Genomic DNA, 57,671 nt, shown 5'->3' on the forward strand with positions numbered 1-57,671 from the left:
CGCGGCCTTGCGCGTACGACGACGGGGCTTGGTCTCCGCGACCTCCGCGACCTCCGCCGCGACCTCGGGGGTCTCGACGGCGGCGGGAGCCTCCGCCTCTACGGCCTTGCGCGTCCGACGACGGCGCGGCTTCTCCACCGGCTCGGCGGCCTCCGCCGTGTCGACGGCGACCTCGGCGGCCTCGGGCTGTTCGGTCTCCGTCACCGTGGCGACGGCGACCGGCTCCGCCGACATCCCGCCGCGCGTACGGCGGCGCCGACGCGGCGTACGCGGCTCCACGGCCTCGGCCGTCTCCACGGCGGCCGTGGCGGTGGCGTCCGGGGCGGGGGCGTCCACCGCCGCGCCGCCCCGCGTACGACGCCGACGGCGCGGCGTGCGCGCCGGGCGCTCCTGCTCGGTGGACGGGGCGGAGGAATGGCGTCCGCGCGGCTTGCGGCCGCCCGTCTCGCCCAGGTCCTCCAGCTTCTCCGCCGCGAGCCCGGCGCGCGTGCGCTCCGAGCGCGGCAGCACGCCCTTGGTGCCCTCGGGGATGCCGAGGTCGGTGAAGAGATGCGGCGACGAGGAGTACGTCTCCGGCGGGTCGTTGAAGTCCAGCTCCAGCGCCTTGTTGATGAGCTGCCAGCGCGGGATGTCGTCCCAGTCGACGAGCGTGATCGCCGTACCCGACGCGCCCGCGCGGCCGGTACGGCCGATGCGGTGCAGATACGTCTTCTCGTCCTCGGGGGACTGGTAGTTGATGACGTGCGTGACGCCTTCGACGTCGATGCCGCGCGCGGCCACGTCCGTGCAGACGAGCACGTCCACCTTGCCGTTGCGGAAGGCGCGCAGCGCCTGTTCGCGGGCGCCCTGGCCCAGGTCGCCGTGGACCGCGCCCGAGGCGAAGCCGCGCCGCTGGAGTTGCTCGGCGATGTCGGCCGCCGTCCGCTTCGTACGGCAGAAGATCATCGCGAGACCGCGGCCGTCGGCCTGCAGTATGCGCGCGACCATCTCCGGCTTGTCCATGGAGTGCGCGCGGTAGACGAACTGCGCGATGTTCGCGACGGTCGCGCCCTCGTCGTCCGGCGCGGTGGCGCGGATGTGCGTGGGCCGCGACATGTAGCGGCGGGCCAGGCCGATGACCGCGCCCGGCATGGTCGCCGAGAACAGCATGGTCTGGCGGCCGGCCGGAAGCATGTTGATGATCTTCTCGACGTCGGGCAGGAAGCCCAGGTCGAGCATCTCGTCGGCCTCGTCGAGCACCAGGCACTTCACGTGCTTCAGGTCGAGCTTGCCCTGGCCGGCGAGGTCCAGCAGACGGCCCGGGGTGCCGATGACGACATCGACGCCGTTCTTGAGGGCCTCCACCTGGGGTTCGTACGCCCGGCCGCCGTAGATCGCGGTGACGCGGACGTTGCGCACCTTGCCCGCGGTCAGGAGGTCGTTGGTGACCTGCGTGCACAGCTCGCGCGTGGGGACGACGACGAGCGCCTGCGGGGCGTCGGTGAGCGCCTCCGGCTTCGCGCGGCCCGCCTCGACGTCGGCGGGGACCGTGACGCGCTCGAGGAGCGGAAGACCGAAGCCCAGCGTCTTGCCGGTGCCGGTCTTGGCTTGGCCGATGACGTCGGTGCCGGAGAGGGCTACGGGGAGCGTCATCTCCTGGATGGGAAAGGGATGCGTGATGCCGACGGCTTCCAGAGCCTCGGCCGTCTCGGGAAGGATCCCGAGTTCTCGGAAGGTGGTAGTCAGGGTGCTGCCTCTTCTGTGAACGCGGTGCGAGGCGAGCGCGGGGGTCGTGACCGTGCCGGAATCACGTCGGCCTGCCAGGGGCGGCCTGTGGCACGGGACCACGCCGACGCTCCAGCGCTCGTACCGCTGAGGGTCCCTCCGGCTGTCGTAGGCCCCAGGGCCGTACTGACGAGGAGGGCTGTCGGGTCGGAGCCGATCGGGCCACCGACCGGGCATCCTCATACGTGCGGCCCGTCGAGACCTCGGCAGGCGCATTACCACCATACCCCGGAATCGCGCACGCGCGTCGGGCGATTCCGTCACGTAGTCGTCGTCACACTGATCGACCGTGAGCCTCGATGACACGGCGCGCGGGCTATTGTGCGCTTCATGACGACGCCTGACCACGCCCCCGACGCACCCGCCGAAGCCACCGGAATCGCCGCCCAGGACTGGGCGAAGGCCTCCGTCGATCCCCAGTACCGCGCTGCCGTCGTGGACCTGCTCGGCGCCCTCGCCTACGGGGAACTCGCGGCGTTCGAGCGGCTCGCGGAGGACGCGAAGCTCGCACCGACGCTCACGGACAAGGCGGAGCTGGCGAAGATGGCGTCCGCCGAGTTCCACCACTTCGAGCGGCTCAGGGACCGGCTCACCGAGATCGGTACGGGGCCGACGGAGGCGATGGAGCCGTTCGTCGCGGCGTACGACAGCTTCCACCGGCAGACCGCGCCCGCGGACTGGCTGGAGGGGCTCGTCAAGGCGTACGTGGGCGACTCGATCGCCAGCGACTTCTACCGCGAGGTCGCCGTCCGGCTCGACAGCGATACGCGCGGGCTCGTGCTCGCCGTCCTCGACGACACGGGGCATGCCAGCTTCGCCGTCGAGAAGGTGCGCGCCGCGATCGACGCCGACCCGCGCGTGGGCGGACGGCTCGCGCTGTGGGCGCGGCGGCTGATGGGCGAGGCCCTGTCGCAGTCGCAGCGTGTGGTGGCCGAGCGGGACGCCCTGTCGACCATGCTCGTCGGCGGTGTCGCCGACGGCTTCGACCTCGCCGAGGTCGGCCGGATGTTCTCCCGGATCACCGAGGCGCACACGAAGCGGATGGCGGCGCTGGGCCTGGCCGCCTGATCACCGGGGTCGTCCCCTCGGCCGTCCGGCCCGGCGTTGCCGCCGGGCCCGGCGCTCGGCCTCAGGCCGTCGCCGACCGGCGGCGGAGTCTTTCCGCGGGCCGCAGCAGCAAGGACAGCGAGGCCGCGCAGACGGTCAGCGCCCCGACGAGGGTCACCAGATGTCCGGTCGAGCCCAGCGCGCTGCGGGTGACCAACGCGCCGAACAGAGCCCCCGCGGCGCCGGTCGACAGCACCATCGCGCGGGCCGGAAGCCGATGGGGCAGGCGGTGCGCCGCCGCCCAGGCCAGGACGAGTCCGAGGACGGCGGAGCCGAGCGCTTCCACGAGCATGGCAATTCCCCTCCCGCACGGCTGCTGCCAGGGCAAAGCGGTCGTAGCCCGGTCCTACCCGTGGCGCGCGGACCACAATCCCCCGGGGGACGACGCGAGGGGCCGGTGACCACGCGAGGGGCCCGGTGGCATCTGCCACCGGGCCCCTCGCGTGTGATCCGGACTGCCGGATCCGTGCTTACAGCGTTCCGAAGCCCACCTTGCGCGGAGCCGGCTCGCCGATCTCCACATAGGCGAGACGGTCGGCCGGTACCAGAAGCTTGCGGCCGTGCTCGTCCACGAGGCTCAGGAGCTGCGCCTTGCCGGCCAGCGCCTCGGCCACGACCTGCTCGACCTCTTCGGCGCTCTGACCGCTCTCCAGCACGATCTCGCGGGGCGCGTGCTGCACGCCGATCTTGACCTCCACGGCTTTCCCTCCGACGGTCAGTGATGTGCGCGGCCGTCCGCGCCGTACCAGCACACATTAGCCCGGTGAGGGGATACGTACGCTCGGTCCCCGCACGCCAGGAGCGAACAGCGGACGGGAACAATGCCCGGCCGCGCCCCGCGCGGGGTCGGCGGGGGTGCGTCAGCTCTGCTGTTCGCTACCGTGCAGCGGGAAGCCCGCGATGCCCCGCCAGGCCAGCGAGGTCAGCAACTGCACCGCCTGGTCGCGCGGGACACTGCGGTCGCTGTGCAGCCAGGAGCGCGCCACGACCTGGGCGAGGCCGCCGAGCCCGGAGGCCAGCAGCATCGACTCGGCCCGCGAGAGACCGGTGTCCTCGGCGATGACGTCGCAGATGGCCTCGGCGCACTCGTGCGTGACCTTGTCGACGCGCTCGCGCACGGCGGGCTCGTTCGTCAGGTCGGACTCGAACACCAGTCGGAAGGCGCCGCCGTCGTCCTCCACGTACACGAAGTACGCGTCCATCGTGGCCCGTACGCGCTGCTTGTTGTCGGTCGTCGACGCGAGCGCGGTCCGTACGGCCTGCAGCAGGGCCTCGCAGTGCTGGTCCAGCAGGGCCAGATACAGGTCGAGCTTGCCCGGGAAGTGCTGGTAGAGCACCGGCTTGCTGACGCCCGCGCGCTCGGCGATGTCGTCCATCGCGGCGGCGTGGTAGCCCTGCGCCACGAAGACTTCCTGTGCGGCGCCCAGCAACTGGTTCCGTCGGGCACGGCGCGGCAGGCGCGTGCCTCGCGGGCGTGCCGCCTCTGTCTGCTCGATGGCTGTCACGCCGCCTCCCAAATTCGTCCATATGCGGTGTGCGCCGCCCGGCCATCGTACTTTTCGGTAACCGTGGTGTGCGCGGTGCGAGCGCAGAATTTCACGGACCGACCAGCGGCGAAAGCCGCGCAGGGATTTTCGGAAGGTGCGGGGCGCGCAGGGGCGTCACCGGTAGTCGTCCTCGTCGAGGTGGATGACGCGCTTCTGCTCCACGAGGTCCGCCTCGTTGGCGCGCAGCCGCTCCTCCTCGGTCACGGGTTCCTCCCGCTCCTGGGACAGCTCCGCGTGCTGCTCCGCCGCGTCGTGCTCCGAGGCCTCCACGTCGAGCTCGACGGTCTCGGTCTCGTCCTCCTCGAACGTCTCGGGATCCGTGGGGTCTACGGTCATGGTGGGCTCCCTTCCCAGGTTCTGGAGCGCTCCTGAAAGAGGCAGGGGCCACAGGCGGGTACCCTGCTTCGAGCCTAGGAGACACCCGATCGGGACGCTATGTGCGGTGCGTGCCGTGTGTGCTTGTCGTATGTGATGGCTCACACAGGAATGGGCGCGTGATCGTCTCGTAACATTGCCGCATGTCTTCGACCGAGCTACCGCCTGTCCCGGCCGTCAACGCGCTCCCGAAGGTGTCGCCCGTCGAGGCCGAGGGCGGCGAGCGGCTCAGGTCGGTGAGGCTGCCGGGGGCCACGCTCGCGGTGCGGTCGGGGTCGTCGGGGAACAAGGGCCTGCCGCCCGCGCTCTATGTGCACGGACTCGGCGGCTCCTCCCAGAACTGGTCGGCGCTGATGCCGCTGCTCGACGGGCTCGTCGACGGCGAGGCGGTCGATCTGCCGGGCTTCGGCGACTCGCCGCCCCCGGACGACGGCGACTACTCGGTCACCGGGCACGCGCGTGCGGTCATCCGCTATCTCGACGCGGCCGAGCGCGGCCCCGTGCACCTGTTCGGCAACTCGCTGGGCGGCGCCGTCGCCACGCGCGTGGCGGCCGTACGGCCCGATCTCGTCCGTACGCTCTCCCTCGTCTCGCCCGCGCTCCCGGAGGTCTTCATCCAGCGCGGCGCGATCCCGACGGGGCTGCTCGCACTGCCCGGCATGGCCTCCCTGTTCACCCGGTGTACCAAGGAATGGACGCCCGAGGAACGCGTGCGCGGGGTCATGGCGCTGTGTTACGGCGATCCCGGACGGGTCTCCCCCGAGGGCTTCCGCAACGCGGTCGAGGAGATGGAGCGGCGGCTGCGACTGCCGTACTTCTGGGACGCGATGGCGCGTTCCGCGCGCGGGATCGTGAACGCGTACACGCTCGGCGGGCAGCACGGGCTGTGGCGTCAGGCGGAGCGGGTGCTCGCGCCGACGCTGCTCGTGTACGGCGGCCGGGACCAACTGGTGTCGTTCCGGATGGCCCGGCGCGCGGCGCGCTCCTTCCGCGACTCCCGGCTGCTGACCCTGCCGGACGCGGGGCATGTCGCGATGATGGAGTATCCCGAGCAGGTGGCGGCGGCGTTCCGTGAACTCCTCGCCGCCGCGGGGCCGCCCGCCGGGCCGGGGGCCGTGGTCGCGGGTGGGTCCGACCGTGCCGGCGCGGGGAGTTGAGGCGCGGCGTGGGACGACACAGCCGCAAGGGGCGGGACAACGGCACGCGCGGGAACACGGTCGCCGCCTCCGGTATACCGGGGACGGACCCGTCGGCCGGGGACACGCGCGCGTCCGCGACCGAGGCGACGCACGCGCGAAGCATCCCGCGGTTCCCGCAGTACGACAACGCCCGGTACGACAACGCCCGGTACGACAACGTCGGGACGCATGCCCGGGGGGCGCAGGGCGCACCGGTCCACGAGAGCCGGGGCGGCCATCCCGAGCAGCGTGAACCGGGCGGCGGCTGGGGCGAGTTCGGGCAGGGTGCCGCGCCCGCGGGGGTACGGCAGAGCGCGCCGCCCGGACGCCGTGGACCCGGCATCCCGGGCCAGCGGACGCAGGGCGGCCCGCGCCAGGAGTATCTCGACGCCTTCGACGAGGACGACGACGTCTTCGCGCCCCGGCGCCCCCGCACCCCTCGCACCGGCAGCAGCGGCGGCGGGAACGCGTCCGACGGTCCGCCACCGGCCGAGGCGGGCGGCGGGCGTCCCAAGGAGGGCGGCAAGGGGCGCACGTTCACCGGGATCGCGGCGGCGGCCGTCGCCACGGCGCTCGCGGTCGTCGTGGCGGGCCAGGTCGCGGACGAGCACAGCGGCACGGCCGGGTCGTCGCAGTCCGCCACCGAACAGGGCGGCGACTCCTACGGCTCCTCCTCCGACGACGACGGCACGACCCCCTCCGCCTCGCCGAGCGCGACCCCGCTGACGTACGAGCAGGCGATGCACCGCACGTACCCGCTCAGCGCCACCCTGAAGGGGCCCGGCGCCTTCGACACGGTCCCCGGCACCGACAAGGTGTCCGGCAAGGGGAAGTACACCTACCGCGTGGACGTGGAGAAGGGGCTCGGCCTGGACGGCGAACTCTTCGCGCAGGCCGTGCAGCGCACCCTCAACGACAACCGCAGTTGGGCCCACGACGAGACGCATGTCTTCGAGCGCGTCTCCTCCGGCAAGCCCGACTTCGTGGTCACCCTGGCCAGTCCCGGCACCACCGCCGCCTGGTGCGCCAAGTCGGGCCTGGACACGACGCAGGACAACGTCTCCTGCGACTCGGCGTCCACCGAGCGCGTGATGATCAACGCCTATCGCTGGGCGCAGGGTTCGACGACCTACGGCGACAAGATCTACCCGTACCGCCAGATGCTGATCAACCACGAGGTCGGTCACCGACTCGGCAACAACCACGTGACCTGCCAGAAGGACGGCCAGTTGGCCCCGGTCATGCAGCAGCAGACCAAGTTCCTCGACCACGACGGCATCCACTGTCTGCCCAACCCCTGGCCGTATCCCAGGAGTTGACGGCGCGTCGATGGTGCCTCGCCAACGCGTCAAGGGCGGCCGTCCGACGCGTCCGCCAGTGGCTGCCTGATGTCGTAGCGCGCTAGAACGCGGTCCGTACGGGAAAGTTACGACCGTTCACCCCTTTTGGTGGCGCGATGGACAACCGTCCGTCGCGCCACCGTCGTGTCCGCATACGTTCGTCCCGCTGCGAGCCGCCGGGGCAACGGCGGCTCCTCGGACGGGAGATCGGGGGTGCGTTCGTGCGTATCGGACTGCTGACGGAGGGTGGCTATCCGTATGTGGGCGGTGAGGCCAGGCTCTGGTGCGAGCGCCTGGTACACGGGCTCGCGCAGCACGAGTTCGACGTCTATGCGCTCAGCCGCGGCGAGCGGGAGGAGGTCGAGGGCTGGGTCCCGCTGCCGCCGCAGGTCAGCCGGGTACGGACGGCACCGCTGTGGGCCGCGGAGGACGACGGCGTGGTCCATGGACGCCGCGCGCGACGGCGGTTCGCCGAGGCGTACGGGGACCTGGTCGGCGCGCTGTGCTCGGCTTCGGAGCCGGTCGCGTCGCCGAGCGCGTCCGAAGTCGTCGACTCGGCAGCCGTCGACTCCGTAGCCCTCGACTCCGCAGTCGTCGAGCCCGAGGCGGACCGTTTCGGCAGCGCTCTCTACGCCCTCGCCGAACTCGCCCGCGACGAAGGCGGACTGAGCGGCGCGCTGCGGTCCGAGACCGCCGTCCGCGCGCTGGAGAGCGCCTGTCACGCGCCGGGCGCCCTGCGCGCGGCGCGCACGGCGCGCGTGCCCGATCTGCTCGAAGTGGCCGCGCAGGTCGAACGTGCCCTGCGCCCCCTCTCGCTCGACTGGTACGCGGACGACGGACTCGGCGCGGTCGACCTCTGCCATGCCACGACGGGCGGTGCCGCGGCCCTTACCGGGCTGCTCGCGCGGCACTTCGCCGGGGTCCCGCTGCTCGTCACCGAGTACGGCGTCCGGTTGCGCGCCCACTACCTGGGGGCGCCGGGCGAGGCACCCTCCGCGGTACGCGCGGTGCTCGCCGCCTTCCATCGCAGGCTGGCCGCCGAGGTGTACCGGCGCGCCACGTGCATCACGCCCGGCAACGCCCACGCGCGCCGGTGGCAGGAACGCTGCGGCGCCGACCGCGCCAAGCTGCGCACGGTCTACCCCGGCATGGACGCGTCCCGCTTCACGGCGGTGGGCGAGTCGCCCGACGGCGCGGATCCGGCCACGCTGGTCTGGGTCGGGCGCGTCGAGCCCGCCAAGGACCTGGTCTCCCTGCTTCACGCCTTCGCGCGCATCCGCGCGGCGGAGCCGACGGCACGGCTGCGGATCGTGGGGGCCGTCCCCGATCCCGAGGGCGCCGCCTACCTCGGGCACTGCAAGGCCCTGGCCGAGCATCTCTTCCCCGACGAGGCCGAAGGCGCGTACGCCGTCGGTGACAATCCGGTGTCCTTCGAGGACATCGGCGGTCCTCAGGCGCCCGACCTGGCGGAGGTCTACGGGGCCGGGGCGGTCGTCGTCCTGTCGAGCGTCATCGAGGGCTTCCCGATCAGCCTGGTGGAGGCGATGCTCTGCGGGCGGGCCACCGTGTCCACGGACGTCGGCGCGGTGGTCGAGGTCATAGGGGGTACGGGGCTCGCGGTCCCGCCGCGCAACCCGCGGGCGCTCGCGGAGGCGTGCGTGGCACTGCTGCGCGACCCCGCGCGCCGTGAGCGCCTCGGCGCAGCCGCCCGCGCGCGAGCCCTCGAACTCTTCACCATCGAGCAGAACATCGCGGCGTTCCACGAGCTGTACCTGGAGATCGTCTCCCACGAGCCGGTACGGCGCGTGCTCGTCGACGGGGCGGGCGAACCGCGCCCCTTCGGCGCGCCCACGGAGGCGCACCTGCCCGGCCGCTGGACCGGGCGACGCCGTCCACTCAGGAGACCGCGCTGGGCGTTGCCGCCCGAACACGACACGGCCAGACAGGACTTGCCCGGATACGACATGCCCGAACAGGACCTGCCCGGACACGGCACCCCCGAGCCCGACACGGCGGCGCACCACGCGCCCGTCCCGGCGGCGGAGGGCGTGCGATGAGCGACCTGGGAGAACTGGACCGCCTCGCGTCCACGGACGACCTCGACACGGCCCGCAAGCCGTCCCCGGCCCGCCGCGTCGGCGTCGACCCCGTCAAGGCGCTGATGCGACGCCACCACGACCTGTGCGAACGGGCCGTCGACCCACTGGAGATCGCGGCCGGACTGGAGGCGCACGGCCTGACCGACCGGGCCGCCGCGCGCTTCCGCCACCGCGACGTGTTCTCGCTCGCCGAGGAGATGTACGCGCGCGTGCCACGCTCAGGTGATCAACTCCCGCCGTCGTACGACCTGTTGGACGTCGCCCAGGAGCGAGGGCCGTGGGCCCTCCTCGCGCTGCTGCCCGGCGCGCTGTGCGCGGCCACCCTCGTCGGGCAGCGGCTCACCGAGGGCCGCGTCCGCGTCACCGTCGTCGCGCTCGGCGTTCTCGCCGTCGCCCTGGGCCTGCGCGCGGCCCTGCGCCGAGGCCCGTTGCGCGCCCCGTCCGGCACCGGGCCGAACACCGGCCGCGCGGCCACATGGTGGCTGCTCGCGTACGCCCTCCTCGGCGACGGACTGCTGCGCACCGCGCTGGAAGGCGGCCCCGACGGCGCCTGGCCCCCGGCCCCCGTGCCCGTCCTGGCTCTCGCCCTGGCCTTCGCCCCGGCCACCTGGTGCGCCCGCCTCCTCGCCGTACGCGCGCGCCGCCGACTCGCCGCCAGCCGCGGCCTGGAGGAGTTCGCCTCCTCGATCACCCCGCTGCTGCTGGGCGTGGTCGCGCTCTTCCTGTGCGCCCTGGGCGCGCTGCTCGTGCTGTGCGGGCTGGTGCTCGGCGCGTACGGGGGCACGGGAGCGTACGCAGGCGCGGGCGCCCTCGGCGCGCTCCTGCTGATCGCCCGGCTGCTCACCTCACACGGCTTCGGGCAGGCTCCGGCGGTCGCCCTCGCCACCGCAGCCGCCGCCGAGTGCACGGCCCTGAGTTCGGTCTTCGCCGGGCGCCTCCCCGGCTGCTCGTTCCTGGCCACCCCGGTCCACGTGCTCGCCGACACCTGGGGCGCGGACGCCGTCCCCCTCGTCGTCTGCGCGCTGACCGCCCTGATCCTGCTGATCCACGCGACCCGAACCCTCACCCGGGCCTCGGCCCACGCCCAGCCGTCCGGATCACCCTGAGCCCGCGGCTCGGGCCGCCCCATCGGCGCGCCATGAGCCGCAGCCGTCGCCCGGGACCCGGTCCGCGCCCCGGGCACGCGCCTCCCGCGGGACCGACACCGCGGGCCCCTCTCGTCCCTCGGCACCACCCTTGAAGGAGAACGCCAGATGATCACCTCCCGAACCGGAGAGTCCGCCCCGGGAGCCGCCCGATGAGGGTCCTGCTGATCGGAGCCAACGGCTATCTCGGTCGCTTCGTCGCCGACCGCCTGCTCGCCGATCCCGCCGTGCAGCTCACCGCGCTCGGCCGCGGCGACGACGCCGACGTACGGTTCGACCTCGCGTCCGGCAGCCCCGGCGCGCTCACCCGCTTCCTGGACGCCGTGCACCCCGGGGTCGTCGTCAACTGCGCGGGGGCGATCCGCGGCGGCGCCCGCGAGCTCACCCGGCACAACACCGTCGCCGTCGCCACGGTCTGCGAGGCCCTGCGCCGCAGCGGGTGCGGGGCCCGCCTGGTGCAGCTCGGCTGCAGCGCCGAGTACGGCCCGAGCCAGCCCGGCTCCTCCACGGCCGAGGACGCGGTCCCGCGCCCCGGAGGCCCGTACGGCGTCAGCAAGCTCGCCGCCACCGAACTCGTCCTCGGCTCGGGGCTCGACGCGGTCGTGCTCCGCGTCTTCTCGCCCGCCGGACCCGGCACGCCCGCCGGATCCCCGCTCGGCCGCCTCGCCGAGGCCATGCGCCGCGCCATGCAGGCCGGTGACAGCGAACTCAAGCTCGGCGGCCTCGGCGTCCAGCGTGACTTCGTCGACGTGCGCGATGTCGCGCGTGCCGTCCACGCGGCCTCCCTCTCCGCCGCCCAAGGCGTGATCAACATCGGCTCGGGGCGCGCCGTACGCCTGCGTGACGCAGCCGCCGTCCTCACGCGCGTCGCCGGCTACGGAGGCGCCCTGAACGAGGTCGACGGACCCCCCGGCCCGGCACGGCCCGTCCTCGCCCACCCCCGCGCCGAAGCCCACCCCCGCGGCGAACAGGAGCAGACGCCCCCGGTCGCGTACCCCTACCCGGACGGCTGCGGAAGCTGGCAGCAGGCCGACGTACGCACGGCACGCGACCGGCTCGGCTGGCGGCCGAGGATCAGCCTGGAAGAGTCCCTCGCCGACATCTGGATGGAGGCGGCATGCCGCATCTGATCCGTACGACGACGGGCGCCACCCGCACCGACCTGGGCCCCGGGCTCGGCATCCCCGGCTACGCGCATCCCCTCGTCGCGCCCGAGGAGTGGGACGCGCTCACCCGGCCGGGCGTCCCGCTCCACTGGGTCGTCCTCAACGTGAACGAGGGCCCCGGCACCCGGCCCGACCCGCACTGCGAGGACGCGGCGGGACGGCTGCACACCACGGGCGCGCGCGTGCTCGGGCATCTCGACCTCGCCCAAGGCGCGCGCGGTCTCGCCGAGCTGTTCTCCGAGGCGCACCGGTATCTCGACTGGTACCGGGTCGACGGCTTCCTGCTGGACCGCTGCCCCGCGGAGCGCGCCGCGCTCCCCGAGGTCCGCCGCGCGATCACCAGGCTGCGCTCCCTGCTCGACCCGGGGCATGTCGTCCTCGGCCACGGCACGCACCCGTATCCCGGATACGCGGAGATCGCCGACCAACTGGTCACCTTCCGCGGCCCCTGGAGCGACTACCGCTGGTCACAGGTGGCGGAGTGGACCGCCGACCATCCGCCCGAGCGGTTCTGCCATCTCGTGCACGGCGTGCCCCGCGGCCATCTCGACGAGGCGTTGCGCATCGCCCGCTGGCAGGGCGCCGCGACGATCTGGTTCACGGACCGTACGGCGCGCGGCGGTCACGCCGATCCCTGGAAGGCCATGCCCGGCTACTGGGACGAGATCGTCTCGCGGATCGGAAGGGGTGTCTCGGAATGAAGAAGGGCGTGGCAGTGTTGACGGGAGAACCACTGTCGTGATCGATCGACCAACGGAGTCCCCGTGTCGCTGCCACCCCTGGTCGAGCCCGCCGCCGAGCTCACCGTAGACGAGGTCCGCAGGTACTCCCGCCACCTGATCATCCCGGATGTCGGGATGGACGGGCAGAAGCGGCTGAAGAACGCCAAGGTGCTGTGTGTGGGCGCCGGCGGTCTGGGCTCGCCCGCGCTCATGTACCTGGCCGCGGCCGGTGTGGGCACCCTCGGCATCGTGGAGTTCGACGAGGTCGACGAGTCGAACCTGCAACGGCAGATCATCCACAGCCAGTCCGACATCGGCCGCTCCAAGGCCGAGTCCGCGCGGGACAGCGTCAAGGGCATCAACCCGTATGTGGACGTGATCCTTCACGAGGAGCGGCTCGAGGCCGACAACGTGATGGACATCTTCAGCCAGTACGACCTGATCGTCGACGGCACGGACAACTTCGCGACCCGCTACCTGGTCAACGACGCGTGCGTGCTGCTCAACAAGCCGTACGTGTGGGGTTCGATCTACCGCTTCGACGGCCAGGCCTCCGTCTTCTGGTCCGAGCACGGCCCCTGCTACCGCTGCCTGTACCCCGAGCCCCCGCCGCCGGGCATGGTCCCGTCCTGCGCCGAGGGCGGTGTGCTGGGCGTGCTGTGCGCGTCCATCGGGTCCATCCAGGTCACCGAGGCGATCAAGGTCCTCACCGGCACGGGCGAGCCGCTGGTCGGCCGACTGATGATCTACGACGCCCTGGAGATGCAGTACCGCCAGGTCAAGGTCCGCAAGGACCCGAACTGCGCGGTGTGCGGCGAGAACCCGACCGTCACCGAACTCATCGACTACGAGGCCTTCTGCGGCGTCGTCTCCGAGGAGGCGCAGGCAGCCGCCGCCGACTCCACGATCACTCCCAAGCAGCTCAAGGAGTGGATGGACGACGGCGAGAACATCGAGATCATCGACGTCCGCGAGCCGAACGAGTACGAGATCGTCTCCATCCCGGGCGCCCGGCTGATCCCGAAGAACGAGTTCCTCATGGGCACGGCCCTGGGCAGCCTTCCGCAGGACAAGAAGATCGTCTTGCATTGCAAGACGGGTGTCCGCAGTGCGGAAGTCCTCGCGGTCCTGAAGTCCGCGGGCTTCGCGGACGCGGTCCACGTGGGCGGCGGCGTGATCGGCTGGGTGAACCAGATCGAACCGCACAAGCCGGTCTACTGACCGACACGACCGACACGACCGACGACACCCCCGTCGAACCCGAAGAAGCCCACAGCCGCTGACCAGTTCAGCGGCTGTGGGCTTCTTTCGCGACCAGTGCCTGAGACGGCACTAGGAGCAGACCGTGCCGTTCGGCGGGACCTTGCCGTCCAGCAGATAGCGGTTCACCGTGTTCTGGACGCATACGTTCTTGCTGTTGTACGCGCCATGTCCCTGGCCCTTGTACGTCAGTTGGACGCCGACACCCTTGCCCAGCGCGATCGCCATCCTGCGCGCACCCTCGTACGGGGTCGCGGGGTCACCGGTGTTGCCGACGACGAGGATCGGCGGGGCGCCGGGCGCGCTCACGTCCGGGTGGTAAGCGGCGCCCTGCACCGGCCAGTTGGCGCAGCTCAGCAGGGACCAGGCCAGGAGGTCGCCGAACAGCGGGGAGACGGCCCGGAACCCCGGCAGCTTCGCCCGCACCTCGGCGGTGGTGTACCGCGGCTTCTCGTCCGCGCAGTTGATCGCGACGTTCGCGGCGGTGAGGTTGCTGTAACGGCCGTCCTCGTTGCGCCCGTTCAGCGTGTCCGACAGCAGCATCAGCAACCTGCCGTCACCCATGTACGCCAGCTCGAGACCCTCGGTCAGGTACGGCCAGAAGTTCTTGGAGTACAGCGCCTGCACGATGCCGTTGGTCGCGGCGGTCCGGGTCAACTGGCGGGAGGGCGCGCCGGGAAGGGGCTTGCGGTCGAGTTCCTTCAGCAGGGCGGTGATCCGGTTCTGGACGTCCTGCACGGTCCTGCCGACCGGGCATCCCGCGCTCCGCGCGACGCAGTCCCGCGCGTAGTTGTCGAACGCCAATTGGAAGCCCCTGGCCTGGCCGAGCGAGAGCTGATCCGGTGTCTGCGTCGGATCGACCACCGCGTCGAACACGGCCCGCCCGACATGCGTGGGGAACAAGTGCGCGTAGACGCCGCCCAGTTCGGTGCCGTACGAGATGCCGAAGTAGTACAGCTTGCGGTCGCCGAGCAGTTGGCGCATCAGGTCCATGTCGCGCGCCGTGTCGGTCGTCCGCAGATACGGCAGCAGCCTTCCGGAGTGCTGCTCGCAGCCGCTGTTGAACTGCTTGATGTTGTTCAGGAACGTGCGCTGCTCGGCCGGTGTCGTGGGCGTCGCGTCCTGCTGGAAGAACTTGTCGAGCTGTTGGTCGGTCTTGCACTTCACGCCCGCGCTGCGCCCGACCCCGCGCGGGTCGAAGCTCACCAGGTCGTACCGGGTGCGCAGGGTCGCGTAGTCCGGTGCGAAGGCGGGCAGCGAGGAGACGCCGGAGCCGCCGGGCCCACCGAAGTTGAAGACGAGCGAGCCGATCCGCTGACTCGGGGCGCCGCCGGCCTTCGCCCGGATCAGCGCGATGTCGATGGTGCCGTTGCTGGGGTCGTTCCAGTTCAGGGGCGCCTTCATGGTCGCGCACTGCCATCGGGTGCCGTCCGGCAGCGGCGCGGGCGCGCTGCCGCCGCCCTCCGCCTCGGACGGCGGCGGGCAGTTCTCCCAGGCCAACTTCTGCCCCGACAGGCCCCCTTGGACAGGGCCCGGCTGTACGGGACCCACCTGCCCCTCCGGTACGGGGCCACGGGCGCAGCCGGCGACGAGGGCGGGCAGCAGGGCGGCGGCGGTCAGGGCGGCGGCGCGGGTCCGCGAAGGCTTCGGCATGGTCTCATCGTGGAGCCGCACCACGTGGGGCGCTCGGGGCGCGAGCCGTGCGGGTGAGATCCGATTCCCCGGCGCGCACACGCCCGTTCGCGTGAGACCGCTGCTTGGTCGACGCCTCCTGTCGGTCGACGCCTCCTACAGCGCGCCCTTGCGCGTCAGATGGTTGAAGAACAGCCACCCCGGCAGCACCGGCAGCCACAGCGTCAGAAGCCGGTACATGAGCACCGCGGGCGCCGCGACCTCCTTCGGCAGTCCGACGGCGATGAGGCCGACGGTCAAGGTGGCCTCGACCGCGCCCACGCCACCCGGGGTCGGCGCCGCCGAACCCAGCGCGTTGCCCGCGAGGAAGACGACCGCGACGCTGGCCAGGCTCAGCGTGACGTGCTCCTCGTACCCGAACGCCCGGATCGAGGCGTCCAGGCACATCACGAAGCACGCGGTCAGCAGCAGGATGCCGCCGATGCCGGTGATCAGCTTCTGCGGCCGTTGCAGGACGTCGAGCATGCGCGGCACGACACCGGCGAACAGCGACCGCACGCGCGTGACGACGAACTTGCGCAGGAACGGCACGGAGGTGACCACCAGGACCAGCACCGCGACCGTGAGCAGCCCGGCGATGACCGTACGGGACGGCGACAGGGACGGCGTCTTCTCGGTGCCCGTGAGATAGCCGAACGACAGCAGCATCAGGATGTGGAAGCCGAGCCCGGCCAACTGCGACGCGCCGACACTCGCCACCGCGAGCCCCGGTCGCACGCCCGCGCGCTGGAGGAAGCGCGTGTTCAGGGCGACACCGCCGACCGCCGCGGGCGCCACGATCTTCACGAACGACCCGGCGACCTGCGCGGCCACGGTCCGCGGGAACGACACCCGCTCGGGGACGAACCCCACGAGCTGCATCGCCGCCGCGACATAGCTGAGCGCGGCGAAGAACACGGCCGCCGCCACCCAGCCCCACTGGGCATGGGCGAAGAGCGTGCCGAACTCGATATGGGTGAGCTGCGTCAGCAGGAAGTACGCGCCGATGGCACCGGCGATGAAGCTGATCAGCGTGCGGGGCCGCACCCGCTCCAGGCGGGCCGGCTGGACCGGCGCCTGCGGCCGGATCCGGAGCACCTGGTGGCGGATCTGGGTGAGCAGATCCTCCTCGCGCGCGCCTTCGAGGGCCTCGTCGATCGCCCGCTTCTCGGCCCGCTGCTCGGCACGCAGGGCCTTCTTGTCGGGCTTGTCCGGCTTCTTGTCCGCCTTGTCGAGGGTGACCCCGCCGCCGCTCTCGGGGGCCTCCTCCAGCCTGGCCTGCTTGGCCTGCCGGGAGGCCTCCAGGACCGCTTCCCGCTCCCGGTGCGCCCGCTCCCGCGCGAGCCTCCTGAGCGTCGCGCGCGTGGCGCGTGTCAGCGCGATCGGCTGGAGCAGGGGCAGGCATCCGGCGATCGCGTCCGGGCCGAAGACGCCGACCGCGGAGGCCACCGCCCGCTCGGCACCGACCCGCAGCCCGAGGGTGGTCAGCAACTGCGCGATGTCCATCCGCAGCACCAGGTCACCGGCGGCGATCTCACCGCCCCGCAGATCCGTCAGGACGACGGCACCGGAGGAGTCCACCACGAGGGCGTCACCGGCGAGCCGACGGTGCGCGATACGCCGTGACTGCAGCGCCCGTACCTGCTGCCAGGTGTCGTGCAGCAGCTCGTCGGTGATCTCGTCGTCGGCGAGCTGGTCGAGCGTCCGGCCGCCCGTGTGCTCGTAGACGAGCATCACGGCGTCCGGACCCAGCTCGGAGGTCGCGATCAGCTTGGGCGCGTTGGCGCCCGCCGCGATGGCCGCGTAGGCGAGGAGTGCCTCCTGCTCCAGCGCCTGGCGCAGCGACTGGAGGCTGCGGCGGGGGGTGGTGATGCCGCGCAGGGTCAGCCGTTGCCACAGCCGGTAGAAGAAGCCCTGGGCCTGCTGCTCCCGGTCCACGACCGTGACGTCGAGGGGTGGGCCGTCCTCCAGGGTGACGAAGTAGCGGCGCCCGCGGTCGCCGTTGTCCGGCGTGTCGTGGGCTTCCTTGCGGGCCGCGCTCACCGGGCGGAAGCCCACGGTGCGCAGGCCCGCCATCAGGGTCCGGCCGGTGGGCCGTACGTTCGGCGAGCCGACCGCGTACAGCGTGCCCGCCGCGACGCTCCAGCCGATCAGCACCGTGAGGATGATCGAGAACGGTGTGGTGTAGCCGGTGACCAGCATCGAGAAGGCGTCGAGCAGCAGCACCACCCACAGCACGGCTCGCCAGCGGGGTCTGCGGGACATGCCCACGGCCGTCATGTAGGCGATGACGGGCGCGAGGTATCCGTGCACCGGGTCGGTCAGGGCGTGGATGTCGGAGGGGGAGGGCTGGGTGAGCGCCTCCTGGATGGAGCGCGGGGCGGCCCGCGCGACCCACAGGTCCGTGGCGAGGGTCACGCCGTGCGCGAGGACCGCCGCGAGGACGCCGTCGGCGATGCGCAGCCCGTCCCGCTTGATCATCCGTTCGATCGCGAAGGCGACCGGGACCAGGAGGATCGCGATGCTCGACGCGAGCCCCGCGAGCTTGATCAGCAGATCGGGCGCCTGACCCGTGCCCTTGTTGATGTCCTGTTCGAGCCCGGAGGTGGTGCCGTGCGCGAAGGCCGCGACGGCGAGCACGACGACGATCCCGAGGACGCCCACCAGGAGGCGCATCAGATCGGAGGGCCGGTGCACGCGCGCGGGGAGCAGCGGCTCGTCGCCCTCCACCTCGTCGTTGCGCGGCCCGTCGTCGTGGGGTCGGTCGCAGTCCTCGTCGGGTGCGGTACGCCGTTCGGTGCGCGCCGCCCGGTGGGCCTTGCCCTCAGCGGTGTTCCGGGCCGGGTTCGCGGTGGTGTCCGGGCGCGACGAAGCCCCAGAGGTGCCCTCCGCGCCATCGGGGTGCACGCCCTGCTGCTTCATCGCCTCTTCTTGATCTCGAATCACCAATCACCGCCCGCACGATGGTGGCATGTCGACCCGACACACGGGGGCATCAGGGTGCAAATGCGGGGGCGCACAGTCTGCCCGAAGCGCTGCGCCGGGGCGAGGGCCGTGTTCGGCCGCTGACCGTTCCATTGTCGGTGGGGTCGGGCAGTATGGGGCGAATGAGCGAGCAGAGCCGTGCGGTGGACGTCCTGCCGGAGTACGCGGAGCGGGTGCTTGACGTGGCCGAGCGCATCCCGCCGGGGCGTGTCATGACGTACGGGGACGTGGCCGAGTGGCTGGAGGAGGGCGGCCCGCGCCAGGTGGGCAGCGTGATGGCCCGCTACGGAGGGGCGGTCCCGTGGTGGCGTGTCGTCCGCGCGGACGGCGTGCTGCTCCCGGGCCATGAGCTGGACGCGCTGGGCCACTACCGTGAGGAGGGCACCCCGCTGCGCGGGGCCGGCCGCGCCGCCGAGGGGCATATGCAGCGCCTCGACATGAAGCGGGCGCGCTGGGACGGCGGCGACGATCGCGCGGACGGTCACCCGTGACGGCTCACGGCGCCGGATCCGGGCCCTGTGTCGGGCCCTGCGCCGGGTCCTGTACGGGAGAAGCGGGGCCCGCCCGCGGCATGCCGTATGTTCGTGCGGCAGGGGACCTGAGCGGTCCGACGGGAACGGTGGAACGGGGAGAAGCCCTGCTTCCGCGCCGAGTCCGGGCGTAGCGTCGACGGCGCGCACAGCCCTCATCCCGAGGTCACCGCCCGCCCCGTGCGACGGCCCACGCGTCCGTCGCCCGACGACCACCCTTCGACGACGGCGCTCTGCGCCGGCAGTGACCAACGGCACGACCACCAGGACCGGCGAACCACGTGAGCTCCTCTTCCTCCACCAGGCGCCCGCCGCACAGCGAGCTGCGGCAGGGGAGCCATGGCGCTTACCGTTTGGTGCGTACCCCACCGGGCCGAGTGGACCCCCCTCGTCTGGACGCAGGACAGCGCGCGGTGGTTCATCACGAGGCCGGCCCGCTGCTCGTGCTCGCGGGCCCCGGCACGGGCAAGACGACCACGCTCGTCGAGTCCGTGGCCGCCCGGATCGCCCGCGGGGACGACCCCGAGCGCATCCTGGTGCTGACGTTCAGCCGCCGGGCCGCCGTCGACCTGCGCGACCGGATGGCGCTGCGCACCGGCACGGCCCACGCCCCGCGAGCCACCACGTTCCACTCGTTCTGCTACGCCCTGGTCCGCGCCCACCAGGACAGCGACCTCTTCGTCGAGCCCCTGCGGCTGCTGTCCGGCCCCGAACAGGACGTCGCCGTGCGCGAGCTGCTGGCCGGGCAGCCCGAGCTGGAGCGACTGGGCCTCGCGCATGTGCACTGGCCGGACGAGCTGCGCGCCTGCCTGACCACGCGTGGCTTCGCCGACGAGGTCCGCGCCGTGCTCGCCCGCAGCCGTGAACTGGGCCTCGGACCCGAGGCCCTGCGCCGCTTCGCCGAGCGCATCGGCCGCCCCGACTGGCAGGCCGCGTCCGCCTTCCTCGCCGAGTACCTGGACGTCCTGGACCTCCAGGGAGCGATCGACTACGCGGAACTCGTCCACCGCGCGGTCCTGCTGGCCCACCGCCCCCAGGTCGCCGAACGACTGGCCGCCCGGTACGACGCGGTCTACGTCGACGAGTACCAGGACACCGACCCCGCGCAGGTACGACTCCTGCACGCCTTGGCGGGCGGCGGCCGGACCCTGGTGGCCTTCGGCGACCCCGACCAGTCGATCTACGCCTTCCGGGGCGCCGACGTGGGCGGCATCCTGGACTTCCCCCACGCCTTCCCGCGCGTGGACGGCACACCGGCGCCCGTCGAGGTCCTCGGCACGTCCCGCCGCTCCGGCGCCGCCCTCCTGGCCGCCACCCGGCTGCTGACCCGGCGCATGCCGCTGACCCGCCTTCCGGCGCGGAAGGCGCGGGAACACCGGGAGCTGGCCGCGGTGCGGGTCGGGGGCCGCGTCGAGGTCTACACGTATCCGACGCCCGGTACGGAACTGGACAACATCGCCGACATCCTGCGCCGCGCTCATCTGGAGGACGGCGTTCCCTGGGGCGAGATGGCCGTGCTCGTACGCGCGGGCGCCCGGACGATCCCGGTGGCCCGCCGCGCCCTGACGGCCGCCGGGGTCCCGCTGGACATCGACGGCGACGACCTGCCGCTGCGCCACGAACCGGCGGTGACCCCGCTGCTGACGGCGCTGCGGGCGGTGGCGAGGGGAGCGGCGTCCGGCCCGGACACCGACCACGCGGCGCAAGCGGGCCCCTGGCTCGACACCGAGACCGCGCTCGACCTCCTCGCCTCCCCGCTCGCGGGGCTGGACGCGGCCGACGTACGCCGCCTCGGCCGCGCCCTGCGCGAGGAGGAGCGGGCCGCGGGCGACCCCGCACCGCCGCCCTCCGGCGAGCTGCTCGCGCGAGCGCTCGCCGAGCCCGAGCGCCTGGTGGTGCACGACCCGGCGTACACACGCGGCGCCCAGCGCCTCGGTGAGCTGCTCCGCAAGGCCCGCGAACGGCTCGCGGGCGGGGGCACGGCCGAGGAGGCCCTGTGGGACCTGTGGGACGGCACTCCGTGGCCCAAGCGGCTGGAGGCGGCCTCCCGGCGCGGCGGCGCCGCGGGACGCAACGCCGACCGTGATCTCGACGCCGTGTGCGCCCTGTTCGCGACGGCCGCGCGCGCGGAGGAGCGCACCGGCGGCCGGGGCGCCCTCAACTTCCTGGAGGAGATCGAGGCCCAGGACATCGCCGCGGACACGCTCGGCCGCCGGGCGGTGCGCCCCGACGCGGTGCGCCTGATGACCGCGCACCGCTCCAAGGGCCTGCAGTGGCGCCTGGTCGTCGTCGCGGGCGTCCAGGAGGGGCTGTGGCCCGACCTGCGCCGCCGCGGCTCCCTGCTGGAAGCCGACCGCATCGGCCGCGACGGCCTCGCCGAACCCCTGCCCCCCGGCGCCCTGCTGGCCGAGGAGCGACGGCTGTTCTACGTGGCCTGCACACGCGCGCGTGAGCGCCTCGTCGTCACCGCCGTGAAGGCCCCCGCCGACGACGGCGACCAGCCCTCCCGCTTCCTGGCCGAACTCGGCGTCGAACCCAAGGACGTCACCGGCCGCCCGCGCCGTCCGCTGGCCGTCGCCGCGCTCGTCGCCGAGCTGCGCGCCACGACCGTCGATCCGCGCGTGTCCGACGCGCTCCGGGAGGCCGCGGCCCGCCGCCTCGCCCGGCTCGCCGCGCTCGCCGACGAGGACGGCCGGCCCCTGGTGCCGGCCGCGCACCCCTACCGCTGGTGGGGCATGTGGGACGCCACCGAGAGCAAGGTGCCGCTGCGCGACCGTGACCGGCCCGTCGCGCTCTCCGGAAGCGCCCTGGAACAGCTCGCCGACACCTGCGCGCTGCAGTGGTTCCTGGGCCGCGAGGTGAAGGCGGACACGCCGACGACCGCCGCCCAGGGCTTCGGCAACGTGGTGCACGTCCTCGCCGACGAGGTCGCCTCCGGACACACCCCCGCCGACCTCGCCGTCCTCATGGAGCGCCTCGACTCCGTATGGAACGCGCTGGCCTTCGACGCGCCGTGGAAGTCCGCGCAGGAGAAGGACAACGCACGCGTGGCGCTCGAACGCTTCCTGAAGTGGCATGTGATGGACCGCGCCGGGCGCACCCCGGTGGCGAGCGAGCACGACTTCGACGTCACCCTCGAAGCGGGCGACTACGCGGTACGCATCCGCGGCTCCATGGACCGTGTGGAAGCCGACCACGACGGCCGCGCCTACGTGGTCGACTTCAAGACCGGCAAGCAGGGGCCCAGCGCCGCCGAGGTCTCCCGCCACCCGCAGCTCGCCGTCTACCAGCTCGCCGTGTGCGAGGGCGCCGTCGACGAGGCCTTCGACGGCGTGCGCCCCGAGCTGGGCGGTGCCGAACTCGTCCAGTTGCGCCAGGGCGCCGCGAAGAAGAACGGCGGCGAGGCGCTGCCCAAGGTGCAGGCCCAGGAGCCGCTGGAAGGGGAGTGGATAGGCGAGCTGCTGGCCACCGCCGCGGGCAAGGTCCTCGACGAGCGCTTCTCCCCGACGACGGGCCAGCACTGCACGCACTGCGCGTTCCGGGCCTCGTGCAGCGCGCGGCCCGAAGGCCGCCACGTCGTGGAGTGAGAGCGGCGGTGCGACGTATCGGTGCGATGTACGGGTGTGACGTACGGACAGAGTGACGTGCGTACGGGTGTGACGTACCCCACCGCACGCGCTGACCAGCGCTTCCGCCGGTCCGCCGGCGCACGCGGGCCCGGCTGTCGGTGGCCGCCGCTAGCCTCTTCGACGTGCCAGACGCGCCCGCCCGTATCACCGACCCCGAGCAGCTCAAGGAGCTGCTCGGCATTCCGTTCACCCCGGAGCAGATGGCCTGCATCATCGCGCCGCCCGCCCCGCAGGTGATCGTGGCCGGAGCCGGGTCGGGCAAGACCACGGTGATGGCGGCCCGCGTGGTGTGGCTGGTGGGCACCGGACAGGTCGCCCCCGAGCAGGTCCTCGGCCTGACGTTCACCAACAAGGCGGCCGGTGAGCTCGCCGAGCGTGTCCGCAAGGCGCTCGTCCGGGCAGGCGTCACCGATCCGGACGTGATCGACCCGGACCAGCCGCCGGGCGAGCCGGTCATCTCCACGTACCACGCCTTCGCGGGCCGACTGCTGACCGACCACGGGCTGCGCATCGGGCTCGAACCGACCTCCCGCCTGCTCGCCGACGCCACCCGCTACCAGCTCGCCGCGCGCGTCCTGCGCGAGGCCCCCGGCCCCTACCCGGCGCTGACCCGCTCCTTCCCGGACCTCGTCAGCGACCTGCTCGCCCTCGACGCCGAGCTGGCCGAGCACCTCGTCCGCCCCGAGGACCTGCGCGCCCACGACGCCGAGCTGCTGCGCACCCTGGAGGGCGTCAAGCTCAGCAACGCCGATCTGCGCAAGGTCCCCGAGACCGCCGCGGCCCGCCGTGAACTGACCGAGCTGGTCGGCCGCTACCGCGCGGCGAAGCGGGACCGGGACCTGCTCGACTTCGGCGACCAGATCGCCCTCTCCGCGTCCCTCGCGGGCCTCCCCGAGGTGGGCCGCCTGCTGCGGGACGAGTTCCGCGTGGTCCTGCTCGACGAGTACCAGGACACCTCGGTGGCGCAGCGGGTCCTGCTCGCCGGACTGTTCGGCGCGGGCACCGGCCACCCCGTGACCGCCGTGGGCGACCCGTGCCAGGCGATCTACGGCTGGCGCGGCGCCTCCGTCGCCAACCTCGACGACTTCCCCGAGCACTTCCCGCAAGCCGACGGCCGCCCCGCCACCCGTCAGGCGCTCAGCGAGAACCGCCGCAGCGGTGGCCGCCTCCTCGACCTCGCCAACGGCCTCGCCGAGCCGCTGCGCGCGATGCACGCGGGCGTGGAGGCGCTGCGCCCCGCCCCCGGCGCCGAACACGACGGGCAGGTCCGCTGCGCGCTGCTGCGCACCCACGCCGAGGAGATCGACTGGATCGCCGACTCCATCGCCCACCTCGTGCGCACCGGCACGCCCTCCGGCGAGATCGCGGTCCTGTGTCGCACCGCGGGCGACTTCGCGGAGATCCAGGGCGCCCTGGTGGCCCGCGACATCCCGGTGGAGGTCGTCGGACTGTCGGGGCTGCTGCATCTGCCCGAGGTCGCCGACCTCGTCGCCGTCTGCGAGGTCCTCCAGGATCCCGGCGCCAACGCCTCCCTGGTCCGCCTGCTCACCGGGCCGCGCTGGCGCATCGGTGCCCGCGACCTCGCTCTCCTCGGGCGGCGCGCCCGGCTGCTCGTGTCGCACGCGCGCGTGGACGCCGACGAGGACCCGGACCGTCGGCTCGCCGCGGCCGTCGAGGGGGTCGACCCGTCCGAGGTGATGTCGCTCGCCGACGCCCTCGACACGTTCCTCGAACTGCCGATGCGGGCCGGGCGGGAGGACGACGGGCTGCCCTTCTCGCCCGACGCGCGAGTGCGGTTCGCCCGCCTCGCCGCCGAACTGCGCGACCTGCGCCGCTCCCTCGCCGACCCGCTGATGGACGTCCTGCACCGGGTGCTCGCCGTCACCGGCCTGGAGGTGGAGCTGTCCGCGTCCCCGCACGCGCTGGCCGCCCGCCGCCGCGAGACCCTCTCCAACTTCCTGGACATCGCCGCGACCTTCGCCGCCAATGAACCGGGAGCCAGCCTGCTGGCGTTCCTCGGCTTCCTGCGCACCGCCGCCCAGTACGAGAAGGGCCTCGACAACGCCCTGCCCGGCGGCGAGAACACCGTCAAGGTCCTCACCGCGCACAAGTCCAAGGGGCTCGAGTGGGACGTCGTCGCCGTCCCGGGACTGGTCACCGGCACCTTCCCGAGCACCCAGGGCCGGGAGAAGTGGACCGCCCAGGGCAAGGTGCTGCCGCACGCCCTGCGCGGCGACGCCGACACCCTGCCCGACGTCGAGGCCTGGGACTCCCGGGGCCTGAAGGCCTTCCACGACGCCATGAAGGAGCACCAGCTCACCGAGGAACTCCGCCTCGGCTACGTCACCTTCACCCGCCCCCGCTCCCTGCTGCTCGGCTCCGGTCACTGGTGGGGGCCCACCCAGAAGCGCCCCCGGGGGCCCTCGGACTTCCTTCAGGCCCTGTACGACCACTGCGCCGCCGGGTACGGCGAGATCGAGGCCTGGGCCGAGGAGCCGGCCGAGGACGAGGAGAACCCGGCGCTGCGCGAGGACGCCGCCGACCACGCCTGGCCGCTCCCGCTGGACGAGGCGGCCCTCGCCCGCCGCCGGGCCGCCGCCGAGACCGTACTGGCCCACCTGGAGCGGATGAGCACGCGGGACGGCGACGGCCCCGAGGCCGTCCACGACCCGGCCGCGTACGACGACCCGGAGTGGCCGCCCCCGCCGGACGACGACCTCTACGAGGAGGGTGGCTTCCCCGAGGGCGGCGAACCCTACGTAGGGGACGGCCCTCACGGCGAGCACGGGTACGACGAGCTGCCCGAGGAGGACGCCCTCGACTGGGACTCCTGGACGTCCGACCGCCCGGCGGAGCACGCGCGCGTACCCGGCGACGACGGCGCCGCCCCGGTCGTTCCCCGCGCCCGGCGCCCCGAGGCGGACCACGCCCTCACCCCGGAGGAGGCCCAGACGATCGCCTCCTGGGACCGCGACCTCGACGCCCTCGCCGGGGAGCTGCTGCGCGCCCGCGCGAGCGTCACCGACGTACCCCTGCCGCCGTCCCTGACCGCGTCCCAGGTGCTGCGCCTGGCCGCCGACCCCGACGGGCTCGCGCAGGAACTCGCGCGCCCCATGCCGCGCCCCCCGCAGCCCGCCGCGCGCCGGGGCACCCGCTTCCACGCGTGGGTCGAGGCGCGCTTCGAGGAGCTGCGGCTGCCCATGCTGGAGCCGGAGGAGCTGCCCGGGACGGACGCCGAGATCGCCGACGAGCACGACTTGGAGGCCCTCAAGGACGCCTTCGAGCGCTCCCCCTACGCGCACCGCACCCCGTACCGCGTCGAGGTCCCCTTCCAGCTCGCCCTCGCGGGACGGGTCGTACGTGGTCGCATGGACGCCGTGTACCGCGTGGACGACGGCGATGGGACGGGCGGCCACGGGACGGGCGGCGACGGGACGGCCGTTGACGACGGCGACGGGACGGACAGGACGGACGGGACGCTGTACGAGATCGTCGACTGGAAGACCGGCCGCACGCCCGGAGACCCGCTCCAGCTCGCCCTGTACCGGCTCGCCTGGGCCGAACAGCAGGGCGTGCCCCTGGAAGCCGTCAGCGCCGCGTTCCTGTACGTCCGCAGCGGTGAGGTCGTACGCCCCGAGGGCCTGCCGGACCGGGCCGCGCTGGAGCGGCTGCTGCTGGACGGGGCCCGGGGCGGGGAACCGGCGGACCGGGCCGCCGGTGTGGGCCGATAGGCTCGGGGCCATGAGCGAGACCCCGGACAGTGCCGTCCTCACGTACATCGACGACCATCGCGCCGCCTTCCTCGACGACCTCGCGGAGTGGCTGCGCATCCCGTCGGTGTCCGCCCAGCCCGAGCACGCGGCGGACGTACGGCGCAGCGCCGACTGGCTCGCCGACAAGCTCAGGGAGACCGGCTTCCCCACGGTCGAGGTCTGGCCGACCGACGGCGCCCCGGCGGTCTTCGCTGAGTGGCCCTCCGAGGACGCGCAGGCCCCCACCGTCCTCGTCTACGGTCACCACGACGTCCAGCCCGCCGCCCGCGAGGACGGCTGGGCCGACGACCCCTTCGAGCCGGTGATCCGCGAGGGCCGTCTCCACGCGCGCGGGGCCGCCGACGACAAGGGCCAGGTGTTCTTCCACACCCTCGGCGTCCGCGCCCATCTCGCGGCCACCGGCCGCAGCGCCCCCGCCGTCCATCTGAAGCTGCTGATCGAGGGCGAGGAGGAGTCCGGCTCCCCGCACTTCCGCGCGCTCGTCGAGGAGCACGCGGACCGGCTCACCGCCGACGCCGTGATCGTCTCCGACACGGGCATGTGGTCCGAGGACACCCCCACGGTGTGCACGGGCATGCGCGGCCTCGCCGAGTGCGAGATCACCCTGCGCGGGCCCGAGCAGGACATCCACTCCGGCTCCTTCGGTGGCGCCGTGCCCAACCCGGCCACCGCCGCCGCCCGCCTGGTCGCCGCCCTGCACGACGAGCACGCGCGCGTGGCGATACCCGGCTTCTACGACGGCGTCATCGACCTCACCGACCGCGAGCGGGCGCTCTTCGCCGAGCTTCCCTTCGACGAAGAGCGGTGGCTGAGCACCGCCAAGTCGACCGCCACGCACGGAGAGGCCGGACACACCACCCTGGAGCGCATCTGGGCGCGCCCCACCGCCGAGGTCAACGGCATCGGCGGCGGCTACCAGGGCCCCGGCAGCAAGACGATCATCCCGTCCTCGGCGGTGGTCAAACTGTCCTTCCGGCTCGTCGCGGGACAGGACCCCGACCACATCGAGAAGGCCGTCCGCGCGTGGGCCGCCGACCGACTGCCCGCCGGGATCCGGTACGAGATCGTGTTCGGCAGCGCCACCCGTCCCTGCCTGACGCCGCTCGACCACCCCGCGTTGCAGTCGGTCGTCCGCGCCATGGGCCGCGCCTTCCAGCAGCCGATCCGCTTCACCCGCGAGGGAGGCTCCGGACCGGCCGCGGACCTTCAGGAAGTCCTCGGCGCCCCCGTCCTCTTCCTCGGCATCTCCGTGCCGTCCGACGGCTGGCACGCCCCGAACGAGAAGGTCGAACTCGACCTCCTCCTCAAGGGCGTCGAGACCACCGCCTACCTGTGGGGCGACCTGGGGGAGAACTGGCGCCGTGCCGACTGACACACGCGCGGGTCGCACGGCCCCGCGGGCAGGCCGTGCGGCGCGGCACACCACGACCGCCCTGTACGGCTCCTGCCCGTCCCGCTGAGCCGCCACGAAATACCCGCCGCACCGGGGGAGTTGGAAGCACCCGTGACCACCTGGACCGACCACAGCGCCGACCGGCCCATCTCACTCACCGCGCCGACCGGCATCGACCGGACCGCTTACCGCCGGCTCGACGAGCCCTGGCTCGCCGCGGCGTGGAGTCATCCCTCCACCCGCTGCTTCGTGGTCTCCGGCGGTCAGGCCCTCATCGACGAGACGGCCGACGGCCGCACCGAACTCGTCATGACCCCGTCCTTCGAGGCGCCCGTCACGGAGTCGCACCGCTACTTCCTGGGCACCGACGAGGACGGCGTCAGCTACTTCGCGCTCCAGAAGGACGTCCTGCCGGGCCGTATGGACCAGTCGGCGCGCGCGGCGGGCCTGCGCGAGGCCGGACTGCTGCTGTCCCCGCGCGACGCGGGCCTGATGGTGCACGCGGTCGCCCTGGAGAACTGGCAGCGCATGCACCGCTTCTGCTCGCGCTGCGGCGAACGCACCGTCATCGCGGCGGCCGGTCACATCCGCCGCTGCCCGGCGTGCGGCGCCGAGCACTACCCGCGCACCGACCCCGCGGTGATCATGGCCGTCACCGACGACGAGGACCGCATCCTGCTGGGCCGCCAGATGCACTGGCCCGAAGGCCGCTTCTCGACCCTCGCGGGCTTCGTAGAGCCCGGCGAGGCCATCGAGGAGTCGGTGCGCCGCGAGGTCTTCGAGGAGGTGGGCATCACCGTCGGCGAGGTCGAGTACATCGCGAGCCAGCCCTGGCCTTTCCCCTCCAGCCTGATGCTCGGCTTCCTCGCCCGCGCCACCTCCACCGAGATCGACGTCGACGGCGACGAGATCAACGAGGCCCGCTGGTTCTCCCGCGCGGAACTGCACGCGGCCTTCGAGTCCGGCGAGGTGCTGCCGCCGTACGGCATCTCCATCGCCGCCCGGCTGATCGAGCTGTGGTACGGCAAGCCACTGCCGACGAGAAGCGTCTGAGACCTGGTGAGCACCTGAGACCTGGTGAGCACCTGAGACCTGGTGAACAGCGGAAGCCCTCGTTCCCGTAGGGAGCGAGGGCTTCTTGCGCGAGGCGCGCGGGTCAGGCGCCGAGCGCCTGCTTCACCTGGGCGAGGCTCGGGTTGGTCATGACGACCTCGGAGCCGCCCTGGGAGGGAATGACCCGAACCGTGGGAACCGTCTGGTTTCCGCCGTTCGCCTTCTCCACGAACGCGGCGGAGTCCGGGTCGTGCTCGATGTTGATCTCGTTGTACGTGATGCCCTCGCGGTCGAGCTGGCTCTTGAGCCGACGGCAGTAGCCACACCACGTCGTGCTGTACATCGTCACAGTGCCCGGCATGTCGATTGCGCTCCTTCACGGCTTGGGGGGTGCGTGCTCGCTGATGAAGCCCAACGTAGGTGAATGTTCCACTATTCCCGTACCCGACCCCGGCGGATCCGCCAGGTCACGAGTGACGCTTGTCGCATCAGTACGACCGCGTGGGCCTCCCTGTGGACAACCGGCGCACCCGTCCCGGCCGACCTGGCAGCATGGCGGGGTGACAGCAGCAACGCACTCCACCCTCTTCCCGCGGGTCCCGGACTCGGCCGACGCGGTGCTCGAAGGGCTCGACCCCGAGCAGCGCGAGGTGGCGACCGCCCTGCACGGCCCGGTGTGCGTGCTGGCGGGCGCCGGTACGGGCAAGACCCGCGCCATCACCCATCGCATCGCCTACGGAGTCCGCGCCGGCATCCTCCAGCCGGCCAGCGTGCTCGCTGTCACCTTCACCAACCGCGCCGCGGGCGAGATGCGCGGCCGGCTCCGCCAGCTCGGCGCCTCCGGCGTCCAGGCGCGCACGTTCCACTCCGCCGCCCTGCGTCAGCTCCAGTACTTCTGGCCGAAAGCCGTGGGGGGCGGCATCCCGAGGATCATCGACCGCAAGGTCCAGCTCGTCGCGGACGCCGCCGCGGCCTGCGGTATCGGCCTCGACCGCAATGAGCTGCGGGACGTGACCGCCGAGATCGAATGGTCCAAGGTCACCCAGACCGTCCCCGCCGACTACGCCGCCGCAGCCGCCAAGGCGGGCCGCGACGCCCCCCGCGACACCGCCGAGATCGCCCAGCTCTACGCCACCTACGAAGACCTCAAGCGCGACCGCGCCGTCATCGACTTCGAGGACGTCCTCCTCCTCACCGTCGGCATCCTCCAGGACCGGCACGACATCGCGGAGGAGATCCGCGCCCAGTACCAGCACTTCGTCGTCGACGAGTACCAGGACGTCAGCCCCCTCCAACAGCGCCTGCTGGAGCTGTGGCTCGGCGACCGGGACAGCCTGTGCGTCGTCGGCGACGCCAGCCAGACGATCTACTCCTTCACCGGCGCCACCCCCGACCACCTCCTCGACTTCCGCCTCCGTCACCCCTCGGCCACGGTCGTCAAGCTGGTGCGCGACTACCGCTCCTCGCCCCAGGTCGTCCGCCTGGCCAACGGCCTCCTCGCCCAAGCGCGTGGCCGCGCCGCCGAACACCGTCTTGAATTGGTCTCCCAGCGCGCCCCCGGCCCCGACCCCAGTTACGCCGAATACGCCGACGAGCCCGCCGAAGCCGAAGGCGCCGCCCGCCGCATCCGCGACCTGCTCGCCTCGGGGGTGCCCGCCGCCGAGATCGCGATCCTGTTCCGCACCAACTCCCAGTCCGAGATCTACGAACAGGCCCTCGCGGACGCCGGGGTCCCCTACCAGTTGCGTGGCGCGGAGCGGTTCTTCGACCGCCCCGAGGTCCGCAAGGCGGGTATCGCTCTGCGCGGCGCGGCCCGCTTCGGCGCCAACGACTCCCTCCTCGACGACGCCGTGGACCTGCCCTCCCAGGTGCGCGCCGTGCTCTCGGGCGAAGGCTGGACCACCACACCGCCCGCGGGCTCCGGAGCTGTCCGAGAGCGCTGGGAGTCCCTGGCCGCGCTGGTGAATCTCGCCCAGGACTTCGCCGCCGCCGCACCCGGCGCCACCCTCGCCGACCTCGTGGCCGAACTCGACGAGCGGGCGAACGCCCAGCACGCGCCGACCGTGCAGGGTGTCACCCTCGCCTCGCTGCACTCGGCCAAGGGCCTGGAGTGGGACGTCGTCTTCCTCGTGGGAGTCGCCGAGGGCATGATGCCGATCACCTACGCGAAGACCGAGGAACAGATCGAGGAGGAGCGCCGCCTCCTGTATGTCGGCGTCACCCGCGCGAGGGAACACCTCCATCTCTCCTGGGCCCTGTCCCGCTCGCCCGGCGGTCGCCCCAGCCGGAAGGCCAGCCGCTTCCTGGACGGGCTGCGCCCCGGCTCCTCCGCCGCTCCGGGCCGCGCGGCCGCGGCCGGAGCCGGAGGGGTCGTCCGCGGCTTCAGCACGGCCGTCCCGGCCGTCCGCCCGCGCCGCACGGACCGGACCCCGGCCCGCTGCCGGGTCTGCGGGCACACGCTGTCCGACCCGGGCGAGATGAAGCTGATGCGCTGCGACAGTTGCCCCTCCGACATGGACGAGGGCCTCTACGAGCGGCTGCGCGACTGGCGGGCGGTGCAGGCGGACCGCAGCGGACAGCCGGCGTTCTGCGTCTTCACCGACCGAACGCTGATCGCGATCGCCGAGACGGTTCCCGGCGACCCGGGGGAACTGGCCCGCATCCCAGGAGTCGGCGTCCGCAAGCTCAGGCGCTACGGCACCGACGTTCTGGCCATCTGCGCAGGCGGGCCCGGTGCGGGAGAGGACGAGGATGGCTGATACGAACTCGTCGAAAAAATAGTTTGCGCATGCCCCAGCAATCCCCATAGGTTCTTAGCCACGGGAACAGGGGCCTTCTCGAAGGCCCTGATTCCGTGCTGTACTTACCTATCCGTCGGACTGGCTCACCCCGGTCCCCCAAGACGCCGAGAGGAGGCGATTCCAGTGATCAGCATCAACAGCAGCTCCATCAGCACCATCGAAATGATCGGTCGCTCGGTCGTCTCCCCGTGCATGCTCGGCGTCTCCAACCTGGGCACCGGTGTGTCCGGCATTCGTGTCGAGCGTCCGGCGTCCTCCCTGTCTCTCGCGGATCTTCCCGTTGAGCGCAATGAGCGACCGACCAAGGCACTGGAAGCAGTAGCGGCACAGGCCAAGGCCTATGCCTTTGCGGCAGCCGGTGCCGGATTCCGGAAGCAGACGACGCAGCACCACCTGATGTGGGCCTTCCGTGGGCCAAAACCCTGGAGCGATCCAGCCTGATCTCCGATCAGGTCGGCGCCTTCAGGGCCGCGGAACCCCATCCGGGATCCGCGGCCCTTCTGTTTTCCCCGAACCGGGACAGCAGAACGAAGGAGCCTCGGGACAAGAAAAGAACCCGGTACCAAGCCGCCACCCGGTCCCACCTGACCGGAACGACCAGACGAGGAAGACGAACCGTGCAACTCGAAGCGCACGCCCCGTCCGTACCGCCTTCCGAAACGATCCCCCCGCCCGGCCTCACGGAGGACCCCACCTTGACCCCGCTCACCGCGCTCACCGCGCTCGATGACGCCATCGAGAACCTCGGCGTGCCCGTCCCCTGCCGCTCGTACGACCCGGAGGTCTTCTTCGCCGAGTCCCCGGCCGACGTCGAGTACGCCAAGTCCCTCTGCCGCACCTGCCCGCTGATGGAGGCCTGCCTCGCCGGCGCCAAGGAGCGGCGTGAGCCCTGGGGCGTCTGGGGCGGAGAGCTCTTCGTCCAGGGCGTCGTCGTCGCCCGCAAGCGGCCGCGTGGTCGCCCGCGCAAGAACTCGGTCACGGCATGAACGCCGCGGGAACGATCGACCGCCCCCTGACGCACGACCCCGAGAAGCAGGCCCCGATGAAGCCGTCCCTCAGCGAGCCCACCGGTTCAGCGACCCCAGACTTCACCACCTCCGGCGCGAACGCCTCGCGCCAGAACAGGACCCGAGACATGCAACTCATCCCAGAAGCCTTGGCGCGCGCGCATATGCGTGAGCGCTTGTGCGACGCAGAGCAGGAGCGACAGGCCGTGCACCTGGCGGTCGCCCGCCGGATGCAGCGCCGCGCCGAACGCGCGTCGCTGCGCGCCCGTCGCGCGCTCGCCATGGCCGTCATGCAGTAATGGCCGTCATGTAGTAGCCGACGCGTCGGCAGCAGAAACCCCTCGCGGGGGCCGGTCCGCACGGACCGGCCCCCGCGGTGCGTTGTGGCCGCCGGCGCCCAGGGCCCCTCGTAAGGCCCTGGGCGCCTCAGGCCTCCACCGCAGGTTCCTCCGCGCGTTCCACCGTCGGGCTCTTCACCGGGCCCTTCGCTGGTTCCTGCTCCGGCACCTCCACCTGCTCTTCTGCCGGCTCCTCCGCTTGCCCCTCGGCCTGTTCCTTCGCCGCGAGGAAGCCCGGCAGCCACTCCTCCAGTTCGTCGCGCAGGCGGACGGTGGCGCCCAGTTGGCACAGGACGCCGATCGTGCTCAGGGTCACGCGGTGTATCAGGAGGTACGAGGCCGGCAGGTTCAACCGCTTGCCCAGTTGGTACGCGGGGGAGCGCGGGTCACCGATCCGGGCCGCCTGGCTGCGCATCCAGCCCCGGGTGAAGGTGAACTCGTCGGCCTGGGCCGGTTCGATGATCGGCAGGAGATAGTCGAGCACCGCATCCGGGTCCAGCTCGATGGAGTCCTTGACGAAGCCCTCCTCGCAGAGGAGTTCGTACACCGCCCCGGCGTCGCCCTCCAGGGCCATGCGCAGCGAATGGCCGATCGGGGCGGGCAGACCACCGGGCAGGCGGTCGACCGTGCCGAAGTCCAGGACGCCCAGGCGCCAGCTCTCCATGTGGGATGCGCCGTCCGGGCCGGGCAGCAGGCGGAAGTTGCCCGGATGCGGGTCGGCGTGCAGGAGGCCCGTGCGGGCCGGGCCCGAGAAGAGGAAACGGGCCAGCAACTGGCCGGCGCGGTCCCGCTGTTCCTGGGATCCCTCGGCGATCACCTCCGACAGCGGTATGCCGTCGATCCACTCGGTCACCAGGATCTGCTCGCACTGGTGCACCACCGCCGGCACCATCACGTCCGGGTCGTTCGCGAACTCCTCCGCGTGTGCCTGCTGCGCCTGCGCCTCCAGCCCGTAGTCCAGCTCCTCGGAGACCCGGTCGCGCAGCTCCGTGATCAGCGGCTTGATGTTCAGGCCCGGGACCAGGGGGCCCAGCAGCCGGGCGAACCGGCTGAGTTGGCTCAGGTCCGAGAGCAGGGCCTCGCCCGCACCCGGGTACTGCACCTTGACCGCGACCTCCCGGCCGTCGTGCCACACCCCTCGGTGGACCTGGCCGATCGAGGCGGCTGCCGACGGCTTGTCCTCGAACTCCAGGAACAGCGTCTGCCACTCCGCGCCGAGGCGCTCCTCCAGCACGGCATGCACCGCGCGTGTCGGCATCGGCGGGGCCGCCTCCTGAAGCTTCGTCAGGGCGGCGCGGTACGGCCCGGCGACCTCCTCGGGAAGCGCCGATTCGAAGACGGACAGGGCCTGCCCGAGTTTCATCGCACCCCCCTTCAACTCGCCCAACACCTTGAAGAGCTGGTCGGCCGTGCGCTGTTGGAGTTCGCGGCCGACGATCTCCGCGGGCTCGCCGACGATCCGTTTGCCGAGTCCCCAGGTCGCCCGCCCGGCGATGCCGAGCGGGAGCGCGGCGAGCTTGGCGGTTCGGGTGACCGCCTTCCGGGGAAGATCAGACATGCGCCCTCCAAGTCCCTGACGGCCGTGCCGCGTGTGTCCTGCGGACCAGGTTCCTCGGCGGCCGTTGCCCGGCCATTGTCTCGTGCGTCTCCTCGATATCCGGGGTGTGTTCTTCCTTACCTTTCTCCGCCGCCTCGCTCTTTGCCGCGCCGCACCCGCATCCGGCGTGCGCCCACACCGGTCGCGCGTGCCAGTCGAGTCGGGGCACGGACGCCTCCCAGCGTGTCCCCGCGCTGGAGGGTGTCTCGCCGTCGAGGAAGGCGAGCGCGTGCCCGGCCGCGACTCCCGCCACGGCGGTCGCCAGGGCGAGATCGCAGGCCTGGACCGGCCGCGGGTGCCCGGAGCGCCACTGGGCGACCAGCCGTGGCCAGGTGTGGTCCCGGTCGGCGCGCGCCTGGTCGAGGCAGCCCGCGCAGCCTGTCTCGCCCGGCAGGACGAGCGGGCCCACGACCCCCGTGCCCTCCACGACACCCGCGTACAGATGTGGAGTTCCGGAGGAGATCAGCGACTCGCCGGTCAGGGGGTCGGGCGCGTGGACCTGGAGTCCGTCGCGCGGTGCGAGGATCACCAGGGAGTAGCCGGGGTCGGGGCCGCCGCCGGGAGAGCGCTGGGCGGCGCGTTCGCGGCGCGGTGGCCGGTCCGGGGCCGCTGCTCGTACCGCGCGGCGGGCCGCCTCCTCCCTGCGTCGGCCGATCGAGTCGGCCGGCAGACCGCCCGGCGCCACGTCCCAGGGCTCGACGCGGCCCGTGTCGCGGACATCCACCTCGCCGACGCCCGCGCCGACCAGCAGCGAGGCGAGGACGACCCCCACCCGGCCCGCGCCCCGCACCTGGACCCGCAGGGAGCGCCGGGCGGCCAGGCGCCGGGCGGGTTCGCCCGGCGCGCGCGTGATCAGGGACAGCGATGCGAGGTCGGGGCGGAGGCGGTCCAGGACGGCCGCCTTGGCACGGAGGGCAGCGGCCTGAGCGCCACCGCCCGTCGCGTCGTCCAGCAAGCCCGCGTCGGACAGGTTCTCCACCAGCGTGTCGACATGCCCGTCGGGCAGCCCCATGCTTCGGGCCTCCTCGCGCAGCAGCGGCAGACCACGGGTGCCGTCGAGCAGCGTGAGGAAGCTGCCCGTCGCCGTGTCCACGGGGCCCAGCACCATCGCGTGCGCGGGTGCCATGCCGAACTGCACGGTGTTCAGATCCCGCCAGCCGCGCCGCAGCGCGGGCTTCACCATCGGATGCATGACCGGCTCCCGTAGTCAGACGTATGTCCCCGTTCGTCGGAGGATGTTCCGCTCCTTCGACGTCTGCCAGCATGCCGGTGCCGGGGAGGTGCGTGCCGAAAGTTGTCCACAGGTGCCGGGATTCGTCGTACGAATCAAGCACCCGGGGTGTCGATCGGCACGGAACTGTTCGGAGGCGGGACTTCCCCCGTGCCCAGCGGGTAACGTCGGAGTGTGCCCGCCGACCCACTGCACCACGCCGGACAGCGACTGCGCAGCACGACGAGCCGACCGCCGAGCGACGCCGAGGTGAGCCCGGTCGAGGTGCGCAGGAGCACGCGCCGCCGCAGCACGGTCTCCGCCTACCGCGAGGGCGGTCGCACCGTCGTCCTCATCCCCGCCCGCATGTCCGAGGCGGAGGAGCAGCGCTGGGTGACCGTCATGCTCGACAAGCTGGCCGCCCAGGAGAGCAAGCGGTCCCTCGGTGACGCCGAACTGGCCGAGCGCGCCGGGCGGTTGTCGGACCAGTACTTCGACGGGCGGGCGCGGCCGGCCTCCGTCCGCTGGGTCACCAACCAGAACACACGCTGGGGCTCGTGCACGCCGTCCGAGGGCAGCATCCGGCTGTCGCACCGGTTGCAGGGCATGCCCGAGTACGTCGTCGACTACGTCCTCCTGCACGAACTCGCGCATCTGCTCGTACCGGGACACGGGCCGAGCTTCTGGCGGTTGCTGGAGGCGTATCCCCGCACGGAGCGCGCCCGCGGCTATCTCGAAGGGGTCGTCGCGGCGGGCCGGTTGCCCCATCAGCCCCCGTCGCGCACCGAGTAGCGCCGAGCAGCGGAGAGAGACGCGCGAGAGACGGTTGTGTACCGGCTCTGTACCCGCTCCGCCCCCGTCGGGGTTTTGCCGTTAGCCTGGCGCGACGCACTCATATTCGTGATGGGGGACGTTCGTTACGCATGGCCAGGGAATTCCAGCGCGGCCACAAGGCCAGGATCAGCGACCTCACCGCGGGGACGGATCTGTACGTAGGTGTGCAGATCTCAGGGCCCGGACTGACCTTCGACATCAGTTGCTTCGGCCTGGACGCGGCCGAACGGCTCTCGGACGACCGGTACTTCGTCTTCTTCAACCAGCCGAAGACGCCTGAGGAGTCCATTCAACTGCTCGGTCCGCAGGCGGGTGACACGGAGTCCTTCCGTGTCACGCTCGACAGGATCCCGCCGCAGATCCAGAAGTTGTCGTTCACGGCGACGCTCGACGGCGGCGGGCAGATGTCGCAGATCGGGCCCGGATACCTACGGATCGTCGCGGGCGGCGAGGAGGTCGCCCGCTACCCGTTCAACGGCTCGGAGTTCACCACCGAACGCGCCGTCATGCTGGGCGACTTCTATCTGAAGGACGTCTGGCGGTTCGCCGCGGTCGGCCAGGGCTTCGACGGCGGACTCGACGCGCTGCTGAGGAACTTCGGCGGTGAGGTCCTCGAGGAGGAGACGCCCGCCCCGCAGCAACCGCAGAACACCGCACCGGGGTTCGCGCCGCCCGCCCAGGCCGCCGCGCCCCCCGCGTTCGCCGCACCGTCCGCGCCCGCCCCGCAGCAGCCCGCTCCCGCCCCGGCCCCGCAGCAGCCCGCGCCTGCCCCCGTACCGCCGCAGCCGCAGCCCGCCCCGCCGCTGGACGCCGCACCGCACACTCCGGCGCCCGCGCCGTCCGTGCACGCCGCGGCCACCATCGTCGCGCCGCTGACCACCCCGCCGGGCGGGACCGTGCCGCCACCGCCCCCACCCCAACACCCCGCGCCGTACCAGCAGCCCCTCGGCCCGCCGCCCGGATACGGCGCGCAGCCACCGGCCACGACGCCTCCGGGGCACGGGCAGCAGCCCCCGCAGTCCGCCGCATACGGACAGCCGACCCCGCCTCCCGGCTACGGGCACCCGGCCCCGTACGGCCAGCCCCCGGGACAGGCGCCCTCTCCGTACGGCGTCCCCCAGGGCGCCCCGGAGGGCGGTGCCGGTGTGGCCGCCGCGCTCCAGGCATTCAAGGAGACGCCCACCGGGCAGCGGTGGACGCAGCAGAACAAGAAGCTCGTCCGCGTCGACCTCGGCATCGGCGGTCAGCCCGTGCTGGCCCAGCAGGGCAGCATGGTGCTCTACCAGGGCAAGGTCGACTTCGGCTACAAGGGCGCGGGCTTCGTCGGACGGATCACGGGCAACGCGACCGGCCAGGAGATGCAGCTGATGCGCTGCACGGGCCAGGGACAGGTGTTCCTCGCCGATGACGCCACCTATCTGCACCCCATCGAGCTGCAGGGGGAGGCCATCTGCGTCTCCGCGCAGAACGTCCTCGCCTTCGACGAGTCCCTCCAGTACGAGGTCCGGCGCATCGAGGGACACGGCATCCCCGGCGGCGCCCTGTTCACCCTCCAGTTCCAGGGGACCGGCACGGTCGTCGTGAAGACCCACGGCGCGCCCGTGGTGCTGCCCGTCACCCCGACGACGTTCGCCGACTGCAACGCGGTCGTCGCCTGGTCCGCCGCGGCGCAGGTGATCGTCTCCAGCCAGGTACGGATGCGTCACAACGCCTACCCCGGGGACACCGGCGAGAGCGTGAACCTCCAATTCCGCGCCGCGCCCGGCAACTTCGTCGTCGTCCAGCCCTACGAGGTCTGAGGGAGCCCGTCATGAACCAGCCACTCGCGGGCTTCGCCCCCGCACCCGTCACCGCCCGCATGGAGAACCACGGCAGCCAGATGCTGAAGGTGGCCATGCAGACCGGAAACGACCTCCTCGCGCGCGTGGGGTCCATGGTCGCCTACGAAGGGTTCATCCAGTACGAGCCCAACCCGTCCGCCGTGCGCCAGATCGCACGGGACTGGATCACCGGGGAGGGCGCGCCCCTCATGAAGTGCTCCGGTGACGGCCTGCTCTACCTCGCCGACTACGGGGCGAACGTCGTCGTCATCAACCTCAATGGGGACGCGATCTCCGTCAACGCCACGAACCTGCTCGCCCTGGACGCGCATCTCCAGTGGGGTGTCGAACGCGTCAAGGGCCTCGCGAAGTTCACCGGGCAAGGGCTGTGGAACACCACGATCTCCGGTCAGGGCTGGGTCGCGCTGACCTCGCGCGGCAAGCCGATCGTCGTCGACTGCGGCAGGGGCGAGGACGAGACCTACGTCGACCCGGACGCCCTCGTCGCCTGGTCCCCGAACCTGAAGGTGAAGGGCAAGCGCAGCTTCAAGGCGCAGTCGCTCATCGGACGCGGCAGCGGCGAGGCGTACCAGATGGCGTTCTCCGGACAGGGCATCGTGGTCGTCCAGCCCAGCGAGGACAGCACCGACCGTCTCCGGATCCGGGGCTGAGGGGGAACCGCACACCATGCAGAGCACGCTCTTCGCCTACAACGAGCAGCAGACCCAGGAGCGCTACGGCCTGCAGAACCCGCAGATGCTGCGCGTCCTGCTGGAGGGCCACGACGACATCCTGGCGCGCAAGGGCACCATGGTCGCCTACCAGGGGCTCGTCGAGTTCGACGCCGAGTACCAGAGCAACAACCAGCAGCACGCGCGTGCGTACACGGGCGAGGGCCTGGACCTGATGCGCTGCCACGGGCAGGGCACCGTCTACCTCGCGAACCTCGCCCAGCACGTGCACATCATGGACGTCGAGCAGGACGGGCTCACCGTCGACAGCGACTACGTCCTCGCGATGGACTCCGCGCTGCACTACGAGGTCATCGCCGTCGACAGCCTGTACGGCATCTCGGGCTCCGGCAAGTACCAGCTCAACATCACCGGCCGCGGCAAGGTCGCGCTGATGACGTCCGGCGCGCCCCTGGTGATGCAGGTCAGGCCGGACACCTACGTCAACTGCGACGCCGACGCGATCGTCGCCTGGTCCACCGGCCTGCGCGTCCAGATGCAGGCCCAGACGCATTCCTCCGGGGTGTGGCGCCGCCGCGGCAACACCGGTGAGGGCTGGGAGCTCAGCTTCATGGGCAACGGATACGCGCTGATCCAGCCGAGCGAGCTGCTGCCCCCGCAGAACGCGGCGATCGGACAGGGGCTGCGGGCCCAGTACGGCATGGGCCAGCAGGGGGCGCGAGGACAGAACCAGGGCAACGTCTGGAACTGAGCAGGCATAAGGGCTGAGCACGAGTAAGGGGTGACCGCCATTGCGGTCACCTCTTACCTCTCGCCGTCTCTCGGAGGCGGGCGCTCAGAGACGCGCGCGCGTCGCCTCCAGCAGTCGTACGACCGATGTGTCCGCCACGCCCGCGACGTCGTCGTACGCGAACCAGCGCAGGTCCAGCGACTCGTCGCTGATCGCCTCGACGGCTCCGGCCGGGGCGAGCGCCGCGTACTGGACGTCGAGATGCCAGGCGCACGGCGTGGAATGGCGGTCCAGGCGCACCGGGCCGCCGGACAACAGGGTCATACCCTCGATGCCCGACTCCTCGGTGGCCTCGCGCAGCGCGGCGGCTGCCAGCGTTGTGTCCACCGGCTCGCAGTGGCCGCCCATCTGAAGCCACATCCGCAGCTTCTTGTGCAGGGTCAGCAGAACACGGCCGTGCTCGGGGTCGATCACCAGCGCACTCGCCGTGATGTGCCCGTCCGCGCAGGACTTCCACATGCCGTCCGGATGCGCCGCCAAGTGATCCAGATAGACCTGGCGCAGCTCCTGCTGGTCCTCGTAGCCCTTCACCACGAGGACCGCGTCGTCATGGAGGCTCACTCGCGGCCGTCGCCCTTGCCGTCCTCCCCGGAGTCCTCGCCCTTCTCGGGTTCGGGCTTCTCGAGGTCAGGCTTCGGGGCGATGCCGCCGCCCGCCGCCTCGCCGAGCATCTTGTCCAGCTCGGAGAAGTCGAGCTGCTCGCGGTGCACGAAGCCGTCCGGGTCGTCCAGGTCGGACGCCGTCGGCAGCATGTCCGGGTGGGCCCACAGGCCGTCGCGGCCGTCGACCCCGCGCGCGTCCGTGAGCGAGGCCCACAGGCGTGAGGCGTCCCGCAGCCGGCGCGGGCGCAGCTCCAGGCCGATCAGCGTCGCGAACGTCTGCTCGGCCGGACCGCCCGAGGCGCGGCGGCGGCGCAGGGTCTCGCGCAGGGCGTCCGCGGAGGCCAGGCGCGGCTTGGCCGCCGCGTGCACCACCGCGTCCACCCAGCCTTCGACGAGCGCCAGGGCCGTCTCCAGCCTGGCCAGGGCCGCCTTCTGCTCGGGTGTGTCCTGCGGCTGGAACATGCCCTGCTGGAGCGCCTGCTGAAGCTCCTCGGGGTTCTGCGGGTCGAACTGACCGACCACGTCCTCCAGCTTGGCCGTGTCGACTTTGATGCCGCGCGCGTAGCCCTCGACCGCGCCGAAAAGATGCGAGCGCAGCCACGGGACGTGCGCGAACAGGCGCTGGTGGGCGGCCTCGCGCAGCGCGAGATACAGCCGCACCTCCTCCTTGGGCACACCGAGGTCCTTGCCGAACGCCTCGATGTTCAAAGGCAGCAGCGCGGCCTTGCCGGCCGGGCCGAGCGGCAGGCCGATGTCGGTCGAACCGACGACCTCACCGGCGAGCACGCCGACGGCCTGCCCGATCTGCGTCCCGAACATGGCGCCGCCCATGGAGCGCATCATGCCGATCAGCGGGCCCGCCATGGCCTGCATCTCCTCCGGCAGGACATCGCCCATGGCCGCGCCGACACGCTCCGCGACCGGGTCGACCAGGTCCTTCCACACCGGCAGGGTCGCCTCGACCCACTCCGCGCGGCTCCAGGCCACGGCGGAACCGGCGCCGGACGGGAGCGACGTCGCGTCGTCGAGCCACAGGTCGGCGAGGCGGACGGCCTCCTCGACGGCGGAGCGCTCGCCAGGACTCACGCTCGTGTCCTTCGTACCGTCCGCGGTGCCCTGGGAGACGGTCTGGCGGGCGATCTGCTTGGCCATGTCCCAGTTCACCGGGCCGCCCTCGTACGAGAGCATCTGGCCGAGCTGCTGGAAGGCGGCGCCCAGGTCGGTGGGGTTCAGGGAACCGAACATCGCGGCGAGCGGGTTGTCGGCGCCGGCGCCGCCGGCTCCGGGCAGCCCGAAACCGAACGGGTTGGCCGGTCCCTGACCACCGCCGCTCTGCTGGTCCTTCTTCTTGCCCTCGTCGCCGTTCTCCGGCTCCTCCGGCGGAAGGCCGAATCCGAATGGGGTGTCACTCACGGGATTCCTCGGCTGGTAAGGCCACCGGTTCCTTCCGGCGGCTGGCTGCCCGACAACACCACCAGCGTAGACACCCCGGCCGGATCGAGCCTGAGTGCTTCGCCTACTCCTGGCCTGCGGCAGGATGGATGCCACCTGGTACACACGCGTACGTCGCGTCCGTACTGAAGACAACCGCTGGAGACGCCTGGTGAGTTCCCCAGATCCGCAGGTTCGCGCAGCGCGAAACCGATCAGCCCGTCCGTCGGCCGACGACAGCCCCCGGGCGTCGGCGCAGCGCGTCGGCGAGTCCTCCGCCCGCGGGCCCGTCGTCGCGGTCACGGGCGCGGCGAGCGGCATCGGCGCGCTGCTCACCGAGAGGCTCGCCGCGTGCGACGAGGTCAAACAGGTCGTCGCCATCGACGAGCGGCGCGGGGAGTGCGCGGCGGCCCAGTGGCACATCCTGGACGTGCGGGACCCGGCGATCGCGGAGAAGCTGCGGGGCGCCGACGTCGTGGTGCACCTGGCCCTCGACCTCGATCTGGAGACGGACGCGGCGGCGCGTACGGCGTACAACGTCCGGGGCACGCAGACGGTGCTGACGGCCGCCGCGGCGGCCGGGGTGCACCGGGTGGTGCTGTGCACGTCCGCGATGGTCTACGGGGCGCTCCCGGACAACGAACTGCCGCTCTCCGAGGACGCCGAGCTGCGGGCGACGGCGGAGGCGACCGGCGTCGGGGACCTGCTGGAGATCGAGCGGCTCGGCCGGCGGGCGCCGCGCGCCCATCCGGGGCTCAATGTCACCGTCGTGCGCCCCGCGGTCCTCATCGGGGGCACGGACACGGCGCTGACCAGGTACTTCGAGTCGCCGCGGCTGCTGGTGGTGGCCGGGTCGCGGCCGGCCTGGCAGTTCTGCCACGTCGAGGATCTGTGCAGTGCCCTGGAGTACGCCGCCCTGGAGAAGGTCGACGGGGAACTGGCCGTGGGGTGCGACGGATGGCTGGAGCAGGAGGAGGTCGAGGAGCTGAGCGGGATCCGGCGGATGGAACTGCCCTCCGCGGTCGCCCTCGGCGCGGCGGCCCGGCTGCACCGGATCGGACTCACGCCCTCGCCCGCCGGGGACCTCGCGTACACGATGTACCCCTGGGTGGTCAGCGGAAGCCGACTGCACGAGGCCGGGTGGCGTCCGCAGTGGACGAACGAGGAGGTCCTCGCGGAGCTGCTGGAGGAGGTCGCCGGGCGGCACACCGTGGTGGGCCGACGCCTGGGCCGCAAGGACGCGACGGCCGCGGGCGCGGCCGGGGCGACGGTCGCGCTGCTGGGCGCGGCGGCGGTGGTACGCCGGGCGCGGAAGGCCCGACGGCGCCTGTAGGCCTCACACGTCACACATCAGCACACACACGCGTGTGTGTGCCGTGGTCTCTTCCGCGGTGTCCGTCCCCGGCACCGACGGCGTACGGCACGATGGGGACATGGCACCTCAGAGTGATCACCTCGGTGAACAGGCAGCGGACGAGCCCGTCAAACTGCTCGCGATCCGCGAGACCCCGCTCTCCCTCGACGAGGTCTTCCGGGCGGTCGGGGACGACGCCGCCGGCGGGACCGCGCTGTTCGTCGGGACCGTACGCAACCACGACGGCGGGGCCGACGTCGATGCGCTCGGGTACTCGTGCCATCCCCATGCCGAGGCCGAGTTGCGGCGCGTCGCGGACAAGGTCGTCGCCGACTACCCGGTGCGGGCTCTCGCGGCGGTGCACCGGGTCGGGGAGCTGCGGGTCGGTGATCTCGCCGTCGTCGTCGCCGTGTCGTGTCCCCACCGGGCCGAGGCCTTCGAGGCCTGCCGCAAGCTGATCGACGACCTCAAGCACGAGGTGCCCATCTGGAAGCACCAGAGGTTCTCCGACGGGACGGAGGAGTGGGTGGGGGCCTGCTGATCCCGCCGCCCGGCCCGCGACGCACGGCTCATGCGTGTGCGTCGCCATACGTCTCATAGGGTTAACCGAGTACTCATCGGACTCAGCTTGCGTAACCGCACCCCTCCCGTGAGCGTTGTCAGTGCGGATGATTAGTCTGCTGATCAGTCAGCGGCGGACACTCATGGTTTGGGAGGTCGGCATGGCGGCGCTCGCGTGGCTGCTGATTCCGCTTGTCGCTGGGATCGGCGCCGGACTGTGGGGTGGTTGGGCCGGCCGCAACCGTACGGGCGCGGGCGACGGCTCCGAACTCGCCGGCTACGCACGCTTCCGCGAGGCCATGGAGAAGTCCCACTCCGGCAGTTGAGGGCCCTCGTACCTCGGGGCCGCCCTCACGCGCGTACGGCCCCGGAGGTGTGCGCAGAGCACCGTCCCGTACTGTCGTTCCATGCCACGCCGCACCGCGACGATGCTCGCCTCCACCCTGATGCTGATCGCGCTCCTGTGCGCGGGAGTGTTCATCAACGTGCCGTACTCGGAGATCTCTCCGGGTCCGACGGTGAACACGCTGGCCGAGCACGGTGGCGAGCCGGTGCTGCAGATCACCGGGCACAAGACCTATCCGGCGAGCGGTCATCTGAACATGACCACGGTCCGGGTCACCAGCGCCGACTACAACATGAACCTGGTCGAGGCCATCTACGGCTGGCTCGCGCACGACAGCCTGGTCGTCCGGCACGACACGCTCTACCCGGACGGCAAGACCGAGGAACAGTCGAGCCAGGAGAACGCCGAGGAGTTCAGCCAGTCCCAGCAGAGCGCCAAGGTCGCCGCGCTGAAGCAGCTCCACATCCCCGTGACGTCCTGGGTGATCGTCTCCACCGTGCTCAAGGGGTCGCCCGCCGAGGGCAAGCTGCACGCGGGCGATGTCATCAAGGCCGTCGACGGGACCGCCGTGAAGGAGCCCGCGGACGTCTCCAAGCTGGTGACCCGGCACAAGCCCGGCCAGGACGTCGTGTTCACGATCGTGCCCGCCAAGGAGCAGGCCGCCGCCGTGAAGGCGCACAAGAAGGCCACCACGACGCGGGATGTGACGATCACCACGAAGGAGTCCCAGGACGGCGGCCAGGAGCGGGCCATCGTCGGGATCTCCGCGGGGACCGACAACACCTTCCCGTTCACCATCGACATCAAGCTCGCCGACGTCGGCGGCCCCAGCGCCGGTCTGATGTTCGCCCTCGGCATCATCGACAAGCTCACCCCGGGCGACCTCACCGGCGGCAAGTTCGTGGCCGGCACCGGGACCATCGACGACGACGGCCGGGTCGGTCCGATCGGCGGCATCGAGATGAAGACGCTCGGCGCGCGCAACAAGGGCGCGCAGTACTTCCTGACGCCCAAGGACAACTGCTCGGCAGCCGCGAAGGACGTCCCCAAGGGGCTGACGCTCGTCAAGGTCGGCACGATCAAGGACGCGCTGAACGCCCTGGACGACATCCGCACCGGGAAGACCGCCGACCTGCCGAAGTGCACCACCCGGAGCTGACGTACGGCGCGTGTACGTGAGAGGGGGCGCCCGGAGATTCCGGGCGCCCCCTTACGCACCTATGAGCACGCACCTATGAGCGCATGCCCAGAAGCACGTACCCAGGACGCGGTCAGTCCGCGAACGTCGCCGACAGCGCCTCCGCGAGGCCCGGCACCAGCTCAGGACCCGTCAGCACCTCCGTCGGCGAGTCCTTCTCGCGCAGCCGCACTGCCGACTCGCGTGTGCCGTCGCGCAGGACCGCCACCGTCATGCGCACCTCCTGGCGGTCCGGGTGCTCGGCGACCCATCGCGTCAGCTTCTTCCCGGTCAGCCCCTGCGGAACCTGGGTCTCCGCGGACGGCGGCAGCATCAGCCGCTCCACCGTGAGCGCGCAGCCGGCCACGGCGTCGGGCCAGGCGATGGTGCCGAGGAACTCGTCCAGCGGCCGGTCGGCGGGGATCTCCTCCTGCTCGATGGGGGTGAGACCGGAGGTGGCCTCGGGCGCGTCCGCCAGGCCGAGCTGGGCCGCGAGCGCGGGTTCCTGGGTCCGCAGCCGCGCGGTGTCTACGAGGGCGAAGAGGCGAGCGGCCTGGTCCCAGCCGAAGCCGGAGACGTACTCGTCGATCTCGAGTACGGCCCGGGTGAGGGGGCTCGCTGCCATGGGAGTGTTGGACATGGTCACAATCCTGCCTCGTTCTTGCCCGGAAGCGGGAACCGAGTAAAGCGCCAGTAAGTTGCATAGGTGAGGCTCCTCGATCGTGGAGCCTCGTCCACGGTCCGCGTTCGCGAGGGCCTGACGTATTCAACAGCGAACTTCGAGGTGCGCACCTTGGCTTTCCAGATGCCGGACCGCGGCGGAGGCCCGACGGGGCCACGGATCAGAGTGGGCCGCCCGTCCCGGCGAGCCCGGACCCTGCTCATGACAGTGGGGGTCCTCGCCGTCCTCGGCATGGCGTTCATCATGTTCGCCGGCTTCTGGACGGACTGGCTCTGGTACCGATCGGTGAGGTATTCGTCCGTCTTCACGACCACTCTGTGGACGAAGGCCGGACTCTTCTTCGTCTTCGGACTGCTGATGGCGGGCGCGGTCGGGCTCAACATCTGGCTCGCGCACCGTATGCGCCCCCCGCTGAGCGCCATGTCCGCGGAGCAGCAGAGCCTCGACCGCTACCGCATGGGGATCGCACCCTACAAGAAGTGGCTGCTGCTCGGGATCACCGCGCTGGTGGGCCTGATCTCGGGAGCGTCCGCGGCGGGCCAGTGGCGTACGTGGCTGCTGTGGGTGAACGGCGTGCCCTTCCACCAGAAGGACCCCCAGTTCCATCTGGACGTCTCCTTCTACGCCTTCGACCTGCCCTGGTACCGCTTCCTGCTCGGCTTCGGCTTCGCCGCCACGGTGCTGGCGCTGATCGCCGCCGCGCTCACCCACTACCTGTACGGCGGTCTCAGGCTCACCTCCCCGGGCTCGCGCGCCACGGCCGCGGCGACCGGACATCTGTCGGTGCTGCTGGGCGTCTTCGTCACGCTGAAGGCCGTGGCGTACTGGCTCGACCGGTACGGCCTCGCGGTCAAGTCCAGCGACTTCAAGGCGACCGGCGACTGGACGGGCCTTCGGTACGTCGACGCCAACGCCTATCTGCCGGCCAAGACGATCCTGTTCTGCATCGCGGCCATCTGCGCGGTGCTGTTCTTCGCCACCCTGTGGCGGCGGACCTGGCAGCTTCCCGTCATCGGCTTCGGCCTGATGGTTCTCTCCGCGATCCTCATCGGCGGGCTGTATCCGGCGATCGTCCAGAAGTTCCAGGTCCAGCCGAACGAGCAGGCCAAGGAAGCGCCGTACGTCGAGAAGAACATCGAGGCGACCCGCGAGGCCTACGGCATCGACGGCGCCCAGGTCACGGAGTACGCGGGCAAGAGCGACAACAAGAACCAGGGCAAGCTGCGCGAGGTGGCCGACGCCACGGCGAGCATCCGCCTGCTGGACCCGAACGTCGTCTCCCCGACGTTCACCCAGCTCCAGCAGATGAAGAACTACTACGCGTTCCCGACCAACCTGGACGTCGACCGCTACACCAAGGACGGCAAGGACCAGGACACGGTCGTCGGTCTGCGTGAGCTGAACCTCGAGGGCATCCCGGCCTCCAAGCGGAACTGGATCAACGACCACTTCCGCTACACGCACGGCTTCGGCATGGTCGCCGCCAAGGGCACCGACGCCGGTGGGAACGGCCAGCCGGTCTTCACGGAGTCCAACCTCCCGACGTCCGGTGACCTGCCCTCGTACGAGCAGCGGGTCTACTACGGCGAGAAGACCACCACGTACTCGATCGTCGGCGGTCCCCAGAAGGAGATCGACTACCCCGACGACGACGGCGAGAAGACCACCAGCTACCAGGGCAAGAGTGGGGTCAGCCTCTCCAACCCGGTGAACCGGGCCGCGTACGCGGTGGCGTTCGGCGAGCCGCAGATCCTCTACTCCGGCGCCATCGGCGACGGCTCGCGGATCCTGTACAACCGCACGCCCAAGGAGCGCGTCGAGGCGGTCGCGCCGTGGCTGACCATCGACGGCGACGCCTATCCGGCGGTCGTGAGCGGCCGCATACAGTGGATCGTCGACGCCTACACGACGACGAACGGATACCCGTACGCCTCCCGTACGACCCTCGGTGACACGACGGCCGACTCGCTGACCGCGGCCAACACCCAGCGCGCGGTGGTGGCCCAGCAGAACCAGGTCAACTACATCCGCAACTCGGTGAAGGCGACCGTCGACGCGTACACCGGCGAGGTCAAGCTCTACCAGTGGGACACCAAGGACCCGGTCCTGAAGACCTGGATGAAGGCGTTCCCGGGCACGGTCAAGGACAAGAGCGAGATCTCGCAGCCGCTGATGTCCCATCTGCGTTACCCGCAGGACCTGTTCAAGGTGCAGCGCGAACTGCTGACCCGCTACCACGTCAAGGACGCTCCGACGTTCCTGAGCGGCAGCGAGGTGTGGCAGGTCCCGGACGACCCGACGAACGAGTCGAACAACGCGGTGCCGCCGTACTACCTGAGCATGAAGATGCCCGACCAGCAGGCGCAGGCGTTCTCCCTGACGACGACGTTCACCCCGAACGGCCGTGACAACCTGGGCGCGTTCATGGCGGTCAACGCCGAGGCGGGGACCAGTGACTACGGCAAGATCAGGATCCTGAAGCTACCGACGAGCAGAACGGTCGACGGGCCGAAACAGGTCCAGAGCCAGTTCAACTCCGAACAGAGCATCGCCGAGTCGATCAGGCTGCTGAAGGGCGGCGACTCGCAGGTCGAGTACGGCAACCTGCTCACCGTCCCGCTCGAAGGCGGACTGCTGTACGTGGAGCCGGTGTACGTACGCGGCGGTCAGCTCAAGCTCCCCTTGCTGCGCAAGGTGTTGGTGACCTACGGCGGCCACACCGCCTTCGAGGACACGCTCGACCAGGCGCTCACCAAGGTCTTCGGCGCGGAGGCCTCGACCTCGCCGCCGAAGGACGACGGCGGGGGGAACAGCAAGCCGACGTCGGGCGACCCGAAGCTCCAACAGGCGCTGAGCGATGCCAAGAAGGCCTTCGAAGCGGGCCAGGAGGCCCTGAAGAAGCCCGACTTCACGGCGTACGACAAGGCCCAGAAGGACCTCGCGGACGCGCTGAAGCGGGCCGAGGAGGCGCAGGCCGCGGCCGACAAGTCGGGCGGCGGCAAGAACGCCGACAGCAAGAGCAGCGACAGCAAGAGCCCGGACGGCAAGAACGCTGACGGCAAGACCACCGACAGCGGCTGATCGATCAGCCCGCCCCGCGCCGTGGTACGGTTGTTCCACAACGGCGCGGGGTGGAGCAGCTCGGTAGCTCGCTGGGCTCATAACCCAGAGGTCGCAGGTTCAAATCCTGTCCCCGCTACTGAAGTCGAGGGCCCGGATCCTGATCATGGATCCGGGCCCTTGGCGTGTGCGGTGACGACACACGGGGCATGCGCCGTGACCTGGTACGTCGCGTGAAGTGCGGCTGCCTGCAAGGGGAGTTGGCCACTCTGTGTTTGACTTGTCTCTCTGTGGGCATGTCGACAAAACGCTGAAGTGACCTCACTGACTGCGGTGTAGCGGCTGTACCCAGGGTGCGGGTGGTGCGACGATGGACGTTATGGGGGACAAGGCAACTCTGTACGAGGTAGGGCGATTTGTGCAGACCGCCGAACGGGACGAGACCGGCGAGGCTGTCGAGGAACTGCGCCGACGTATCGCCGCGGAAGCGGGCGACGTCGAGGCGATGAGCGTCCTCGGGGCCATGCTGCTGCGCCGTGGCGATCTCGACGGAGCCGAGCCCCAGTTGCGTGCCGCCACCGCCGCGGGTGACCGTGCCGCCGCCAACAACCTGGGGGTGCTGCTGCATCAGCGCGGATACGCCGAGGAGGCCGCCGGCTGGTGGCGGGTCGCCGCCGTCGCCGGATCCGCCGCCGCGGCGCACGCGCTCGGACGACACCACCGCGAGCGCGGGGACGAGCCCGCCGCCGAGTACTGGCTGCGCCAGTCCGCCGAGCAGGGGCACACCCTCGGCGCGTACGCGCTCGCCGATCTGCTGGAGCACCGCGGCGAGGACGGCGCCGAGCGCTGGATGCGCGCCGCCGCCGAGCGCGGGCACCGCGAGGCCGCCTACCGGCTGGCGCGAGCGCTCGACCGCAAGGCCCAGCGCGAGCGCAGGCTCAGTGGTGACAACGGTGTCAAGTCGTCCGTGCTCGCCGAGGCCGAGCAGTGGTACCGGCAGGCCGCGGCGCGCGGGCACCGCCGGGCCGCGCTGCATCTCGGGGCGATCCTGGAGCGGCGCGGCGACATCAAGGAGGCCGGACGCTGGTACCTGACCAGCGCCAAGGACGGGGAGGCGCGCGCCGCCTGCGCGCTCGGCTTCCTGCTGCGCGACGCGGGCGACCAGGAGAGCGCCGCCGACTGGTGGCTGCGGGCCGCCCGACAGGGAGACGGCAACGCCGCGAACGCGCTGGGCGCGCTGCATGCCGAGCGCGGCGAGACACAGACCGCCGAGCGGTGGTACCGCGCGGCGACGGACGCCGGTGATGTCAACGGCGCCTACAACCTCGGGCTGCTCTGCGCCGAGCAGGGCCGGATCGCACAGGCCGACCAGTGGTACCGGCGGGCGGCCTACGCAGGGCACCGCGAGGCCGCCAACGCGCTCGCGATCCTGCTGCTGCGGGGCGGCGACGCGACCGGCGCCGAGCCGTGGTTCTCCAAGGCCGCCGAGGCGGGCAGCGTGGACGCCGCGTTCAACCTCGGGATCCTGTACGCCGGCCGGGGCGAGGACGGCCCGGCCCTCAGGTGGTACGAGCGGGCGGCGGCGGCCGGGCACACCGAGGCGGCACTCCAGGTCGGCATCGCGCGCCTGCGCGAGGGGGACGAGCGCACGGCCGAGCGGCATCTGCGCTGCGCGGCGGGGGGCGGCAGCGCGGAGGCCGCCTACCGCCTGGCCATGCTGCTGGACGCGCGCCGTCCGCCGCAGCCCGCGCATGAGCTGGGCGAGCCGTCGCAGGAGCGGAACGAGTGCGAGGAGTGGTACGAGCGGGCGGCGTCGCAAGGCCATCGGCGGGCCCAGGTGCGGGTCGGGATGCTGGCCGCCGCGCGGGGTGACGTCGTGGAGGCGGCGCGGTGGTACCGGCAGGCGGCCGAGGCCGGGTCGCGCAACGGCGCGTTCAACCTCGGGCTGCTGCTCGCGCGGGAGGGCAGCGAGCCGGAGGCCGCCCTGTGGTGGACGCGCGCGGCGGACGCCGGGCACGGTCGGGCCGCCCTGCGGCTCGCCCTTGTCTACGCGCGCCGGGGAGAGCTGGCGGACGGGCAGCGCTGGGCGGACCGGGCGGTGTCGCTCGGGCCCGTGGAGGTCGCCGAGCGCGCGGCCCGGCTGCGGGACGCGCTGCGCCAGGAGCTGTCGGCGTGACGGAGAGCATGACGGAGAGCGTGACGAAGGCCGTGCCGAGAAGCATGGCAGGAAGCGATTTGCCTCGGTCCGCGTCCTTGACGTAATGTTGCGTTCACCGACGCGGGGTGGAGCAGCTCGGTAGCTCGCTGGGCTCATAACCCAGAGGTCGCAGGTTCAAATCCTGTCCCCGCTACTGAAGGCCTGGGGCCGGGATCCGAAAGGGTTCCGGCCCTGAGGCGTTTTACGGCCACTGCTTCCCGGCGCCGCCTACCGCGAGCCGGAGTTCGGTCCACCGTGAGGTGAAGTTCGGCTCACCGCGAGGCGAAGTTCGGTCCACCGCGAGGCGAAGTTCCGGGCGAGATCAACGAGTTGACGCCCCGTCAGGTTTGCGGGATCACGCGGAGAGGTAGACGCCCGGAGGAACCGTACGCAACACGGAGCCCCGGCACCTCACAGGTACCGGGACTCAGGGAACGTGGTTACGCGGTGGAGCAGTTCGGGCACAGGCCGCGGTACGTCATCTCGACGTCCGAGACCGTGAAGCCGAAGCGCTCCGAGTCGGGGAGGTCGGCCAGTGGGTTGCCCGTCGGGTGGACGTCGCGGATCGCGCCGCACTGGGCGCACACCAGGTGATGATGCGGCCGGTGCGCGTTCGGGTCGTACCGCTTGGCCCGTTTGTCCGTGCTCACTTCGAGCACCTCGCCCAGCGAGACCAGCTCGCCCAGCGTGTTGTAGACCGTCGCCCGGGAGATCTCGGGCAGCTTGGCGACGGCGCGGGCATGCACCTCGTCGGCCGTCAGATGGACGTGTTCGCCATCGAGGACCTCGGCCACTACGCGCCGCTGCGCGGTCATACGCCATCCGCGTCCGCGCAGCCGTCCCAACAGGTCACTCATACAGACCAGCCTAACAGCAAGGGGACCAGGTCCCGAACGGGTGTGACTTTGGAGTATGGCTTGACTTAGACAAGGTCCATTGTAGGATCGGACTCGACTTTGGCCAAGGGGCAGAGTTGGTCAGGCACAACGAAGGAGGCGCACGTGACGCAGGGACCGCTCACGACGGAGGCCGGTGCTCCGGTTGCCGACAACCAGAACAGCGAGACCGCGGGCGTCGGCGGCCCGGTTCTCGTCCAGGACCAACTCCTGCTGGAGAAGCTCGCCCATTTCAACCGTGAGCGCATTCCCGAGCGTGTCGTGCACGCCCGGGGCGCGGGTGCCTACGGCACCTTCACGGTCACCGCCGATGTCACCCCGTACACGCGTGCCGCGTTCCTCTCGCAGGTCGGCAAGCAGACCGAGACGTTCCTGCGCTTCTCGACCGTCGCCGGCAACCTCGGGGCCGCCGACGCCGTGCGCGACCCGCGCGGCTTCGCGCTGAAGTTCTACACCGAAGAGGGCAACTACGACCTCGTCGGCAACAACACCCCGGTGTTCTTCGTCAAGGACGCCATCAAGTTCCCCGACTTCATCCACACCCAGAAGCGCGACCCGTACACGGGCTCGCAGGAGCCGGACAACGTCTGGGACTTCTGGGGTCTGTCGCCCGAGTCCACGCACCAGGTGACCTGGCTGTTCGGCGACCGCGGCATCCCGGCCTCGTACCGCCACATGAACGGCTACGGCTCGCACACCTACCAGTGGAACAACGAGGCGGGCGAGGTCTTCTGGGTCAAGTACCACTTCAAGACCGACCAGGGCATCAAGTGCCTCACCCAGGAGGAGGCCGAGCGGCTCGCCGGTTCGGACCCCGACTCCCACCAGCGCGATCTGCGCGAGGCCATCGAGCGCGGTGAGTTCCCGACCTGGACCGTGCAGGTCCAGATCATGCCCGCGGCCGAGGCGGCGTCCTACCGCTTCAACCCGTTCGACCTCACGAAGGTGTGGCCGCACGAGGACTACCCGCCGATCGAGATAGGCAAGCTGGAGCTGAACCGCAACCCGGAGAACATCTTCGCGGAGGTCGAGCAGTCGATCTTCAGCCCCGCCCACTTCGTGCCGGGCATCGGTCCCTCCCCGGACAAGATGCTCCAGGGCCGTCTCTTCGCGTACGGCGACGCGCACCGCTACCGGGTCGGCGTCAACGCCGACCATCTGCCGGTGAACCGCCCGCACGCCACCGAGGCGCGCACCAACTCCCGTGACGGCTATCTGTACGACGGCCGCCACAAGGGCGCGAAGAACTACGAGCCGAACAGCTTCGGCGGCCCGTACCAGACGGACCGGCCGCTGTGGCAGTCGACCTCGAACTTCACGGGGGGCACGGGCAATCACGAGGCGCCGAACCACGCCGAGGACAACGACTTCGTCCAGGCGGGCAACCTCTACCGGCTGATGTCGGAGGAGGAGCGGGAGCGCCTGATCGCCAACCTGGCGGGCGCCATCTCGCAGGTCTCGCGCGACGACATCGTCGAGCGCGCGGTCAACAACTTCCGTCAGGCCGACGGAGACTTCGGCAAGCGTCTGGAGGCCGCCGTCCAGGCCCTGCGCGGCTGATCCGGACTGGACCGCCTGTCGAAGGGGACGGGCCGGAACTCCCTCGGGGTTCCGGCCCGTTCGCGTTCCTTCAGCGGGTCATGGCCCGCGCGGGCTGCCGGGCCGGTGTCCAGCAGCGGATGATGTCGCGGACCGAGACGACGCCGACGGGTTCATGGCGGTCGAGGACGATCAGATGGCGGAACCCTCCGTCGGTCATGGCGCGGGCGGCCTCTTCGAGGGTCCAGGACGGCGCGGCGAACACGACGTCCGTGGTGGTGTGGGCATGGGCTCGCTCGGTGTCCGGGCTCTGGCCCAGCCCGAGGGAGTTGAGGATGTCGCGCTCGGTGAGGATGCCGAGGCCGCCGGCGTCCGGGTCGAGGACCACGGCCGCGCCCACCCGACGGGCGGACATCAGCGTTGCTGCCTGGCGCAGGGTGTGTGCGGGGCCGATGGTGAGGACCACCGTGCTCATGGCGTCGCGGACCAGCATGGGGCGGAGCCACCTCCCTGAGGACGCACGGGCTCGGTCCCGGACGGACCCGGTACGTGCCCGCCGGAGGCCCTCCCCCGTGCTTCACAAGTTCACAAGTGGGGGAACCTCAGAGTCCCAGGCAAAGCGCGGGTCAACAAGGGGGCGCACGTGGTGAGTTCAGGGGCGCTCGCGAGGCACAGGAGCACCCCTGGCCTCGGATGCCGATCCCCGGTACCTGGCAGCCGGTACTGAGGCGGCTCGGTACCGACTGACTCAGTACCGGCCGTTCAAATGGTCGAGCAGGACGTCGTGCAGGAGTCCGTTGGAGGCGGCGGCATTGCCGCTGTGCGGGCCCGGACGCCCGTCGAGACCCGTGAAGGTGCCCCCCGCCTCGGTCACGACGATCGCGTTCGCCGCCATGTCCCACAGGGACAGCTCGGGCTCGGCGCACAGGTCGATCGAGCCCTCGGCGACCATCATGTACGGCCAGAAGTCGCCGTAGCCGCGTGTGCGCCACACCGCGCGCGTGAGGTCGAGGAAGCCGTCGAGCCGGCCCTGCTCCTCCCAGCCGGAGAGGGAGGAGTACGCGAACGACGCGTCCGACAGCTTCGAGACCTGCGAGACCCGCAGCCGGGACGCCGAGGACAGACTGCGCCCGGTGAACGCGCCGTGCCCCTGGGCGGCCCACCAGCGGCGGCCCAGCGCGGGGGCGGAGACGACGCCGACGACGGGCTGATAGCCCCCCTCGCCCGCCTCCATCAGGGAGATCAGCGTGGCCCACACGGGCACGCCGCGTACGTAGTTCTTGGTGCCGTCGATGGGGTCGATCACCCAGCGGCGCGGCCCCGTGCCCTCGATGCCGTACTCCTCCCCGAGGATCGCGTCGCGCGGCCGGGCACGCTGCAACTGGCCGCGGATCAGCTCCTCGGCGGCCTTGTCGGCCTCGCTCACCGGCGTCATGTCCGGTTTGGTCTCGACCTTGAGATCGAGGGCCTTGAACCGGGCCATGGTCGCGGCGTCGGCCGCGTCCGCGAGCACATGGGCGAGACGCAGGTCATCGAGATAGTCGGGCATGACACGAACGGTATCCGGCCCTCGACGCGAAGGGCCACACGGCCCGGCGGTTCCTGCCGCGCGAGTGATCAGCGGCTGTCGTGCGACCGCGGTGCGCGATGGCCGATACGCGCCCCATGGCGCTGCCGAGAACCCTTGACAGTGCCCACGGGCGCGTCAAACCTGTGCGACACAGCCGCCGTTCCCGAGGGAGGCGATGATGCCCGGAGCACGGGAATCCCTGCTGAACGCCGCCTGTACGGAACTCGCGCGCCGCCCGTGGTCCGCCGTGCGCATGGTGGACGTGGCCGCCGTCGCCGCCGTGTCCCGGCAGACGCTGTACAACGAGTTCGGCAGCAAGGAAGGGCTCGCCCGTGCGCTGGTGCGCCGGGAGGCCGACGGCTATCTCGCCGGTGTGGAGCGCGCGCTCGCCACTCCGCGGGAGGCCCGCGAACGGCTTGCCGCGGCGGCCGAGTGGACGGCCGCGACGGCCCGGGGCAACGCCCTGGTCCGCGCCATGCTCACGGGCTGCTGGAGCGAACGGCTGCCCGCGCCCTCGCTCGCGCCCGTGCCCTCCATCACCTCCGCGGTGCCCGCGCAGCGCCGGGCCGACGGGCCGCTGCCGTCCCCGGCGGACCTCGTGGCCCTGGTGCGCGATCGCGCCGTCGCCGCGGTGGCCGCGCCCGGGATGAGCAAGGCGGAGGTCGCGGAGCTGGCGCGGGCGTGCGAGCTGATCGTCCGGCTGTCGGTGTCGTGCGTCGCCGCTCCGCCGGGCGAGGGCGGGGTGGCGGAGCTGGTGCGGCAGGCGCTGCCGCGGCAGCTCCGGTGACCGGGGTGACCCGTCAGCGCGCGGCCCCCGAGAGCTGCAGGCCGATCACGCCCGCGATCACCAGCCCGATCGAGATGATCTTCAGCGTGGAGACCAGGTCACCGAGGAAGACCATGCCGTAGATCGCCGTCCCGGCGGCGCCGATGCCCGTCCACACCGCGTACGCCGGGCCCACGTCGATCCTCTTCAGGGAGAGGGTCAGCAGCCCGAAGCTGCCCAGCGCGAAGACGCAGAACGCGACCGTGGGCCACAGCCGGGTGAAGCCGTGGGAGAGCTTGAGACAGACGGCGAACCCGGTCTCCAGCAGCCCGGCCACGATGACCAGCAGCCACGCCATGTTTCGTCCTCCCCGCGTCCCCGTGTCCCCACGTCGACTGCTCCGTCTGGTCGGATCGGCCGGTGCGAGTAAGCATTCACCCGCCGTGCGTGTGTCCAAACACCCGAAGGCCGGTCTCCGTCACGCCGTGCAGGCCGGTCGCACCCTGGAGGCCGAGCACACCACGGAGATCAGTCTCCGTCCTTCCGCTCGCGCGTGGCCAGCAGTCGGCGCAGGGAGTACAGCCGCGCCGGGTCCGCGTGGCCCTCGGCGACCCAGGCGTCCAGCGCGCAGTCCTGCTCGTCGTGGCTGCACGCCCGCGGACAGCCCTCCGTGCCGGACTCCAGGTCCGGGAAGGCGTGGATCACGCGCGAGGGGTCGATGTGCGCGAGCCCGAAGGACCGTACGCCCGGGGTGTCGACCACCCAGCCCGCCGCTTGCCCGAGCGGCAGCGCGAGCGCCGAGGTGGTGGTGTGCCGTCCGCGGCCGGTCACGGCGTTCACATGGCCCGTCGTACGCCGTCGGTCCTCCGGTACCAGCGCGTTGACGAGCGTCGTCTTGCCCACGCCGGAGTGCCCGACGAACGCCGTTATCCTGCCGTCCAGATGCTCGCGCACCCGGTCCGCCGCGTCGCCGCTCTCCAGCTCCTCGCGGCTGGTGACGACGTACGGGATGTCCAGGTCGCCGTACAGCTCCAGGAGCTTGTCGGGCGGGGCGAGGTCCGACTTGGTCATCACCAGCAGCGGTTCCAGACCGCCGTCGTAGGCCGCGACCAGACAGCGGTCGATCAGCCGCGGGCGCGGCTCGGGGTCGGCGAGGGCGGTGACGATGGCGAGCTGGTCGGCGTTGGCGACGACCACGCGCTCGTAGGGATCGTCGTCGTCGGCGGTGCGGCGCAGGAGGGACGCGCGCTCCTCGATCCGGACGATCCGGGCGAGGGTGTCCTTCGTGCCGGACAGATCGCCGACGAGGGCGACGCGGTCGCCGACCACCGCGGCCTTGCGGCCCAGTTCGCGGGCCTTCATCGCCATGACCGTCCGCCCGTCGACGAGGCAGGTCAGCCGCCCGCGGTCGACGGTGAGGACCATGCCCTCGGCCGCGTCCTCGTGCTTGGGCCGGATGTTCGTCCGCGGCCGGTTGCCCTTGCGGTTGGGGCGGGTCCGGATGTCGTCCTCGTCGGTGTGCTTGCCGTAGCGGCGCATGATTCCAGTCCGCCCGTCAGTTCCCGAGCATCCCGGTCCACAGCTCGGGGAAGTCCGGCAGTGTCTTGGCGGTGGTCGCCACGTTCTCGATCTCCACGCCCTCGACCGCGAGGCCGATGACCGCA

Annotated in this window: 48 protein-coding genes and 2 tRNA genes (1 of these 50 running past the window's edge); 31 read left to right on the forward strand and 19 right to left on the reverse strand. The window is 71.8% G+C overall.

Translation table 11 applies throughout. The features are described 5' to 3' along the window. A partial coding sequence (locus NGF19_RS04075; protein WP_252422231.1) for a DEAD/DEAH box helicase occupies positions 1-1,632 on the reverse strand: 1,632 nt, incomplete at its 3' end. A gap of 462 nt (positions 1,633-2,094) precedes the next feature. On the opposite strand from NGF19_RS04075, the gene NGF19_RS04080 reads away from it, so the two are divergent. Continuing rightward, the gene (locus NGF19_RS04080; RefSeq protein ID WP_252422234.1) at positions 2,095-2,832 is read left to right on the forward strand and encodes a ferritin-like fold-containing protein; all 738 of its coding nucleotides are present in this window, start codon (positions 2,095-2,097) and stop codon (positions 2,830-2,832) included. Between the two features lie 61 nt (positions 2,833-2,893). On the opposite strand, the gene NGF19_RS04085 is transcribed toward NGF19_RS04080, so the two are convergent. From NGF19_RS04085 to NGF19_RS04100, 4 genes are all read right to left on the reverse strand, one after another. After that, positions 2,894-3,163, reverse strand: a complete 270-nt coding sequence (locus NGF19_RS04085; protein ID WP_252422235.1) for a hypothetical protein — start codon at positions 3,161-3,163, stop codon at positions 2,894-2,896. A 178-nt stretch (positions 3,164-3,341) separates the two neighbouring features. Beyond that, entirely contained in the window at positions 3,342-3,569 is a 228-nt protein-coding gene (locus NGF19_RS04090; RefSeq protein ID WP_252422236.1) for a DUF3107 domain-containing protein, read from the reverse strand. Between the two features lie 162 nt (positions 3,570-3,731). Further along, positions 3,732-4,376 (reverse strand): TetR/AcrR family transcriptional regulator, encoded by a 645-nt coding sequence (locus NGF19_RS04095; RefSeq protein ID WP_252422237.1) that lies wholly within the window; start codon positions 4,374-4,376, stop codon positions 3,732-3,734. Between the two features lie 156 nt (positions 4,377-4,532). Continuing rightward, the gene (locus NGF19_RS04100) at positions 4,533-4,754 is read right to left on the reverse strand and encodes an Rv3202a family protein (protein ID WP_252422238.1); all 222 of its coding nucleotides are present in this window, start codon (positions 4,752-4,754) and stop codon (positions 4,533-4,535) included. A gap of 182 nt (positions 4,755-4,936) precedes the next feature. Between NGF19_RS04100 and NGF19_RS04105 the strand changes: the two genes are divergently transcribed. The 7 genes from NGF19_RS04105 to moeZ all read left to right on the forward strand — a co-directional run bounded on the left by NGF19_RS04105 (position 4,937) and on the right by moeZ (position 13,664). Beyond that, on the forward strand, positions 4,937-5,950 hold the full coding sequence (locus NGF19_RS04105; protein WP_252422239.1) for an alpha/beta fold hydrolase: 1,014 nt from the start codon (positions 4,937-4,939) through the stop codon (positions 5,948-5,950). A gap of 8 nt (positions 5,951-5,958) precedes the next feature. Further along, positions 5,959-7,290: a DUF3152 domain-containing protein gene (locus NGF19_RS04110; RefSeq protein ID WP_252422240.1), complete on the forward strand. Its 1,332-nt coding sequence runs from the start codon at positions 5,959-5,961 to the stop codon at positions 7,288-7,290. 242 nt (positions 7,291-7,532) lie between these two features. Next, on the forward strand, positions 7,533-9,368 hold the full coding sequence (locus tag NGF19_RS04115) for a DUF3492 domain-containing protein (protein WP_252422241.1): 1,836 nt from the start codon (positions 7,533-7,535) through the stop codon (positions 9,366-9,368). Further along, complete coding sequence (locus NGF19_RS04120) at positions 9,365-10,516, forward strand: hypothetical protein (RefSeq protein WP_252422242.1); 1,152 nt, start codon at positions 9,365-9,367, stop codon at positions 10,514-10,516. The genes NGF19_RS04115 and NGF19_RS04120 overlap by 4 nt, the downstream gene beginning before the upstream one ends. A gap of 191 nt (positions 10,517-10,707) precedes the next feature. After that, positions 10,708-11,685, forward strand: a complete 978-nt coding sequence (locus NGF19_RS04125) for an NAD-dependent epimerase/dehydratase family protein (RefSeq protein ID WP_252422244.1) — start codon at positions 10,708-10,710, stop codon at positions 11,683-11,685. After that, positions 11,673-12,422, forward strand: a complete 750-nt coding sequence (locus NGF19_RS04130; protein ID WP_252422245.1) for a spherulation-specific family 4 protein — start codon at positions 11,673-11,675, stop codon at positions 12,420-12,422. The genes NGF19_RS04125 and NGF19_RS04130 overlap by 13 nt, the downstream gene beginning before the upstream one ends. Positions 12,423-12,485: 63 nt before the next feature. Next, complete coding sequence (gene moeZ, locus NGF19_RS04135; RefSeq protein ID WP_252422246.1) at positions 12,486-13,664, forward strand: adenylyltransferase/sulfurtransferase MoeZ; 1,179 nt, start codon at positions 12,486-12,488, stop codon at positions 13,662-13,664. Between the two features lie 111 nt (positions 13,665-13,775). Here the strand turns inward: moeZ and NGF19_RS04140 are convergent, their stop codons facing one another. Further along, complete coding sequence (locus NGF19_RS04140; protein ID WP_252422247.1) at positions 13,776-15,356, reverse strand: alpha/beta hydrolase; 1,581 nt, start codon at positions 15,354-15,356, stop codon at positions 13,776-13,778. Between the two features lie 135 nt (positions 15,357-15,491). Further along, entirely contained in the window at positions 15,492-18,296 is a 2,805-nt protein-coding gene (locus NGF19_RS04145; RefSeq protein WP_252422248.1) for a lysylphosphatidylglycerol synthase transmembrane domain-containing protein, read from the reverse strand. A 185-nt stretch (positions 18,297-18,481) separates the two neighbouring features. On the opposite strand from NGF19_RS04145, the gene NGF19_RS04150 reads away from it, so the two are divergent. The 5 genes from NGF19_RS04150 (at position 18,482) to nudC (ending at position 28,737) form a co-directional block, all read left to right on the forward strand. Then, positions 18,482-18,850, forward strand: coding sequence for an MGMT family protein (locus NGF19_RS04150; protein WP_252422249.1), 369 nt, complete (start codon positions 18,482-18,484; stop codon positions 18,848-18,850). A gap of 320 nt (positions 18,851-19,170) precedes the next feature. Then, positions 19,171-22,476: an ATP-dependent helicase gene (locus tag NGF19_RS04155; RefSeq protein ID WP_252422250.1), complete on the forward strand. Its 3,306-nt coding sequence runs from the start codon at positions 19,171-19,173 to the stop codon at positions 22,474-22,476. A 164-nt stretch (positions 22,477-22,640) separates the two neighbouring features. Next, on the forward strand, positions 22,641-26,249 hold the full coding sequence (locus tag NGF19_RS04160; protein WP_308288445.1) for an ATP-dependent helicase: 3,609 nt from the start codon (positions 22,641-22,643) through the stop codon (positions 26,247-26,249). A gap of 10 nt (positions 26,250-26,259) precedes the next feature. After that, entirely contained in the window at positions 26,260-27,663 is a 1,404-nt protein-coding gene (locus NGF19_RS04165; protein WP_252422252.1) for a dipeptidase, read from the forward strand. Positions 27,664-27,783: 120 nt separating this feature from the next. Further along, complete coding sequence (gene nudC / locus NGF19_RS04170; protein ID WP_252422253.1) at positions 27,784-28,737, forward strand: NAD(+) diphosphatase; 954 nt, start codon at positions 27,784-27,786, stop codon at positions 28,735-28,737. Between the two features lie 103 nt (positions 28,738-28,840). On the opposite strand, the gene NGF19_RS04175 is transcribed toward nudC, so the two are convergent. Then, entirely contained in the window at positions 28,841-29,098 is a 258-nt protein-coding gene (locus NGF19_RS04175; protein ID WP_252422254.1) for a mycoredoxin, read from the reverse strand. A 199-nt stretch (positions 29,099-29,297) separates the two neighbouring features. Between NGF19_RS04175 and NGF19_RS04180 the strand changes: the two genes are divergently transcribed. From NGF19_RS04180 to NGF19_RS04195, 4 genes are all read left to right on the forward strand, one after another. Continuing rightward, positions 29,298-31,496 (forward strand): ATP-dependent DNA helicase UvrD2, encoded by a 2,199-nt coding sequence (locus NGF19_RS04180; RefSeq protein ID WP_252422256.1) that lies wholly within the window; start codon positions 29,298-29,300, stop codon positions 31,494-31,496. A 165-nt stretch (positions 31,497-31,661) separates the two neighbouring features. Further along, positions 31,662-31,979 (forward strand): hypothetical protein, encoded by a 318-nt coding sequence (locus NGF19_RS04185; RefSeq protein ID WP_252422257.1) that lies wholly within the window; start codon positions 31,662-31,664, stop codon positions 31,977-31,979. 176 nt (positions 31,980-32,155) lie between these two features. Further along, positions 32,156-32,524, forward strand: coding sequence for a WhiB family transcriptional regulator (locus NGF19_RS04190; RefSeq protein WP_252422258.1), 369 nt, complete (start codon positions 32,156-32,158; stop codon positions 32,522-32,524). Then, positions 32,521-32,844, forward strand: coding sequence for a putative WhiB-interacting protein (locus tag NGF19_RS04195; protein ID WP_252422259.1), 324 nt, complete (start codon positions 32,521-32,523; stop codon positions 32,842-32,844). Before NGF19_RS04190 ends, NGF19_RS04195 begins: the two co-directional genes overlap by 4 nt. A 127-nt stretch (positions 32,845-32,971) precedes the next feature. On the opposite strand, the gene NGF19_RS04200 is transcribed toward NGF19_RS04195, so the two are convergent. Together NGF19_RS04200 and NGF19_RS04205 are read right to left on the reverse strand one after the other, a co-directional pair. Beyond that, a complete protein-coding gene (locus NGF19_RS04200) occupies positions 32,972-34,441 on the reverse strand; it encodes an ABC1 kinase family protein (protein ID WP_252422260.1) in 1,470 nt (489 codons plus the stop codon). Further along, a complete protein-coding gene (locus tag NGF19_RS04205) occupies positions 34,434-35,672 on the reverse strand; it encodes a TOMM precursor leader peptide-binding protein (protein WP_252422261.1) in 1,239 nt (412 codons plus the stop codon). The genes NGF19_RS04200 and NGF19_RS04205 overlap by 8 nt, the downstream gene beginning before the upstream one ends. Before the next feature lie 213 nt (positions 35,673-35,885). Between NGF19_RS04205 and NGF19_RS04210 the strand changes: the two genes are divergently transcribed. The 4 genes from NGF19_RS04210 (at position 35,886) to NGF19_RS04225 (ending at position 39,787) form a co-directional block, all read left to right on the forward strand. Next, positions 35,886-36,482 (forward strand): M48 metallopeptidase family protein, encoded by a 597-nt coding sequence (locus NGF19_RS04210; protein ID WP_252422262.1) that lies wholly within the window; start codon positions 35,886-35,888, stop codon positions 36,480-36,482. A gap of 131 nt (positions 36,483-36,613) precedes the next feature. Continuing rightward, entirely contained in the window at positions 36,614-38,323 is a 1,710-nt protein-coding gene (locus NGF19_RS04215; RefSeq protein WP_252422263.1) for a TerD family protein, read from the forward strand. 11 nt (positions 38,324-38,334) lie between these two features. Then, the gene (locus tag NGF19_RS04220; protein ID WP_252422264.1) at positions 38,335-39,015 is read left to right on the forward strand and encodes an AIM24 family protein; all 681 of its coding nucleotides are present in this window, start codon (positions 38,335-38,337) and stop codon (positions 39,013-39,015) included. A 16-nt stretch (positions 39,016-39,031) separates the two neighbouring features. After that, complete coding sequence (locus NGF19_RS04225) at positions 39,032-39,787, forward strand: AIM24 family protein (protein WP_252422266.1); 756 nt, start codon at positions 39,032-39,034, stop codon at positions 39,785-39,787. 84 nt (positions 39,788-39,871) lie between these two features. On the opposite strand, the gene NGF19_RS04230 is transcribed toward NGF19_RS04225, so the two are convergent. Together NGF19_RS04230 and NGF19_RS04235 are read right to left on the reverse strand one after the other, a co-directional pair. Beyond that, complete coding sequence (locus NGF19_RS04230) at positions 39,872-40,387, reverse strand: NUDIX hydrolase (protein ID WP_252422268.1); 516 nt, start codon at positions 40,385-40,387, stop codon at positions 39,872-39,874. Beyond that, positions 40,384-41,841, reverse strand: a complete 1,458-nt coding sequence (locus NGF19_RS04235) for a zinc-dependent metalloprotease (RefSeq protein ID WP_252422270.1) — start codon at positions 41,839-41,841, stop codon at positions 40,384-40,386. The genes NGF19_RS04230 and NGF19_RS04235 overlap by 4 nt, the downstream gene beginning before the upstream one ends. 190 nt (positions 41,842-42,031) lie before the next feature. Here NGF19_RS04235 and NGF19_RS04240 point away from each other — a divergent pair, with 190 nt between their 5' ends. From NGF19_RS04240 to NGF19_RS04255, 4 genes are all read left to right on the forward strand, one after another. Next, entirely contained in the window at positions 42,032-43,192 is a 1,161-nt protein-coding gene (locus tag NGF19_RS04240; protein ID WP_252422272.1) for an SDR family oxidoreductase, read from the forward strand. Positions 43,193-43,292: 100 nt separating this feature from the next. Continuing rightward, positions 43,293-43,754 carry a molybdenum cofactor biosynthesis protein MoaE gene (locus NGF19_RS04245; RefSeq protein WP_252422273.1) on the forward strand — a complete coding sequence of 154 codons (462 nt, stop codon included), beginning with the start codon at positions 43,293-43,295 and terminating at the stop codon, positions 43,752-43,754. A gap of 127 nt (positions 43,755-43,881) precedes the next feature. Next, positions 43,882-44,100, forward strand: a complete 219-nt coding sequence (locus NGF19_RS04250; protein ID WP_252422275.1) for a hypothetical protein — start codon at positions 43,882-43,884, stop codon at positions 44,098-44,100. Positions 44,101-44,181: 81 nt separating this feature from the next. Continuing rightward, entirely contained in the window at positions 44,182-45,279 is a 1,098-nt protein-coding gene (locus NGF19_RS04255; RefSeq protein ID WP_252422277.1) for a YlbL family protein, read from the forward strand. 112 nt (positions 45,280-45,391) lie between these two features. Here the strand turns inward: NGF19_RS04255 and NGF19_RS04260 are convergent, their stop codons facing one another. Beyond that, the gene (locus NGF19_RS04260; RefSeq protein WP_252422278.1) at positions 45,392-45,937 is read right to left on the reverse strand and encodes a PPA1309 family protein; all 546 of its coding nucleotides are present in this window, start codon (positions 45,935-45,937) and stop codon (positions 45,392-45,394) included. A 165-nt stretch (positions 45,938-46,102) separates the two neighbouring features. Here NGF19_RS04260 and NGF19_RS04265 point away from each other — a divergent pair, with 165 nt between their 5' ends. The 4 genes from NGF19_RS04265 to NGF19_RS04280 all read left to right on the forward strand — a co-directional run bounded on the left by NGF19_RS04265 (position 46,103) and on the right by NGF19_RS04280 (position 51,390). Further along, positions 46,103-49,060: a UPF0182 family membrane protein gene (locus tag NGF19_RS04265; RefSeq protein ID WP_252422626.1), complete on the forward strand. Its 2,958-nt coding sequence runs from the start codon at positions 46,103-46,105 to the stop codon at positions 49,058-49,060. 44 nt (positions 49,061-49,104) lie between these two features. Further along, positions 49,105-49,178, forward strand: a tRNA-Met gene (locus NGF19_RS04270). Positions 49,179-49,409: 231 nt separating this feature from the next. After that, positions 49,410-51,215, forward strand: a complete 1,806-nt coding sequence (locus NGF19_RS04275) for a tetratricopeptide repeat protein (protein ID WP_252422279.1) — start codon at positions 49,410-49,412, stop codon at positions 51,213-51,215. 101 nt (positions 51,216-51,316) lie between these two features. Beyond that, positions 51,317-51,390, forward strand: a tRNA-Met gene (locus NGF19_RS04280). A 286-nt stretch (positions 51,391-51,676) separates the two neighbouring features. Here NGF19_RS04280 and NGF19_RS04285 read toward each other — a convergent pair. Beyond that, complete coding sequence (locus tag NGF19_RS04285) at positions 51,677-52,093, reverse strand: Fur family transcriptional regulator (RefSeq protein ID WP_252422280.1); 417 nt, start codon at positions 52,091-52,093, stop codon at positions 51,677-51,679. Between the two features lie 144 nt (positions 52,094-52,237). Between NGF19_RS04285 and NGF19_RS04290 the strand changes: the two genes are divergently transcribed. Further along, the gene (locus NGF19_RS04290) at positions 52,238-53,692 is read left to right on the forward strand and encodes a catalase (protein WP_252422281.1); all 1,455 of its coding nucleotides are present in this window, start codon (positions 52,238-52,240) and stop codon (positions 53,690-53,692) included. A gap of 70 nt (positions 53,693-53,762) precedes the next feature. Here NGF19_RS04290 and NGF19_RS04295 read toward each other — a convergent pair whose 3' ends face one another. Next, positions 53,763-54,164, reverse strand: coding sequence for a CBS domain-containing protein (locus NGF19_RS04295; RefSeq protein WP_252422282.1), 402 nt, complete (start codon positions 54,162-54,164; stop codon positions 53,763-53,765). A 255-nt stretch (positions 54,165-54,419) separates the two neighbouring features. After that, positions 54,420-55,220 carry a histidinol-phosphatase gene (gene hisN / locus NGF19_RS04300; RefSeq protein WP_252422283.1) on the reverse strand — a complete coding sequence of 267 codons (801 nt, stop codon included), beginning with the start codon at positions 55,218-55,220 and terminating at the stop codon, positions 54,420-54,422. 196 nt (positions 55,221-55,416) lie between these two features. Between hisN and NGF19_RS04305 the strand changes: the two genes are divergently transcribed. Continuing rightward, a complete protein-coding gene (locus tag NGF19_RS04305) occupies positions 55,417-56,028 on the forward strand; it encodes a TetR family transcriptional regulator (RefSeq protein ID WP_252422284.1) in 612 nt (203 codons plus the stop codon). A gap of 13 nt (positions 56,029-56,041) precedes the next feature. On the opposite strand, the gene NGF19_RS04310 is transcribed toward NGF19_RS04305, so the two are convergent. The 3 genes from NGF19_RS04310 to aroA form a co-directional block, all read right to left on the reverse strand. After that, positions 56,042-56,365: a DMT family transporter gene (locus tag NGF19_RS04310; RefSeq protein WP_252422285.1), complete on the reverse strand. Its 324-nt coding sequence runs from the start codon at positions 56,363-56,365 to the stop codon at positions 56,042-56,044. Between the two features lie 170 nt (positions 56,366-56,535). Further along, on the reverse strand, positions 56,536-57,546 hold the full coding sequence (gene rsgA, locus NGF19_RS04315; RefSeq protein WP_252422286.1) for a ribosome small subunit-dependent GTPase A: 1,011 nt from the start codon (positions 57,544-57,546) through the stop codon (positions 56,536-56,538). A 16-nt stretch (positions 57,547-57,562) separates the two neighbouring features. Next, positions 57,563-57,671, reverse strand: the 3' end of a protein-coding gene (aroA, locus tag NGF19_RS04320) for a 3-phosphoshikimate 1-carboxyvinyltransferase (RefSeq protein WP_252422287.1). 1,208 nt of this gene lie beyond the right edge of the window; 109 of the gene's 1,317 nt are visible here — the last part of the coding sequence; its start codon lies beyond the right edge, outside the window; it ends in the stop codon at positions 57,563-57,565.

This window comes from Streptomyces macrolidinus, from assembly GCF_023887685.1.
Taxonomy (GTDB): domain Bacteria; phylum Actinomycetota; class Actinomycetes; order Streptomycetales; family Streptomycetaceae; genus Streptomyces; species Streptomyces macrolidinus.

Bases quoted from the DNA above. Each gene is read 5' to 3' on its own strand.
- NGF19_RS04260 (WP_252422278.1), bottom strand. From the start codon at position 45,937: ATGTCCAACACTCCCATGGCAGCGAGCCCCCTCACCCGGGCCGTACTC.
- NGF19_RS04205 (WP_252422261.1), bottom strand. From the start codon at position 35,672: ATGCATCCGATGGTGAAGCCCGCGCTGCGGCGCGGCTGGCGGGATCTG.
- NGF19_RS04255 (WP_252422277.1), top strand. From the start codon at position 44,182: ATGCCACGCCGCACCGCGACGATGCTCGCCTCCACCCTGATGCTGATC.
- NGF19_RS04220 (WP_252422264.1), top strand. From the start codon at position 38,335: ATGAACCAGCCACTCGCGGGCTTCGCCCCCGCACCCGTCACCGCCCGC.
- NGF19_RS04295 (WP_252422282.1), bottom strand. From the start codon at position 54,164: ATGCTGGTCCGCGACGCCATGAGCACGGTGGTCCTCACCATCGGCCCC.
- NGF19_RS04265 (WP_252422626.1), top strand. From the start codon at position 46,103: ATGCCGGACCGCGGCGGAGGCCCGACGGGGCCACGGATCAGAGTGGGC.
- NGF19_RS04120 (WP_252422242.1), top strand. From the start codon at position 9,365: ATGAGCGACCTGGGAGAACTGGACCGCCTCGCGTCCACGGACGACCTC.
- NGF19_RS04175 (WP_252422254.1), bottom strand. From the start codon at position 29,098: ATGCCGGGCACTGTGACGATGTACAGCACGACGTGGTGTGGCTACTGC.
- NGF19_RS04305 (WP_252422284.1), top strand. From the start codon at position 55,417: ATGATGCCCGGAGCACGGGAATCCCTGCTGAACGCCGCCTGTACGGAA.
- NGF19_RS04215 (WP_252422263.1), top strand. From the start codon at position 36,614: ATGGCCAGGGAATTCCAGCGCGGCCACAAGGCCAGGATCAGCGACCTC.
- NGF19_RS04150 (WP_252422249.1), top strand. From the start codon at position 18,482: ATGAGCGAGCAGAGCCGTGCGGTGGACGTCCTGCCGGAGTACGCGGAG.
- NGF19_RS04250 (WP_252422275.1), top strand. From the start codon at position 43,882: ATGATTAGTCTGCTGATCAGTCAGCGGCGGACACTCATGGTTTGGGAG.
- NGF19_RS04085 (WP_252422235.1), bottom strand. From the start codon at position 3,163: ATGCTCGTGGAAGCGCTCGGCTCCGCCGTCCTCGGACTCGTCCTGGCC.
- NGF19_RS04140 (WP_252422247.1), bottom strand. From the start codon at position 15,356: ATGCCGAAGCCTTCGCGGACCCGCGCCGCCGCCCTGACCGCCGCCGCC.
- NGF19_RS04125 (WP_252422244.1), top strand. From the start codon at position 10,708: ATGAGGGTCCTGCTGATCGGAGCCAACGGCTATCTCGGTCGCTTCGTC.
- hisN (WP_252422283.1), bottom strand. From the start codon at position 55,220: ATGCCCGACTATCTCGATGACCTGCGTCTCGCCCATGTGCTCGCGGAC.
- NGF19_RS04100 (WP_252422238.1), bottom strand. From the start codon at position 4,754: ATGACCGTAGACCCCACGGATCCCGAGACGTTCGAGGAGGACGAGACC.
- NGF19_RS04275 (WP_252422279.1), top strand. From the start codon at position 49,410: ATGGACGTTATGGGGGACAAGGCAACTCTGTACGAGGTAGGGCGATTT.
- NGF19_RS04130 (WP_252422245.1), top strand. From the start codon at position 11,673: ATGCCGCATCTGATCCGTACGACGACGGGCGCCACCCGCACCGACCTG.
- NGF19_RS04225 (WP_252422266.1), top strand. From the start codon at position 39,032: ATGCAGAGCACGCTCTTCGCCTACAACGAGCAGCAGACCCAGGAGCGC.
- NGF19_RS04195 (WP_252422259.1), top strand. From the start codon at position 32,521: ATGAACGCCGCGGGAACGATCGACCGCCCCCTGACGCACGACCCCGAG.
- rsgA (WP_252422286.1), bottom strand. From the start codon at position 57,546: ATGCGCCGCTACGGCAAGCACACCGACGAGGACGACATCCGGACCCGC.
- NGF19_RS04145 (WP_252422248.1), bottom strand. From the start codon at position 18,296: ATGAAGCAGCAGGGCGTGCACCCCGATGGCGCGGAGGGCACCTCTGGG.
- NGF19_RS04105 (WP_252422239.1), top strand. From the start codon at position 4,937: ATGTCTTCGACCGAGCTACCGCCTGTCCCGGCCGTCAACGCGCTCCCG.
- NGF19_RS04245 (WP_252422273.1), top strand. From the start codon at position 43,293: ATGGCACCTCAGAGTGATCACCTCGGTGAACAGGCAGCGGACGAGCCC.
- NGF19_RS04200 (WP_252422260.1), bottom strand. From the start codon at position 34,441: ATGTCTGATCTTCCCCGGAAGGCGGTCACCCGAACCGCCAAGCTCGCC.
- NGF19_RS04080 (WP_252422234.1), top strand. From the start codon at position 2,095: ATGACGACGCCTGACCACGCCCCCGACGCACCCGCCGAAGCCACCGGA.
- NGF19_RS04310 (WP_252422285.1), bottom strand. From the start codon at position 56,365: ATGGCGTGGCTGCTGGTCATCGTGGCCGGGCTGCTGGAGACCGGGTTC.
- NGF19_RS04285 (WP_252422280.1), bottom strand. From the start codon at position 52,093: ATGAGTGACCTGTTGGGACGGCTGCGCGGACGCGGATGGCGTATGACC.
- NGF19_RS04165 (WP_252422252.1), top strand. From the start codon at position 26,260: ATGAGCGAGACCCCGGACAGTGCCGTCCTCACGTACATCGACGACCAT.